Source organism: Variovorax paradoxus (assembly GCF_030811855.1).
Taxonomy (GTDB): domain Bacteria; phylum Pseudomonadota; class Gammaproteobacteria; order Burkholderiales; family Burkholderiaceae_C; genus Variovorax; species Variovorax paradoxus_L.
Genome location: NZ_JAUSRN010000010.1, coordinates 92,672 through 148,092 on the forward strand (window position 1 = coordinate 92,672; position 55,421 = coordinate 148,092).

A 55,421-nucleotide genomic window follows, 5' to 3' on the forward strand; every position below is an offset into this window, starting at 1 on the left:
TACGGAGAAAGACCTGTCGGGTATTTATATTGGCGACAAGTCGGTGGTCTTCGCCTCCCGCTCGCTCTTTGCCGTGCCTGCACAGATGGACATCAGCCAGCCCGCACCCAGCATTCAGCAGAGCGATCAGCACATCCTGCGAACCGACCAGCAGCGGGAGCAAATAATGAGCGAGATTCGGACACAGGCCGCAACGCAAGCCAACCAGCAACAGGGGTCGGTGCTGGGCGGCCCATGAGGGGTGGCGATGCTCTGAAACCGGTGACCAAAGCGCCAAGAACATGCTTCAATCTACGCCAAGAGGCACATCGGGAGCGAGCAATGAACTGTGCCGCCACCTTCCGCTCATGCAGCGCAGTCAAACAAACTCTCACACGGTGTCGGACAACTCCAGGTTAGCCAGGGAACGCCACCAATTTCTATGCCTGGTACGGGCTGAATGCACTGGCGGACCTGCACGCGGTCGCAATATCTGCGCTACTCGAGGAACATGATTTCGGCGCGCAGGCGCTAACGCCGGCCGGGTTGTCAGGCAGGTTTTCGCGGCCGGCCGCCGAAGATGGCGGTGCCGATGCGCACCATCGTGCTCCCTGCGCTCACGGCCGCTTCGAGATCGGCGCTCATGCCGAGCGAGAGCGTGTCGAGCTCGATGCCGGCGGCGCGAATCGCGTCATAAACAGCGCGGGCACGCAGGCAGAGTTCACGCTGCGCGGTGAAATCCGGCGCCGGCTCGGGAATGGCCATGAGCCCCCGCAGCTTCAAATGTGGCAAAGCCGCCACAGCGCGCGCAAGCGGCAGCGCCTCTTCGGGAGTCACGCCGGACTTGTTCGCGCCGCCATCCACGTTCACTTGCAGGCACACCTGAAGCGGCGGCAAATGCGCCGGCCGCTGCGCCGAAAGACGCTCGGCAATCTTGAGCCGATCGATGCCGTGTACCCAGTCGAAATGCTCGGCCACGGGCCGTGTCTTGTTGCTTTGCAGAGGGCCGATGCAGTGCCATTCGAGTTCCGCGCGCAGATCCGAAAGCGCCGCGATCTTGTCCAGCCCCTCTTGCACATAGTTTTCGCCGAAGGCCCGTTGCCCTGCCTCGAAGGCCTCGCGAACGGCCTCCGGACCGAAGGTCTTGGACACCGCCAGCAGCCGGACTTCAGCCGGGTTGCGCCCCTCTTGGGCGCAAGCCTTTGCGATACGGCTCTTTACTTGCTGGAGGTCGTCGCCAATCATCGTCATAATCGTCCCAAATTCGTATCAAAACGTCACCGAACTCGATCGAGGAGCCCCGTGGACATCACCCAACTGCTGGCATTCAGCGTCAAGAACAAAGCCTCCGACCTGCACTTGTCGGCCGGGCTGCCCCCGATGATCCGCGTCCACGGCGACGTGCGGCGCATCAACGTCGATGCGCTCGACCACAAGGCAGTGCACGCCATGGTGTACGACATCATGAGCGACACGCACCGCAAGCACTATGAAGAGTTTTTGGAGGTCGACTTCTCGTTCGAGATCGACGGCCTGGCGCGCTTTCGCGTGAACGCCTTCAACCAGGCGCGTGGCGCGGCCGCGGTGTTCCGGACCATTCCCTCGAAGATCCTGACGCTGGAGCAGCTGAACGCGCCCAAGATTTTCGCGGAACTGGCGATGAAGCCGCGCGGGCTGGTGCTGGTGACCGGGCCCACCGGCTCGGGCAAGTCGACCACGCTGGCCGCGATGGTCAACTACCTGAACGAAAACGAGTACGGCCACATCCTCACGGTGGAAGACCCGATCGAGTTTGTGCACGAATCGAAGAAGTGCCTGATCAACCAGCGCGAGGTCGGGCCGATGACGCTCTCGTTCTCCAACGCCCTGCGCTCGGCGCTGCGCGAAGACCCGGACGCCATTTTGGTGGGCGAGTTGCGCGACCTGGAAACCATTCGCCTTGCGATGACCGCGGCTGAAACGGGCCACCTGGTGTTCGGCACGCTGCACACCTCGTCGGCCGCCAAGACGATCGACCGGATCATCGACGTGTTCCCGGGCGAGGAAAAGGAAATGATCCGCGCCATGCTGTCGGAATCGCTGCAGGCCGTGATCTCGCAGACGCTGTGCAAGACCAAGGACGGCCAGGGCCGCGTGGCGGCGCACGAGATCATGCTGGGCACGCCGGCCATCCGCAACCTGATCCGCGAAGCCAAGGTGGCGCAGATGTATTCGGCCATCCAGACCGGCCAGGGTGCGGGCATGCAGACGCTGGACCAGAACCTGACCGACCTCGTGCGGCGCAATGCCATTTCGGCAGCAGAGGCGCGCGGCAAGGCGAAGATCCCAGAGAATTTCCCCGGCTGATCCACAGCCCTTCGGAGTACCGACATCATGGAACGCGATCAAGCCAGCCAGTTCATCAACGACCTGCTCAAGCTCATGGTGAGCCGCAACGGCAGCGACTTGTTCATTACCGCGGACTTTCCGCCCGCCATCAAGGTCGACGGCAAGGTCACCAAGGTTTCGCAGCAGGCGCTGGGCGCGCAGCACACGCTGGCGCTCACGCGCTCGGTCATGAACGACCGCCAGACGGCGGAGTTCGAGCGCACCAAGGAATGCAACTTCGCGATCTCGCCGACCGGCATTGGCCGCTTCCGCGTGAACGCCTTCGTGCAGCAGGGCAAGGTCGGCATGGTGCTGCGGACCATTCCGGCCAAGCTGCCGACCATTGACGGCCTGGGCATGCCGCAGGTGCTGAAGGACGTGTCGATGACCAAGCGCGGCCTCACCATCATGGTGGGCGCCACGGGCTCGGGCAAGTCGACCACGCTGGCAGCAATGATCGACTGGCGCAACGAAAACTCCTACGGCCACATCGTGACGGTGGAAGACCCGGTCGAATTTGTGCATCCGCACAAGAACTGCGTGGTGACGCAGCGCGAAGTGGGCATTGACACCGACAGCTGGGAAGCCGCGCTCAAGAACACGCTGCGCCAGGCGCCCGACGTGATCTTGATGGGCGAAATCCGCGACCGCGAAACCATGGAACACGCGGTGGCTTTTGCCGAAACCGGCCACCTCTGCATGGCCACGCTGCACGCCAACAGCGCCAACCAGGCGCTGGACCGGATCATCAACTTCTTTCCGGAAGAACGCCGCGCCCAGCTGCTGATGGACCTGTCGCTGAACCTGCGCTCGCTGGTTTCGCAGCGCCTGGTGCCCACCGAAGACGGCCTCGGCCGCGTGGCCGCGGTGGAAGTGCTGCTGAACACGCCGCTCATTTCCGACCTGATCTTCAAGGGCGAAGTGGGCGAGATCAAGGAGATCATGCGCAAGAGCCGCAACCTGGGCATGCAGACCTTCGACCAGGCGCTGTTCGACCTGTTCGAGAGCCATTCGATCACCTTCGACGACGCCATCCGCAACGCCGATTCGGCCAACGATTTGCGCCTGCAGATCAAGCTCAACAGCCAGCGCGCGCGCAGCACCGACCTCTCGGCAGGGACGGAACATTTCGCGATTGTCTAGGCGCGTGACGCGGGCGCCGCGTTGGGCTTAAGCTCTCGCCCATGAGCAGCATCAACTCCCGAAACTACGAATCCACACCTGCCCAGACGGTGGCCTTCCTGGGCCTTGGCGTCATGGGCGGACCAATGGCCGGGCACCTGGCCAAGGCCGGCCACACGGTCACGGTCTACAACCGCACGCCGGCCAAGGCCGAGGCCTGGGTCGCCGAATTCGGCGCGCCCGGCCGCCACGCCGCAACCCCGCGTGAAGCGGCAGCCGGCGCCGACATCGTGTTCAGCTGCGTCGGCAACGACGACGACCTGCGCGCCGTGGTGCTGGGCCCGAACGGGGCCTTCGCGGGCATGAAGCAAGGCAGCGTCTTTGTCGACCACACCACCGCCTCGGCCGACGTGGCGCGTGAGCTGTCGAATGCGGCGCAGTCGGCCGGCTTCCAGTTCATCGATGCGCCGGTGTCCGGCGGCCAGGCCGGCGCGCAGAACGGCGCGCTCACCGTCATGTGCGGCGGCGACAAGGTGAGCTTTGACCGGGTCAAGCCGGTGATGGCCGCCTTTGCGCGCGCCGTCACGCTGCTTGGCGCGAGCGGCGCCGGCCAGCTCGCAAAAATGGTGAACCAGATCGCGATTGCCGGGCTGGTGCAGGGCCTCTCTGAAGCCATTGCGTTCGGCCAACGAGCGGGCCTCGACATGAAGATGGTGCTCGAGGTCATCGGCAAGGGTGCCGCGCAGAGCTGGCAGATGGACAACCGCGGCAAGACCATGATCGAAGGCAAGTTCGACTACGGCTTTGCCGTCGACTGGATGCGCAAGGACCTGGGCCTGGTGCTCGACGAGGCCAAGCGCAACGGCGCGCGACTGCCCGTGACGGCGCTGGTCGACCAGTTCTATGCCGACGTGCAGCAGGCCGGCGGCAAGCGCTGGGACACGTCGAGCCTGATCACCCGGCTCAAGTAAATAAAAAAAAGCCCGCGCAAGCGGGCTTTTTCTTTGTTTGGCGGTCAGCGCACCGGCGTGGTCATTGCACCGCCCGGCTGGGCCGGCGGCAGCGGTTCCATCGGCGGCAGCGGCACGCGCGATGAAGACGAGGACGGTGCGGGCCCAGGCCCAGGCCCAGGCCCAGGCCCAGGCCCAGGCCCAGGCGCCGGTGGGGGCGCCCCGGTGCCGCCGCGCTGCGCCTGATTGGCCAGTTCGGATTCACTCACGACCTCGACCACGCGCACCACCTTCTGCACGCCCGATACGCCGCGTGCGATGTCGGTCGCGCGGTCGGTTTCGCGCCGCGTTGCAATGCCCATCAGGTAGACCACGCCGCGCTCGGTCACCACCTTGAACGAATTGGCGAAGATGTCCTTGGCATCGAGCAGCGAAGCCTTCACCTTGCCGCTGACGAACAGGTCGTTCGAGCGTTCCTGGAAAGTACTGGACGGGCCGACGGTGAGCTCGTTGACCACCGAGCGCACGTTGTCCACGCGCTGGATCAGGTCTTCGACGCGGCGGCGGTCGGCCTCGCTGCCCACGGCGCCCGTCAGCAACACCTGGCGGTTGTAGCTGGTGACGCTCACGTACATGTAGTCGTTGGCGATCTCGCGCACCCGCGCGGCCGCACGCAGTTCGATGCCCTGGTCGTCGAGTTGGGCGCCCGAGCTGCGGCGATCGGTCGCCACCATGCCCATGCCCACCGCGGCGGCCCCTCCGACCACCAGCGGCACGCAGGCCGAGAGCCCGGCAACCAGCACGGCCCCCGAGGCAATTGCAATGGCGAGGCGTTTGAACGGTGTCGTCGTCATGTGGAAGCTTCCTGTTCTCCGAGTAACTGGGCATCCACGCCGTCGCACAGGCAATGCAGTGCGAGCAGGTGGACTTCGTGGATACGCGCCGCACGTTCGTGCGACACGCCGATCTGTACATCCGTTTCGCGCAGCGCGCGGCCGATGGCGCCACCGGTTCCGGTGCTGCCCACGCCGGGCGATGCCGCCTGGCCGGCGCTGGCGTTGCCGAGCAGCGCGACCACGGTCATGTCGCGCTCGTGCGCGGCCAATACCGCGGCCAGCACCGCGGCCGACTGCCCGCTGGCGCTAAGCACCAGCAGCACGTCGCCGGCCTGGCCGAGCGCGCGCACCTGGCGGGCAAAACGATCGGCGTCGATGGCGTTGGCGCTGTCGGCCGTGGGATCGGTGCTGTCGCCGGGCAGCGCAATGGCGGCCAGCTCAGGGCGCTCACGCTCGAAGCGGCCGACGAAGTGCGCCGCGAACTGGGCCGCAAGCAGGCCCGACACGCCCGCACCGCAGGCCAGCACCTTGCCGCCGCTGGTCACGCAAGCCAAAAGGGCCTGCATGGCTTGCGAAATGGGTTTGCTGAGGACTGGGCCGGCCTGGTACTTGAGGTCGGCGCTATCGATGAAGTGTTGCTGAATCCGTTGCTCGAGCATGGGGCGGGATGATACCGGGGGGTGATGAAACAAGACGTGTGCGGGGTGGAGCCTCTGCCGGCCGTTCAGTTCCCGCCCGCGTCGAATGCTGCCTTCAGCCAGGTGATGCGCTCCTCGACCAGCACCACGTCGAAGCGGCACGGAGGCAGCGTGCGCAGGTTGTTCAGGTAGTGGCGCGCCGCAAAGACGATGCGCCGCTGCTTGACGCCCGTGATGCTGCCGCCGGCCCCGCCATGCGCGCCGCTGCTGCGCTGCCGCACCTCGACGAACACCAGCGTGGCGTCCTGCGGATCGCGCATGATCAGGTCGATCTCGCCGCCGCCGCGGCCGGGCGTTCGATAATTGCGCGCAACCAGCACCAGGCCGGCATCGTGCAGGTGGTCGAGCGCGGCGTCTTCCGCCGCATCGCCGCGACGCTTGGTCGTCGTTGTGATGGTCTTCATGCTTGCTCCCTGCCGGCTTTCTTTTTTTGTTTCTTCGGAGAAACCCATTGGCTTCACTAGCACCCGCTTCTTTCGGCGCCGTCCTTGCGGCCGCGCGCGACGCCTCGGGTGCACAGCATTATCCGCAGGGCACGCTGTACGTGGTGGCCACGCCCATCGGCAACCTGGCCGACATCACGCTGCGCGCGCTGCACGTGCTGCAGATCGTGGACGCCATTGCCTGCGAGGACACGCGCCACACGCAAAGCCTGCTGCGCGCCTACGGCATCGACCGGCCCGGCGGCCAGCTGCTGGCCGTGCACCAGCACAACGAGGCCGAGGCGGCGCAAACCGTGGTTGCGCGGCTCGCCCAAGGTGAGCGCATTGCCTACGTGAGCGACGCCGGCACGCCGGGCGTGAGCGACCCCGGCGCGCGACTGGTGGCGGCCGTGCGTGCGGCCGGCCAACGCGTACTGCCGCTGCCTGGCGCGAGCAGCGTCACCACGCTGATCGGCGCGGCGGGGCTCGTGGCGGCCGGCGACGAGAGCAGCGCCTTCGTCTTCGCGGGATTCCTGCCGACCAAGGCCGGCGAGCGCGACGCAGCTGTGCAGGCGCTCGCGCAGGAGCGGCGCGCGGTCGTGCTGCTGGAGGCGCCGCACCGCATCGAAGCCGTGGCGCGCGCGCTGGCCGTGCTGGGCGAGCGCCGCATCACCGTCGGCCGCGAGCTCACCAAGCAGTTCGAGGAGATTGCGACCGTTTCCACTGCAGAGTTGCCAGCTTGGTTTGCCGCCGGCCGAGACCGCACGCGCGGCGAATTCGCGCTGGTGCTGCACCCGGTGGCCGCCTCCACCGACGACGGCGCCGAAGGCGAACGCGTGCTGCGCCTGCTGTTGGCCGAGCTGCCCGTGAAGACGGCCGTGCGGCTCGCGGCCGAGATCAGCGGCGCGCCCCGCAATGCGCTGTACGAAACGGCGCTGCGCATTCGCAACGATGCCGGCTCGGCTGACGACGAGCAATAAGCTCAGCCGTCCAGCTCCGCATAGCGCCTGAAGATCCCGTCTTCATTGAACGCGATGCGACGCGGGCTTTTCAGGTAGTTGTGCACGCGCTCGCGGCGCCTGACGTTGTCGTGCAGTTTCTCGACCAAAGGCGTGTCGGCCAGCGCCCTGGCCGCGGCCTTCGGGAATGCATAACGCAGGCCATCCACCAACTGGAACAGCGACAGGTCGGCATAGGTGAGCACATCGCCCACGAGGTGCGACGACCCCGCTGGATTGCGCTGCAGCACCCGCTCGAACCAGTTCAGGAACTTGGGAATCCGCTCTTCGCGAAAGGCCCGCGCGCGCTGCACGGCCGCGTCGCGCTGGTCTTCGTAGTAGGCGCCGGTGGAGATGGGGTGGTGCGTGTCGTGCGCCTCCGCCACCACGTCGGCAATGGTGAGTTGCAGCTGGTGCGTCCAGAGGCCGTCTGATTCGCCGACGCCCGCAAGGCCGAGGCGAGGCCCGAGGTACAGCAGGATGGCCGCGGTCTGCCCGACGACGATGTCGCCATCGATCAGGAACGGCGGCGCGAAGGACGGCCGCACGATCTCGGGGTCGTCGAGCCGGTCGCCCAATGCGGACTCGCCGCCGCCCTTCGATTCGGGCAGCCGCGCCACGTCGACATAGTCCGCACCGGCCGCCTCGAGCGCGAGCCGCACGAATTCCCCGCGGCCCTGGATCGTGGGCCAGTAGTGGAGTTGATAAGTAGTGGTCATGCGGCCATGGTGTCAGGCTCCGCACGCCCCTGCAACCGACCGCTTTTAGCCCCTCATAGCCCCTCGGCTAGCTCCACTGCGCGACGTTTCGCGTCGGCCCGCGCGCCAGCATCGACCTCCGGTCCCATCAACGTTTTTTCGACCACGACCGAGCGCACCTCGCACACGCCGATGAACCGCAGCCACGTCTCGATGTAGGGCAGCTGAAAGTCGAACGCGTGCGCCGAGCCGTCCTTTCCCAGCGGATAGTCCAACCCTCTCGCGCACACCACCGTCGCCTTGCGGGTCTGGAGCATGCCCGACAGGCCCGAAGCGTCGAAGCGGAACAGCACGTCCTTGTGCGACACCACGTCGATGAGGTGCTTCAGCTTGTAGGGAATACCAAAGTTCCAAAGCGGCATCGCGAGCACGATGTGGTCTGCCGCATGAAAAGGCGCGGCGATGCGCCGGACCTCGTCCCAGGCCGTTTGCTGGGCGTCGGTGAGCGGCACGCCGTTGATGCCGGCGTACTTGGCGTCGAACATGTCCTGCGACAGCTCCGGAAGCGCCATCGTCCAGGGGTTGAGCGTGGTGACACGGCACGCCGGGTGCACGCGCTTCACCTCGTCGATGAATGCGCCGGCCACTTCGATGCTGGCGGAACGCGTTTGCCTGGGAGAGGTCTCGATGTACAGGAGTTCTTTCATGGCTTGCAGGGGATGAGTGGTTCAGGTCAGCCGAGGCTAGGCATCAACCAGCACGCGCACAAGCAACATAATTTGCGGCAATTCAGAACAAACCGCACTGAACGAAACCATGCTCGATTCCCAGCAACTGCGCGCCTTTGTCTCCGTCGCCGACCACGGCAGCGTGACCCGCGCGGCCGAAGCCATGCACCTGACGCAATCGGCCGTCAGCGCACAGATCAAACGGCTCGAAGAACAACTGGGCTGCCGGGTCTTCGAGCGCACCACCCGCTCGCTGCAGCTCACCGCCCAGGGCAGCGTGCTGCTGAGCTATGCGAGGAGCATCCTCAACCTGCAACAGCAGGCGGTCTCCCGGCTCGCGGCGCCCCGCCATGCACCGACGACCCTGCGCCTCGGATGCTCGGAGGGATTTCCCAGCGAATGGCTCTTTGCCGCGCTCGCAGGCTTTCGCCAGCGCCGACCCGACGTGCACGTGGAGATCACCGGCGGCATCAGCACCGTGCTGGCCAAACAGGTGCGGCAGCGCTCGCTCGACCTGATGGTCGGCACGGTCTGCGATGCCGGAAGCGACACCGAAACGCTCTGGATGGAACCGCTGGTATGGGCCTTTTCCGAGCGCGCGCTGCTCGACCCCGACGCGCCCGCGCCGCTGGCCTTTCTATCGGAGCCTTGCCCGTTCCGCGAAGCCGCGCTCGCGTCACTGGCCGGCCATGGCGCGGCGAACTGGCAGATCGTGCTGACCGCGCAGAGTTCTGGCGCATTGGTGTCGGCCGCCGCCGCCGGCTTGGCGATCACCGTGCTGACGCCTTCGGGCATGCCGCCTGGCCTGCGCTCCATTTCGCCGGGGAGTTTTTTGCCGGCGTTGCCGCCGGCGCGGTTTGTGATTCACCGCGGCGAAGGGAGCGCGGCGCCACAGCCATTGGCGGCATTGGTTGACGAGGTTCGGGAGGCCTGTTTTCGGTGGCGCGGCTCGCATGCGAGAGCGCTGGAGGCTTAGCAAATGCAGGAGGGGCACCCTGAATCGGCGGCGATTGCTAGACGCAGGACAGCGCCACATTTGGCTTCTGTTCGCTGACCAACGCGCTTTACTGGCGCAGTCGATTCTTTAAGGCTGGCTCGTCGGACGGACTGGCTTCCAGGCGAGCCGTACTTGATTGCGTGCGAGCGACGATCCCGGTGGCTCGCGACCGGTATCCCGCCAGCAGAGCAAACCCGCTCGTACGACGAAATTTAGAAATCGTTCCCGGATGGTTGCTCCGTTTGACTAAGCGCCAGCGCAGCTTGGCCAACCTGCTCCTCTTGCCATTCCGCATAAGTTTTGCCGGAGCCTTCGACCACCCAGTGGGTGCGACCGTTAGCGGTTCGCCCAGCCACCACGGCTGCTGCCGCGCTCGGACTGGAAAAAGCATAGTTCTTCGTGAACTCGTTGTGGATGCCGTCAGGTGTTGGAATCAGAACACCGGCCTTTACGAGTTCCTCGAACAGGAGCGTATAGCTACCCTCCACGCCTTCCCAAGCAAGACGCGCCTTGGAGCCCTTCATCACCACAAATTCACCCTCAAGCTCTTGCGCGCGAGCAGTAATTCCATGCCGCCTGACGTCGCCGATAAAAATGGGAGATGGCGACACTGATGGGGGCACAGCTGTGTCGCTGGAAACCTTCGAGGCAGGCGCTTGAGGTGCCGCGCGGAGGTAGTCAAAGCCCAGCACAGGCAGCAGTGTCTGGATTTGCTCCAGGAAGAACTCCATATCAGAACGGTCTGCCTCGGGAAGATTCTCGTACTGTGGATCTGTGCCATTCACAAGCACGCATCTACCTGCAGCTTGTGCGACTGTAATAAGTCGGCTCTCAAGATACTTAACGTGCCCCTTCGTGAGATTGGCATCTTTGCTGGTGATGATGCACACACGTTCCCAAAAGTCTTTGCCGCCCTTGTCCTCGGGTCTGTTATGCAACTTGAGCCTCGTAGCGACATCGTCAGTCTCACCTAGGTAGATCTGTGTGCCAACCCCAGTACCCGTGTCCGGGCCTGCCAACAAGTAGACGCCCGCTCGCCTGGCTTCTGAGCGTTGGACGAGCTCCGCGAGCTTTCCGCGCGAGCCGGTAATCACATGACCGGTCCAATTCATGATCTCTGCAGTGAGCAAGCCCTGCGGAATGCCATCTACGAGAAACAGCTTGAGTGTTCGGCCTTTGTTCATGTCTTTTTTGATCTCTTCTATAGAGCCATCGAACCTACCGACTGATTAAACGAGTCGCGGTCAACCTACCCATCTACCGATCAGCCCGCCTAGCGTATGAAGCAACAACGCGTCTTTACGTAGTTCACCAGAAAGAGGTGCTGCCCTCTTTGGCCTGGCCTGCCATCTTTACACCGCAGTTCACGCAGGTCGGTTTTCAGTACTGTCATCGTAGGCGACCGCGAGCAGTCTCTGTTGCTGCTCGACCGTGCGAGTGCCAATGAGGGGCAGCAGACCGGATCGATCTTGCGCATTGACGCCATTGGCCTTGGCGAACACCAACGCGTCGTCAGTAACGTCGAATTTGTGGCAAAGGTGCCGTACTGCAGATCGCGTTGGTCACACCGAAGAACTCGCGCAATTTCCGAACGCCGATCGACTTGCGGCGCCAGTGCCTGCAGTAAACCTACCCTGCTATTCGGACCCGCAGTTGCGGATCACTAAAGGAGACGAAGGGACGCTCTCACTACCGGGCGTTTTCACCGCAAACCGGTAATCAGGCTCTCAACTTTTACGCGGTCCGATTCATGTGAGCAAGCGCAAGGTACCCCGCTCACGTCTCACTTTGAGCCTCGCGCGTATCGTTTTTCATATCGACTCCGATCGGCCTTCTTAACAGCCGCGGCCGCCGTCAACTCGGCTACCTGGCGTTCGAGCTGCGCAATCTTGCTGCGCGTCTCTTCTTGCACCCTCATTTCAGCTCGCTTCACCAAGCTATGCCGAGGCAGAGACAGCGGGCGATTTGAAGTCGCGGCCGGTTGAGATGGGCGCCCGCCTTCAAGAAAAGTCACATATTCATAATGATCATCGAGCGAAACGAACACCCCATTGGCTGCCGCCCAATCACGGAGCGCACGTCGACAATGATTTTTCCAGCTCACGACCTCGATTCCCCAGCCCGCTGCATGCATGCGTTCCATGTCAGCATGAAAGCCTGCACCGGTGTCGTATCCTGCCCCATCACCGGTCATAAGCACGACGGTCTGCGGCTCGGCGAAGTCGCTTATCGCTCTTAGCATATGGACTTGAAGACATTGGTCCAGCCCCTGCTCGCCCCCGGACTGCTTTCCCCGTTCATACAGCTCGGGCTTGACGCCGGTTGCATCTTCCAAGCGGCGCCAGACGGCATCCTGCTCAGGAGGGACTGAGCCAACGACACACAGCCGTCCGATTGGACGCCCCGCAATTGCCAGGGCGAAGAGATGGTCAAACTGGAGCCTGACACTAGACCGGGCAGCCTTCCCTTCTCTTAATTCAGCAACATCTTTCGCTGAGACAAAAATGTTTGAATTGTCAACAAAAAGATGCACCGGCTGGGCCAACGGCACTCCAGCATCCGAGGGAATAATTTTTGGATTCTTCATGCCCGAATGCTAGGTTGGTGTCGACTGCGAAGAGCTAGCGTATGCCCTCATAGAAAACTCAAATTTGCCGGCAGCTATCGAGAGCCCACTCCAAAAACCGACGAACCCCAGTGGCCCTTTCTAGCCTGAGCGGGCGCCCCGCCCCGAACTGGGGAACGGCAATATGTCCGCCTCGTGTGGCTGCTTCTTCTTCTTTTTGTTGGTCCCATCGGCTAACGTTTTCATCGATGCCGAGTTCATCTGTGCCGATGCGCCATCCGGCGGCCGTCCGCGGTACACGTCTTTACGATGATCAACATCGAGGATGAGCAATTCAAGATCTTGGACCACATACAAGATGCGATAGTCTCCTGAGCGCTCTCGGTAGACCGGCCGCCCCAAACCATCCTCCACGCCCACTAACTTCTTCGAGCCGGGCGGATGTGGGTCCTGTTCCAATGATTGAATCTTGCTGACAACTTGAAGTCGAATCTTGCGAGGAAGGGCTTCGACAGCCGACAGAGCATCTTCGGTGAAAGCTAGGTTTAAAGGCATGTTCACTCGGCGCTCAACAGCAAGGCAAGTCTCTCTTTTAACTCGCGACCCCGAATGACTTTGCCTTGTCCTTCCTTGATGCGGTCCAGCTGCAAACGCGCTACCGTGGAATCGAAGGCATCTTCCGCGTTCTCCAAAATTTGCTTTTCCACCATATTCGCTCTCGCCACGTAGTCTGTTATCCGCGCGACGATTTCCGCATCTGCAGGGAGTGGGAAATTGCTGATCCGCTCAGGGGTGGCCTTTCGGCCATAGCTAAAGCGCCAAGCCTCATGCCGGACCACGGCTGCCGCTACGTACAGCAAAGCGTGTGGAGTGTTCTCTTTAGGCACCAGGAGTAGACAATCATCCGTGACGCCGCAAGGCCATTCTTGCACGTGCGCTACGCCGATCGAGCCAGTACTTGGCACGGTCACAAATGGTGCAGCAAGAACATTTTCAAAGTCGAAGAAGCCATAGCACCCGTTGTCCAAGCCACTCGATGAGATCACCAAAGAATTCCCCGGGCGTAGACCTTCTTTGCTATGCAACTGCTTCTGACCGTAGCTGATGTTGAAGTAGGCCCCAAGGGTTCCGGCAACACTTTCTTTGATCACCTTCGTGCCAAATTTACCCGGCGTACGCGGCTTGTGATGACCAATGCGAACGAGGTCATCGGCATGCAACGCCACAAACGCTGTGCGGCCCCGGATAACCTCAAGAACCTTCGCGTCTACGTTCGCGGGATCAATCTCTTTTGCCGGAATGTAAGCGCCAGGAGCGAAGCTCAAATCATCATCCAGGGGCACCCATCCGCAAAACCCAGGGACCGATCGTCTTCCATTAAAGGCTTCAAGGGCTGCCGGCAGTTCCGTACCAGGACATGGCACTCGTACACCCTTTTTGAGCCTATATCCGTCATTCTCGACACGCGCAAAGAACACAGATTTATTCTTCGGGTGCGGCACTCCTTTAGTGATGTAAAGAATGACAGTGTTCGCTGCCGCATACGGCTGAAAAAGTTCATCCGGAAGCTTGATTGCCGCCTCCAGCGTGTTTCTCTTCAGCAGCCCTTCTCTCCACTCGCGCTTGCTTCTCTTCACCAAGAGCGAGAGTGGAATGATCACTGCCATACGCCCGTTTTGGGACAGGCCTTGGAGGGCTCGCTCGATGAATCTTTCTGCAGGCGCGTCCGTTTTCTTGTGAGGAAATGGAGGGTTCATCAGCGCAACCGAGGCTGTGCCGATAGGAAACTCTTTCGCAGTAAAGCAATCGCCTCGATGAACGCTCGATGATCCGTCACCTCGCAGGATCATGTTGGCGACACATAGCGCAGCCGTGATGGGCTCATCATCAAACCCGACGAGTCGCTCCTGCACGAGCTTAACAATCTGAGCACGAGAAAGGTTGTGTTCTCGCGCCATGCGGTTCATCGCCGCGATTAGAAAGCCCCCTGTACCGCAGGCCGGATCTAGCACGACGTCGTTCTTCGTGACGGCTAGCAAGTCAGCGCAGAACGAGGCAACATGCCGCGGCGTGAAGTACTGGCCAATCGTGTTGCCACCGGCGTACTGGAAAAACGTCTCGTAGAGCTGCCCGAGGTAGTCGTGCTCAGCCGTCAGCACCGCCACATTTAGGCGTTCCAAGATGGCAAGGATCCGCCTCGCCTTGATGGCGAGCTTCTCGTTGGCCTCTTCGATGTGCAAGCTTTTAGCGAGCGTGGGTTTTCCCGCGTTCCAGAAGGACTCTTCACATGCCTGATTGATGTCGCGGAGAATGTTGCTTGGGTCTTTGCGGAGATTTCCCTTCGACTTCCACAGGGCAAGCATGCATGCGCCAACAACTGCCGGGCGAGATCGGTCATTCACGCTCGACTCACGCAACAAGCGGTTGATCTCGTCCGCGCGTTCCGCGAGAACATCCGGATGGGGCACTGACGGCCTAAGCTCGCCACTGCCAGCAGGACTACGAAGCTGCTCCGCATCAACCCGATTTGGAATCCAACCTATTGGATGGCCTTCGTAGGTTGCGAAAGTCCAGTGCGAGCCGTCCCATCGGGACACGCGCACCTGAAATTCGTCCTCAGACGTTCCCGCAACGGCGATTGCGAGAGGCGAGTATCCAGCTTCGACGCAGGCCGCTCCGTACTGTCCAGTCGATTCAGCGACGGCTTTTTTGATGTCTCTGATCGACGCCTTTGCTTCGATCACCGCCAGCGGTTGCAGGGTGTGCTTGTCAACGAGGACTGCCTCTGGCAGACCATCCCCGACGTTTTTTCCTTTGCTTCGACCCTTAAAGATCTCGCGAAGGTGCGGGTAATCTTTGTATTCGTGCTGTCGAAGCAGTTCGCCTGCCGGCGGACGCCGAGTGTCCCAGCCTTGAGCGGTGAGCAACTCGGTGAGTAAGTGTTCTGCTCGCACTTCTGCGACGCGTTGAGGATTAACCACCGGCCCTCCTGGCGCTCTTTGACTGCACTGGGCAAACAAGCGCATGCGCAGTAGGCGCGCTTGCACCATCGTCGTCCACTTCACCGTAACACGCGAGGCGAATACGGTCACTCAGATGCTTTGCCGACCTGTAAGAGCCGAGCCGAAGCTTTTCTTTCAATTGGGCCACTTTGATGGCACCCCTACTTTCAGAATAAAGATAGAACGCCGCAAGCCACTTTCGCAGTGGGATGTGGGAGTCCTCCATGACCGTTCCGACGGTCACAGTAAACGTTGATTTGCATGAGCCGCATTTGAAAAGCCCAGATCGGATTCGCGCCTGGGGGTTGGCCTTGACGGAGTAAACCGTGTCTCTGTTTTCGCAGTGAGGACACACAGGGCCGGTAGGCCACCGTTCCCTTTCTAGAAATGCGCGAGCTGCCTCCTCATTCGGAAAGCGCTCTTCGAGGAGGTCAAGTGAAATTGGCGCGGCATACACGAGGGCGAGGGTATGGACTTCGACTGGTTTCGTCAAGTGACAAATCATCGGAGGACTATGCCGGCTGCGACCGAAAACGACTGTTATGAACAGCCCCGACTGCAGTTCAAAATGGGGCTCCTCGATCAGTTCTGACAGCAGTACTGACGAGGTGCCCACATGGGATGCTGCGGCTCGGGAAGATGCCCCCAGGCAAAAGAAAACCCGCCACGCCAGCAAGCGTGCGGGTTTCTGAGTTTGACGAGACGCTGCGGTCTCGGTATTTGGTCCCGCCGCCAGGAATCGAACCTGGATCTCAGCCTTCGGAGGGCCGAATTCTATCCGTTGAAATACAGCGAGGAATCTGGGTTCCGGCAGAACCGGAGCCACGCATTATCGCCCATCAGACGGCGACTTCTTCATCAGCTTCGTTCCCGATGCCGGCTTTCGAGTTCCGCACAAAGCCCAGCCCGGCCAGGTAGACGCGGAAGGTGCGCCGGCCGGTGGGGACCAGGTCGAAGGCTTCCGGGTCGAGCAGCCAGTTCTGGATCAGCCCGCTGATCAGCGCGTGCAGGCCCTGCGCCGCCACGTGGCCGGGCACGGGCAGCTTGATGTGGTCGCGGCGCGCTGCCGTGCGCAGGGCTTTTTCGAAATCGGCCACGCAAGCGTTGCGCGCGTCCAGGTGGCGCTGCTGCACCGAGGCCATGTCGTGGGTGTATTCGACCTTGTGGGTGGCCACGTCGAACACGCGGCGCACTTGGGGGTCGGTGGCCATGAGGGTCAGGGCGTGCACCATGCCCTCTTCGATCTGGCCCAGCGGGTCGTCGTTGAGGCCGGCCGCGGCGGCGGCCCTGGGGCCGGCTTCCAGCGGCAGGATGACGCGCTCCATCATGGCGTTGAAGAGGTCGGCCTTGTCCTTGAAGTGCCAATAGATGGCCCCGCGCGTGGCCCCGGCCTGCTGCGCAATCTGCTGCAGCGAGGTCTGCGAGACGCCTTGCGCCTGAAACAGCAGCTCCGCGGCATCGAGCAAGCGATGCCGCGTGGCCAGTGCCTCTTCCTTCGTACGACGTGCCACCAAGTCTCCCGTTTTGTAAAGCCAAGCCCTTTCGGTATCGTGGGGCCATTGGGGTTGTCACTATACATCCATGAATGTATGTAAACTAGCGGGCTTCCCCGATGGCCCGGCTGCTTTTGCTGGTTTTCTGTTCGCTTCGCGAACACGCCATCTCCCGTCTTTGCTTCAAAGGATTCGCATGCCTCTCCTGCATGTTTCGCGTCAATCGTCGTTTTCGCCGCGCCTCGCGATCGTGGCCGCCTCCGTGGTGTTGGCGCTTGCGGCTTGTTCCAAGGGCGACGCGCCCGCCGGACCGGGCGGCGCAGGTGGCGGCGGCGGCGCCCGGCCCGCTCCTGAAGTGGGCGTGGTGGTTGCCACGCCAACCGACGTGGGCCTGGTAACCGAGCTGCCGGGCCGCCTCGAAGCCTCCCGCGTGGCCCAGGTTCGCGCCCGCGCCTCGGGCATCCTGCTCAAACGCGAGTTCCGCGAAGGCAGCGACGTGAAGGCCGGCCAGCTGCTGTTCCGCATCGATCCGGCGCCGCTGGTGGCGGCCGCGCAGAACGCGCAGGCCACGCTGGCCCGCGCCGAAGCCAACGCCGTTCAGGCCAAGGCACTGGCCGACCGCTACAAGCCGCTGGTCGAGGCCAACGCCGTGAGCAAGCAGGAATACGCAACGGCCGTAGCCTCGCAAAAGACGGCGGAGGCCGACGTGGCCGCGGGCCGCGCCGCGGTGCAAACCGCCAAGATCAATCTTGGCTACGCCAACGTGACTTCGCCCATTTCGGGCCGCATCGGCCGTGCGCTGGTGACCGAAGGCGCGCTGGTGGGCCAAGGCGACGCAACCGAGCTGGCCGTGGTGCAGCAGATCAGCCCCATGTACGTGAACTTCACGCAGTCGGCGTCCGACGTGCTGAAGCTGCGCCGCGCGCTGGCCGCGGGCCAGTACAAGCGGGCCAACGGCGAAGAGGCCGCCAGCGTCACGGTGGTGCTGGAAGACGGCACCGAATACGCGCTGCCCGGCAAGCTGTTGTTCTCCGACCTGACGGTGGATTCGACCACCGGACAGGTCACGCTGCGCGCCGAGGTGCCCAACCCCAAGGGCGAGCTGCTGCCTGGCCTGTACGTGCGCGTGCGGCTGGAGCAGGCGCAGGCCAGCAACGCGATCACCGTTCCCCAGCAGGCCGTAACGCGCACCCAGCAGGGCGACACGGTGTCGGTGGTGGGTGCCGACGGCAAGATCAGCCAGCGCACCGTAAAGATCAGCGCCGCCAAGGACAACCAGTGGGTGGTGCTCGATGGCCTGAAGGCGGGCGAGCAGGTGATGGTCGACGGCTTCCAGAAGCTGCAGATGATGCCGCCCGGCACGCCCGTGAAGGCGGTGCCGTGGAAGAAGCCGATGCCGAATGGCGCGGCACAACCGGCAGGACAGGCGGCAGCACAACCAGCAGCGCAGGCGGCCTCGGCCCCGGCGGCGGCAGCCAGCGGTCCGGCGTCTGCCACGGCCGAGAAGAAGTAATCAGGAGCGCGCCCGCATGGCCAAATTCTTTATCGACCGACCGATCTTCGCCTGGGTGATCGCGCTGTTCATCCTGGTGATGGGCGGCGTCGCCATCACCCAGCTGCCGATCTCGCAGTACCCGCCGGTGGCACCGCCGGCCATCGTGATCAACGTTGCCTACCCCGGCGCCTCGGCCCAGACGCTGGAGGACAGCGTGCTGTCCGTCGTCGAGCGCGAGATGAACGGCTCGCCGGGCCTCATCTATATGGAATCGGTGGCCCAGGCCGACGGCACGGGCACCATCACCATCAGCTTCCAGGCCGGCACCAACCCCGACCTGGCGCAGGTGGACGTGCAGAACCGGCTCTCCCGTGCCACGCCGCGCCTGCCGGCCGCCGTGACGCAGCAGGGCGTGCGCGTGGACAAGGCGCGCAACAACTTCCTGCTGTTCGCGATGCTGTCTTCGGACAACCCGGACTTCCCCCCAGTGGCGCTCGGCGACTACGCCGCGCGCAACATCGTGCCCGAGCTGCAGCGTGTGGTGGGCGTGGGCCAAGCCCAGCTGTTCGGCACCGAGAACGCCATGCGCATCTGGGTCGATCCGGCCAAGCTGCAGGGCTTCAATCTGTCGGCCACCGATGTGAACAACGCCATTCGCGCGCAGAACGCCCAGGTGTCCTCGGGCTCCATCGGCGACCTGCCCAACATCCCCGGCCAGGCCATTGCGGCCACGGTGGTGGTGAACGGCCAGCTCGCCAACGTGGAGCAGTTCAAGAACATCATTCTGCGGGCCAACACCGACGGCTCGGCCGTGCGGCTGAAAGACGTGGCGCGGGTCGAGCTTGGCGGGCAGTCGTATGCCACCTCGGCGCGCCTGAACGGCGTGCCCGCGGTCGGCATCGGCGTGCAGCCCACGCCCAACGGCAACGCGCTTCAATCGGCCAAGGCCATCCGCGCCAAGATGACCGAGCTCGAGCGCTTCTTCCCGCCGGGCGTGAAGTGGACCATTCCGTACGACAGCTCGCGCTTCGTGCAGATCTCCATCACCGAAGTGGTCAAGACGCTGCTCGAAGCGGTGGCGCTGGTGTTCGTGGTGATGTTCCTGTTCTTGCAGAACTGGCGCTACACGATCATTCCGACCATCGTGGTGCCCATTGCTCTCTTGGGCACGTTCGCCTCGCTGCTCGCGCTGGGCTTCTCGATCAACGTGCTGACCATGTTCGGCATGGTGCTGGTGATCGGTATCGTGGTGGACGACGCCATTGTGGTGGTCGAGAACGTCGAGCGCATCATGAGCGAAGAGGGGCTCTCGCCGCTCGAAGCCACGCGCAAGGCCATGAAACAGATCTCGGGCGCCATCATCGGCGTGACCGTGGTGCTGATCTCGGTGTTTGTGCCGCTGGCGTTCTTTGCGGGCTCCACCGGCAACATCTACCGCCAGTTCTCGGCGGTAATGGTGACCTCGATCGCCTTCTCGGCCTTCATGGCGCTGTCGCTCACGCCAGCCCTGTGTGCCACGCTGCTCAAGCCGGTGGAAGCCGGCCACCACCACGAGAAGACAGGCTTCTTCGGCTGGTTCAACCGGGGTTTCACGCGCACGGCCAAGGGCTACGAGAGCGTCGTCGCGCGCATTCTGCGGCGCGCCGCGCGCTACCTGATCATCTACGTGGCAATCATCGGCGCGGTGGTGTTCACCTACATGCGCCTGCCAAGCTCGTTCCTGCCCGCGGAAGACCAGGGCAACATCATCGTGAACGTGCAGCTGCCCCCGGGCGCCACGCAAGAGCGATCGCTGGCGGTCATGCAGCAGGTTGAAAACTTCATCCTGAAGCAGCCTGAAGTGCAGAGCATGGTCGGCGTGATGGGCTTCAGCTTCTCGGGCCAGGGCCAGAACGCGGGCCTCGCCTTCGTGACGCTGAAGGACTGGGAAGAACGCAAGGACCCGGCCCACTCGGCCCAGGCGCTGGCGGGCCGCGCCTTCGGTGCGCTCTCGGGCATCCGCGACGCCTTCATCTACCCGCTGAGCCCGCCGCCCATTCCTGAACTGGGCAATGCCAGCGGCTTCAGCTTCCGGCTGCAGGATCGCTCGGGCGCGGGCCACGAGGCGCTCATCAACGCACGCAACCAGCTGCTGGGCATGGCCGGACAAAGCAAGATCCTGTCGCAGGTACGCCCCGACGGCCTGGAAGACGCGCCGCAGCTGCAGATCGACATCGACCGCGACAAGGCGAACGCTCTGGGCGTGACCTTCGACGCGATCAACGCGACGCTGTCGACCGGGCTGGGTTCGAGCTACATCAACGACTTTCCGAACCGCGGCCGCCTGCAGCGCGTGGTGGTGCAGGCCGATGCGCCGGCCCGCATGCAGCCCGACGACCTGCTGCGCCTGAACGCCAGCAACACGCAGGGCCAGCCGGTGCCGCTCTCGGCCTTTGCCACCACCAAGTGGGTGAAGGGCGCGACGCAGACGGTGCGCTACAACGGCTATCCGGCCATTCGCATCAGCGGCGACGCCGCCGCGGGCTTCAGTACGGGCGCCGCCATGGCCGAGATGGAAAAGCTCGCCGCCCAGCTGCCGCAAGGCTTCGGCTTTGAGTGGACGGGCCAGTCGCGCGAAGAAAAGCTAGCGGGTTCGCAAGCCATCGTGCTGTACGGCTTCGCGATCCTGGCGGTGTTCTTGTGCCTGGCCGCGCTGTACGAGAGCTGGTCGATCCCGCTGTCGGTGATTCTGGTGGTGCCGCTCGGCGTGCTGGGCGTGCTGCTGGCGACGATGCTGCGCGCCTACTCCAACGACGTGTACTTCCAGGTGGGGCTGATCACGATCATCGGCCTCTCCGCGAAGAACGCGATCCTGATCATCGAGTTTGCGAAGGACCTGCAGGCGCAAGGCAAGGGCATCATCGAATCAGCCCTGGCCGCGGCCCACCTGCGGTTCCGGCCCATCGTCATGACCTCGCTGGCCTTCGGCCTGGGCGTGGTGCCGCTGGTGCTCGCCTCGGGCGCCGGCTCGGCCAGCCAGCGCGCCATTGGCACGGGTGTGCTGGGCGGCATGGTGACGGGCACAGCGCTGGCGGTGATCTTCGTGCCGGTGTTCTTCGTGGTGGTGCGCAGCCTGTTCAAGGGCAGTGCGCGCCAGCATGAAGCCGACAAGCGGCATGCAGAGGCAGCCGGCATCACGGAAGAAAAAGCAACATGACCAAGAAACTGATCCCCACAGCCCTGGCCGCGGCCATGCTGCTGGCCGGCTGCTCGCTGATTCCGACCTACGAGCGCCCCGCGGCGCCGGTGCCGACCACCTTTCCGGGCGATCCGGCCCAGCCGGCCGGCCCGGCCGCGGCGGCCGTGCCGTGGGAAGACTTCTTTACCGACGCGCGGCTCAACGGGCTGATCCGCACCGCGCTGGAGAACAACCGCGACCTGCGCGTGTCGGTGCTCAACATCGAACAGGCGCGCGCGCAGTTCCAGGTCCAGCGCTCGTCGCTGTTCCCGGCGGTCGGCCTCACGGGCAGCGGATCGCGCTCGAGCCCCAACCCCTACCAGGCCTTCGACAGCAGCGCGGGCAGCGTGTCGTCGCAGTACAGCGTCAACCTGGGCATCACGGCCTGGGAGATCGACTTCTTCGGCCGCGTCCGCGCGCTGAAGGACCAGGCGCTGGGGCAATACCTGGCCACCGAGGAATCGCGCAAGGCCGCGCAGGTGAGCCTGATTGCGGCGGTCGCCACCGGCTGGCTCACGCTGATTGCCGACGACGAGCTGCTCGAGCTCACGCGCCAGACGCTGGGCACGCGCGAAGAATCGGTGCGCCTGACCAAGATGCGCTTCGACAACGGCGTTTCGTCCGAGCTCGACTTCCAGGCCGCCAATTCGCTCGCCGAAACCGCGCGCGCCTCTTATGCGCAGCAGCAGCGCACGCGCATGCAGGACGAGAACGCGCTGGCCCTGCTGCTGGGCGCGCCGGTTCCGGCCAGCGCCACGGCGGGCGGGGTCAAGGGCCTGGACAGCGTGCAGCCGATGCCCGACGTGCCGGCCGGCCTGCCGTCCGACCTGCTGGCCGAGCGGCCCGACATCCGCGCCGCCGAGCAGCAGCTCATTGCGGCCAACGCCAACATCGGCGCGGCGCGCGCCAACTTCTTTCCGCGCGTGTCGCTGACCACCACCCTGGGCACCGCGAGCAGCGAGTTCTCGGGCCTGTTCGACAGCGGGTCCAAGGCCTGGTCGTTCGCGCCGTCGGTCACGCTGCCGATCTTCGACGCGGGCCGCAACCGGGCCACGCTCGACTCGGCCAAGGCCGGGCGCGAGATTGCCGTGGCGCAGTACGAGAAGTCGATCCAAACCGCGTTCCGCGAAGTGGCCGACGCCCTGGCCGGCCGCGCCACGCTGGGCGAGCAGGTGCGTGCGCAGCGCGCGCAGGCCGAGGCGGAGTCGGTGCGCTTCCGGCTTTCCGACATGCGCTACCGCAACGGCATTGCGAGCGCGCTCGACCTGCTCGATGCGCAGCGTTCGCTCTATACGGCGCAGCAATCGGCGGTGACCACGCGGCTCTTGCAGCTCCAAAACCAGGTCACGCTCTACAAGACGCTGGGCGGCGGCTGGGCTACTAAAGACGGCAAGGGCTGAGGCTTTCGCGCGACGGCCCCGGGTAGGCCTTCCGTCCTTTGGACGGAGGGCCTCTCTATAATCGCCGGTTGATTCGAAAAAGCCCCCCGACGAGCCCCCGTTATTGAGGACGCCAATGAGCGCAGACCCGCATTACCAGGCCAAAGAAGAAGCCCACTCCGGCCCGATCAAGAACCCGAGGCAACTGCTGCTCGCGGTATTTTTCTCTTTCGTTGTTCCCATTCTGATCATCGTGGGCCTTGTGGCCTATGTGGTTTCCGGCAATAAGCCCGCAGGCACCGCCGAGGGCGACAACATGGCGCTCTACGGCGTTTCCAAGGATGCGCGCGACCGCGAAGTGGCCGAGCGGCTCAAGAAGGTCGGTGCCATCGAGATCCGCGATGCCAACCGTCCGCTCGCAGCCGGCGAGGCCGTTTTCAAGGCGCAATGCGTGGCCTGCCACGGCTCGCCCGGCATTCCCGGCGCACCCCACCTGAACGACGCCGCAGCCTGGGGCCCGCGCATCGGCCAGGGCTACGAAACGCTGCTCGACCATGCGCTGCATGGCAAGGGCGCCATGCCGGCACAGGGCGGCGGCGACTTCGAAGACCTCGAAATCGGCCGTGCCGTGGTCTACATGGCCAACGCCGGCGGCGCCAAGTTCCCAGTGCCCGATCGTCCAGCAGCAGCAGCAGCGGGGGCAGCAGCAGCCCCGGCCGAAGGCGCTGCCTCGGCAGCCGCACCGGCTGCCAGCGCAAGCAAGTAAGCACTTCGCTACCAATAAAAAAAAGCCGGCTTCGAGCCGGCTTTTTTCATGGGCGACGCAAAGTCGCGGCGGCTACTTCGCCATTGCTGCGAGCCTGCGCGCCGCCGGGCTCAACACGTGGCCGAAGCGCTGCGGCAAGTCGCCCGCGCGCACCGCATCGGGCGTCCACAAGCCCTGCTCCACGGCCTCGGCGGCCAGTGCCACGTCCTGCGTATGGACCAGCCCAAGACCGAGCGGCGTGGCAAGGTAGAGCCGGCCCAGCTCATCAAGCAGGCAGGCCGAGATGGCATCGACAGGCTGCCCGGTGTGGGCCGTGACGGGAAAGTCCTTGTCGTCGGCAATGCGCCAGACGAAAGGCGCGGCCTCCAGTTCAACGTAGACGCGCTGCGGGCCGTTCTGGAAGAACCACTGGCCTTCTGCGTCGCGGTCGTAGTTGCGCTGGATGAAGTCGATCAGCTTTTCGTGCCGCAGCATCGAACCCTTGGCGGTGGTGAAGGGCCCTTGCGACTGCGTGCGGTCGTCGCGCATGTACCAGTTGCCGCGCGCATCGAGGCCCAGCCAGCCGTAGCAGTGCGGCACGTTGGGCCACTTGGCAAGTGCCTGTTTGACGATGTCGTCCATGCAGCTATTTTGCGCGTCCGCGCGGCGAAATGGGGGCTGCAAACTGGCTGAGCCAGCCGCCCACTCGCTCCGGCATGCCGCGCACGTGCCCGGGCGGCACCCCGAGCGGAAAACCCACGTGGCCGCCGTGCGCGGGTTGCCACAGCGTGACGTATGGGCCGACCTCGCCGGGGCCGGGCAGGCTGCTGGCCGGAATGAATGGATCGTTGAGCGCATTCACCACCAGCGTGGGCACGCGGATCGCGCGGAGGTGGGGCTTGGATGAGCCCCGCTCCCAGTAGTCGTCGGTGTTGCGAAAGCCGTGCAGGGGCGCGGTGAACACGTCGTCGAAGGCGTAGAGATCCCTTGCCGCAAGCAGCCGCTCGCGGTCGAACAGCCCGGGAAACTGCGCCAGCTTGGCAAGCGCCTTGGGCTTCATGGTCGAGAGGAACATTCGCGTGTAGACCAGCCGGTTGAAGCCGCGGCCGATGGCCTGGCCGCCGGCGGTCAGGTCGACCGGCGCAGATATCGAAGCCACCGCATCGACCAAGGCCCGGGCCGTCTCGCCGGCCTCGCAGGCCCAGCGCAGCAGCGCGTTGCCGCCGAGCGAGACGCCCGCCGCCAGCACCGGGCCGCCGCCGCGCAGCGCATGCTGGCCGTGCATGCGCCGCAGGATCCAGCCAATCTCTTCATAGTCGCCCGAGTGGTAGGCCCGCGGCGCCAGGTTCATCTCGCCGCTGCAGCCCCTGAAATGCGGCACCGCAAAGGCCATGCCGCGCTCGGCCGCAAAGGCCGCGAATGCCTCCGCATAGTGGCTGCGGGAGGAGCCCTCCAGCCCGTGGAACAGCACCAGCAGCGGCTGCGGGCCAGGCAAAGGCGCGTCGACGAAATCGACGTCGATGAAGTCGCCGTCGGGCGCGGTCCAGCGCTCGCGCCGGTACAGGGGCGCCGGCCCGTCGAAACGGCGGGCATACAGCGCCGGCCAGATGGTCTGCAGGTTGCCGCCCGGCAGCCATCGGGGCGCCATGTAGCCCATGGACGAGTTCATGGAGGGTGAAGGAGGCGGGTCGGCTGGCATCGCGATCAGTGCAGGGTCTGGGGTGGATCGTTCGATTCGCTGGGCTCGCGTGCGCTGCCCGGGCTCGCATGGTGGGCCACCAGGCGCCAGCCTTCCACGGTCTTGTGATAGACGTTGGTGGCCAGCACGAAGGCATGTTTGGGCCCTTCGGCGGTGAGCACCTCGATGCGTTCGAGCACGTTGTGCACGGCGCTCGCGAGCGACTCGATCTTGCGCACGCGCGCCGGCGTCGCATGGATGGCGCCGTTGCCGAACATCTGCTCGAAAGCCGCTCGGATGGCCGTGGTTCCCACCAGCCGCGGGCCGCCCGGATGGACGCAGAACACCTCGTCCTCGTCGGCCCAGCAGGCCATCAGTGCATCGATGTCGCCGCGCTGCAGCGCTTCGTAAAAGGCCGTTTCGATGTCGTCGGCAGTGCCGCCGATGGCCGCGGCGGCGCGGAGTGGGGTCTTGGGCATATCGTGATTTTGCCGCGCGTTCCACCGATGAGAAGCCGCACCGCTTTGGTCCGCTGCGCACCGCGCTGCCGCGCGCGGCGCAATTCACTTGCTCCACTTTGGACCAAATGGTCAAACAAAAACATCTCTAAACATTCAAGTCATTGATTCAAAACGACTTTTTTCTTTGGCACGGGCTATGCATAGGGCTCCGGGAACTCGCAACAGGAGCTTTTGCATGAACGTCGGCATCTTCATTCCCATCGGCAACAACGGCTGGCTGCTCTCCGAAAACGCGCCGCAGTACAAGCCGAGTTTCGAACTCAACAAGGAGATCACGCTGACGGCCGAGCGCTACGGTGTGGACTTCGTACTGTCGATGATCAAGCTGCGCGGCTTTGGCGGCAAGACCGAGTTCTGGGACCACAACCTCGAGTCGTTCACGCTCATGGCCGGGCTCGCGGCCGTGACCACGAAGATCAAGCTCTTTGCCACCGCCGCCTCGCTGGTGATGCCGCCGGCCATTGTCGCGCGCATGGCGTCGACCATCGATTCGATCTCCAACGGCCGCTTTGGCCTCAACCTAGTCACCGGCTGGCAGCGGCCCGAGTATTCGCAGATGGGCATGTGGCCCGGCGACCAGTTCTTCGGCACGCGCTACCAATACCTTTCGGAATACATCCAGGTGCTGCGCGACCTGTGGGGCACCGGCCGGTCGGACTTCAAGGGCGCGCACTTCCAGATGGACGACTGCCGCCTGAGCCCGCAACCGAAGGCCGACATGAAGGTGATCTGCGCGGGCCAGAGCGACGCCGGCATGGACTTTTCCGCGAAGTACGCCGACTACAACTTCTGCTTCGGCAAAGGCGTGAACACGCCCAAGGCCTTTGCGCCCGCGGCCGAGAAGCTCATCGAGGCCACCCGCAAGACCGGCCGCCACGTCACAACCTATGTGTTGGTGATGGTGATTGCCGACGAAACCGACGACGCCGCACGCGCCAAGTGGGAGCACTACAAGGCCGGCGCCGACCACGAGGCCATTGCGTGGCTGGGCCAGCAGGGCGCCGCTGACACCAAGTCGGGCGCCGACACCAACGTGCGCCAGATGGCCGACCCGACCTCGGCCGTCAACATCAACATGGGCACGCTGGTGGGCTCCTATGCCACCGTGGCGGGCCTGCTCGACGAGATGGCCGAGGTGCCGGGCACCGAAGGCGTGCTGCTCACTTTCGACGACTTCGTGCAGGGAGTGCAAGCCTTTGGCGAGCGCATACAGCCGCTGATGAAGAGCCGCGCGCATGTGCAGAGCCCAGTGCCATCGCAGGCCGAACCCGAGCGCCTTGCGGCCTGAAGGAGAAGCGCATGGCCACGCCCGCACGCAACACCACGCTCACCTCGACCACGCCCGTCGGTGCCCCGCGCCTGCCCGGCGCACCCGCGCCGATGGTGCTGCCCGCCCGGCCCGAACCGCTGGCGCTGCATGCCACCGACTCGGCCCTCATCGTGGTCGACATGCAGAACGCCTATGCATCGATCGGCGGCTATGTCGACTCGGCCGGCTTCGACATTTCAGGCGCGCAAGGCACCATCGCCAACATCGCGCGCACCATTGCGGCGGCGCGTACGGCCGGCATGCTGGTCGTGTTTCTGCAGAATGGCTGGGACGCGGCCTACGTCGAAGCCGGCGGCCCGGGGTCACCCAACTGGCACAAGTCGAACGCGCTCAAGACCATGCGGGCCAAGCCCGAACTTGCGGGCAAGTTCCTCGCCAAGGGCGGCTGGGACTACGAACTCATTGAGCAGATGAAGCCGCAACCCGGCGACATCGTGGTGCCCAAGACGCGCTACAGCGGCTTCTTCAACAGCACACTCGACAGCACCCTGCGCTCGCGCGGCATCCGGCACCTGGTGTTCACCGGCATTGCGACCAACGTGTGCGTCGAGTCGACGCTGCGCGATGCGTTCCATCTCGAATACTTCGCCGTGATGCTCGAAGACGCGACGCACGAGCTCGGCGGTGCGGCCATACAGAAGGCATCGGTCTACAACGTCGAGACCTTCTTCGGTTGGGTCTCCACGGTGGACCAGTTCTGCGCCACCTTCGCGCCCGAGCCCATCGCCCAGCCCGTTACCGCCGAAGCGGCCATTGCCTGATTTTTTTCAAAGGAGCCCATCCCATGCCCAAGCAAGCCATCATCCCGGCCGGAACCACCACGCCGATCGCCCCGTTCGTGCCCGGCACCATGGCCGACGGCATCGTCTACGTGTCCGGCACGCTGCCCTTCGACAAGGACAACAACGTGGTCCACGTGGGCGACGCCTCCGCGCAGACGCGCCACGTGCTCGAGACGATCCAGAACGTGATCAGGACGGCCGGCGGCACCATGGACGACGTCACGTTCAACATGATCATGATCAAGGACTGGGCCGACTACGCGAAGATCAACACGGTGTACGCGGAGTTCTTTCCGGGCACCAAGCCCGCGCGCTACTGCATCCAGTGCGGCCTGGTCAAGCCAGATGCGCTGGTCGAGATCGCCTCGATCGCCCACGTCGGCAACAAGGCCTGAGCATGCCGCTGCACTACGAAGTGCACGGTCCGGCCGATGGCGAGGCGGTGCTGCTGTCGTCGGGGCTCGGCGGATCGGCCGCCTTCTGGCAACCGCAGATTGGCGCGCTGGTCGAAGCGGGCCATCGCGTGATTGCGTACGACCAGCGCGGAACGGGCCGCAGCCCAGCCGCGCTGGACGCGGGCTACGCCATTGCCGACATGGCACGAGACGTAGTGCGGATCCTCGACGCCACGTCGACGCCGCGCTGCCACCTGGTGGGCCATGCGCTGGGCGGGCTCGTGGGCCTGCAGCTTGCGCTCGACGAGCCCTCGCGCGTGGCCAGCCTGGTCCTGGTCAATGCATGGTCCAAGCCCAACCCGCATTCGGCGCGCTGCTTCGATGCGCGGCTTGCGCTGCTCGATGCCTGCGGCCCGCGTGCCTATGTCGAAGCGCAACCGATCTTCTTGTACCCCGCGGCCTGGTGCGCGGAACATGCAGAGCGCGTGGCCGACGAGGTCGACCATGCCTTCGCGCATTTTCCGGGCGTTGCCAACATGCGTGCGCGCATTGCCGCGCTGCGCGCGTTCGACATCGATGCGCAGCTTGGCGACATCACCGCACCTACGCTGGTGGCCGCCGCCATGGACGACGCACTGGTGCCATGGACCTGCTCCCAGCACCTGGCCGATGGCCTGCACGACGTGACGCTCCACTTCATGCCGCACGGTGGCCATGCGCACAGCGTGACCGAGGCCGACGCCTTCAACCGCAGCCTGCTCGACTTTCTTTCCCGGGTCAGCGCACCCGGCGTACTCGCATGACCAACGCAATCGCTCTCGACGACGCCGCACTGGCGCTTCTCTTTACCGAGGCACGCAGCCACAACGGCTGGACCACCGAGCCCGTCACCGACGCGCACATCCGCCAGATCTATGCGCTCGCATGCATGGGGCCGACGTCGGCCAACTGCTCGCCCGCTCGCTTCGTGTTCGTTCGCACGCCCGAAGGCAAGCAGCTTCTCGCGCCCGCGCTTTCCAAGGGCAACCTCGACAAGACCATGACGGCGCCCGTCACCGTGATTGCCGCGTGGGACCGCAAGTTCTACGACAAGCTGCCCACGCTGTTCCCGCATGCCGATGCGCGCAGCTGGTTCACCGGCAGCCCCGAGGCCGCGCACGAAACCGCCTTTCGCAATGCCAGCCTGCAGGCAGGCTACCTGCTGCTCGCCGCGCGCGCCGTGGGGCTCGATGCGGGGCCGATGTCGGGCTTCGACAAGGCCAAGGTCGACGCCGCGTTCTTCGAGGGCACCGACTGGACCACCAACTTCCTGATCAACCTCGGGCACGGCGATGCGGCCAAGGTGTTCGGCCGCCTGCCGCGCCTGGCCTTCGACGAAGCCTGCCTGCTCGCCTGACGCCCACGGGAGTTTCTTCTCATGCTGCTGAACGCAATGGCTTCCAACAACGTCGCGCCGGCCGGCGCGCCGCATGCGCTGCCCAAGGCCGACTACCGCAATGCGATGGCGCGGCTGGGTGCCGCCGTCAACATCATCACCACCGACGGTCCGGCCGGCCGCGCCGGCTTCACGGCCTCGGCCGTGTGCAGCGTGACCGACGAGCCGCCAATGCTGCTGGTGTGCCTGAACCGTTCGGCCTCGGTGTACCCCGCGTTCACGGCCAACGGCGTGCTCTGCGTGAACGTACTGGCGGCGGGGCATCAGGCGCTCTCTGGCCTGTTCGGCGGCAAGACGCCGATGGACGAGCGCTTTGCCGCCGCACGGTGGAGTCGCAAGGCCACCGGCTCGCCAGTGTTAGATGACGCTGCCGCCTCGTTCGACTGCCGCGTGGTGCGCGCCACCAGCGCGGGCACGCACGATGTGCTGTTCTGCGAAGCGCTGGCAATTGCGATCGGCGGAGCGGCGCAGAGCCTCATCTACTTCGATCGCCGCTATCACGAGATCGCAGCGCCGCCGCACTGACCTCTCTTGTCCCCTCTCCCTCTGGGAGAGGGTCAGGGTGAGGGCAGCGGCCTCAGCAAGCGCGCCGCATCTTCCAACGCCGCTGGCCCTCACCCCAGCCCTCTCCCAGAGGGAGAGGGAGCAAGTCCGCAACCCCGGCGCCGCCGCACTGAGCCTTCTTGTCCCGGAGGGAGCAAGTCCGCCCTAACGCGGCGCAATCCCTTGCAGCACGATCCGCTGCACGTTCTCCACCGTCTGCTCGAAGAACGCCGCATCTTCCAGCGTGTGCCCCGTCAGCGCCTGCACCTGCACGCCGAAATCCGCATAGTGCTGCGTGATGGCCCACAGCGCAAAGATCAAATGGTGCGGATCGACCGGCGCGAGCTTGCCGGCATCGATCCATGAACGAATGACCTCCGACTTGCGCTCCACCAGCGTGCGCAATTCGCGGTCGAGCTCGTCGCGAAGGAGCGGCGCGCCCTGGATCATTTCGAGGCAGAACAATCGCGATGCATCCGGCCGGTCGCGCGAGATCACGAGCTTGCGGCGGATGTAGCTGCCGATGGCTTCGCGCGGGTCTTGCTCGGCGCTGAATCCGCGCAACGGCTCGAGCCACAGTTCGAGCAGGTCGCGCAGCACGCTGACGTACAGCTCCTCCTTGTTCGCGAAGTAGTAGAGCAGGTTGCTCTTGGACACGTCGGCGCGCGCCGCCACCTGGTCGATCGACGTGCCGTGCAACCCGAAGCGCGAGAACAGACCCAGCGCGGCGCCGAGGATGGCGCTGCGCTTGTCCTCGATCTGGCGCAGCCTGCGGCTCACCGCGGATGCGCTGCGCACCGCCGGTTTCGTGCGCTTGCGCGCCGGGCTGGGCTTTTTTGTGCTGCTGGCTGCGGCCAGCGCCTTGGTCTTCGGCATCTTCCCTCGCTTCTCGATTACGGACTCGTCTTTCAACGCGCACCACTGTAAGGCCGCGGTGCATCGCGTCGCGCGACACGGACCTTCCGGCACGCGCGGCGCGCACCATGCTGACGCGGCAAATGCGTTTTGTCCATTTGGTCCAACTGGCACAGACGTTGCATGGCGAAAGGCATGCCAAGCACGAGGACGACCGACACATGACACTCCTGTCCGTACCCATCATCGATCTCGCGCCCTACTTCGGCGGCACAGCCGAAGGCAAGGCCAAGATCGCAAAGCAGGTCGACGAGGCCTGCCGCAGCATCGGCTTTCTCGTCATCACGAACCACGGCATTCCGGCCGAACTGATCGCGCGTGTGTCGCAGCTCTCGCGCCAGTTCTTCGACATGCCGTTGGCCGAGAAGCGCAAGGTCGATCGTCCACGCCAGGATGCGGTGCGCGGCTACAGCGCGGTTGGCGAGGAAGGCCTTTCCTACAGCCTGGAAGAAGCCGCGCCCGGCGACTTGAAGGAGTCCTTCTCGATCGGCCCTTCGAATGTGCCCGACGACGACTACCACCGCGGCCCCGCCGCCGGCCCGCACTTCGAGCCCAACAGCTGGCCGCCCATCGAAGGATTCCGCGAAGCGTACGAGAGCTACTTCGAGGCCATGAGCGATCTCTCGCGCTCGCTGATGCGCATCTTCGCGCTCGGTCTTTCGCTCGACGAGCCGTTCTTCGACGACAAGATCGACAAGCACATCAGCATGTTCCGCGTGCTGAGCTATCCGCCGCAGCGCGAAGCGCCGCTGCCAGGCCAGCTGCGCGCCGGCGCGCACAGCGACTACGGCAGCCTCACCATCGTGCTGCCCGACGACAAGGGCCTGCAGGTGTTCAACAAGGCGGGACAGTGGGTCGACGTGCCGCAGGTGGAAGGCGGGCTGGTCGTCAACATTGCCGACCTGATGATGCAGTGGACCAACGACCAGTGGGTGTCCACGCTGCACCGCGTGGTCAACCCGCCTTTCGAGGTGGCAAGCACCAACCGCCGCCAGTCGCTGGTGTTCTTTCACCAGCCCAACTACGACGCGATGGTCGAGTGCCTGCCGAGCTGCCTCGCTCCAGGCGAAGAGCCGAAGTACGCGCCCATTTCGTCGGGCGACCACCTCACGTCGAAGTTCGTCAAGCAGACCACCTTCGGCGGCACCAAGGCCGTGGCCTGAGCATGGCGCATCTGTCTTACGTCAACGTCTTTGCGAAAGACGTGGTTGCGCTCAGCGGCTTCTATCAGCGCGTGTTCGGCTTTCCGGAAATCGAGGCGATCCGATCGCCGATCTTCCGCGGACTGGACACCGGCAAATCGAGCCTGGGCTTCAACGCGCTCGATGCCTACGAGCTGCTGCACCTGGCCGAGTTCTCCGACACGCGCGGCGTGAAGTTCCTGCTGAACATCGATGTCGACAGCAAGGACGACGTCGACCGCATGGTGCCGGTCGCGCTCGAGGCCGGCGCCACGCTGGTGAAGCCGCCCTACGTCACCTACTACAACTGGTACCAGTCGGTGCTGCTCGATCCCGAGGGCAACGTGTTCCGCATCAACTTCATGATGTGACGGCACGCGGCACGCCCTTCCCTCCCTCTTTCTTCCCTGACACGCTCCTCACGAAAGGTCGCTCCATGCTGCGCATTCCCACTCACGGCTTCACCTCCGGCCTTGCCATGGCGCTCGCAGCTGGCGGCGCGACGTTCGCGTTGCCCGCCATGGCGGCCGACGGCTTCACGCTGAAGGACAAGCCGAAGATCGCGATGCTCTATTTCGGACCGAAGAACGACGGCGGGTGGACGCAGGCCTTTGACGAGGCACGGGCCAAGGTCGAGAAGGAAATCGGCCAGAAGATCCAGTTCGTCGAGAACGTGCCCGAAGACGCCTCGGCCATCAAACCCGCAGCCGAGAAGTTCATCCAGCGCGGCGCCAACATCGTGATCGGCACGGCCTTCGGCTATTCCGACAGCTTCAAGGACCTGGCCGCCAAGTACCCCGGTGTGGCTTTTCTCAACGGCTCGGGCACCACCAACGGCAGCAACCTCGAATCGTTCTACGGCCGCACCTACGAGAGCCAGTATCTCTGCGGCATGGCCGCGGGCGCGGCGTCGAAGACCGGCAAGCTCGGCTTCGTCGCGGCCAACCCTTTCGGCGTCGTGAACTGGACCATCAACGCCTTTGCGCTGGGCGCGCAGAAGATGAACCCCAACGCCACGGTCAACGTGATCTACACCGGCGCATGGAACGACCCAGTCAAGGAACGCGCCGCTGCTGCCGCGCTGATCGACCAGGGCGCCGACGTGATCGGCCAGCACGTCGATTCGCCCACGCCGCAGATCGTGGCGCAGGAGCGCGGCGTGTACGGCACCGGCCACCACCGCGACCTGCGCCAGTTCGCGCCCAAGGCCACCCTGTGCTCGTCGGTATGGGTGTGGGACCGCTTCCTCACGCCCGAGCTCAAGAAGATCATGGCCGGCAACTGGAAGCCGGCGCCCTACGGCGCCTTCATCGAGATGAAGGACGGCGGCACCGACATCGCGGGCTTCGGCCCGGCGGTGCCCAAGGACAAGGCCGCGCAGATCACCGCCGAGCGCGACGCCATCATGAAGGGCAAGCAGGTCTACGCCGGCCCGCTCGCCGACCGCGACGGCAAGGAGCGCGTGGCCAAGGGCGCGGTGCTGTCGGATGCCGACCTCTGGAAGATGGACTGGTTCGTCAAGGGCGTGGTCACGCAGAAGTAAGAAGGCGACGCCAATGCCCAACGCGCTCGAGCTCACTGGCATCCGCAAGTCTTTCGACGGCTTTGCGGCGCTGACCGATGCGCACTTCGAAGCGCACTGGGGCGAAGTGCATGCGCTGCTCGGCGAGAACGGTGCGGGCAAGTCCTCGCTGATGAACATCGCGGCGGGGCTCTACGCACCCGAGGCCGGCCAGATGCTGGTCGACGACAACGTGGTGCGCTTTGCCGGACCGGCGGATGCAGCGAGGCACCGCATCGGCATGGTCCACCAGCATTTCAAGCTGGTGCGGCCTTTCACGGTGGCAGAGAACATCTTGCTCACTGCGCCGGCGCCTGCGGAGTTTCAAAGCCACGGCGAACGCTTGCGCGAGATCTCGCGCGACATTCGCAACAAGGCCTCGGAGCTGGGCTTCGAGATCGATCCTGCCAAACGCGTCGATGCGCTCTCGATTGCCGAGCAGCAGCGCGTCGAGATTCTCAAGGTGCTGCTTGCGGGTGCGCGCATCCTGATTCTCGACGAGCCCACCGCGGTGCTCACCGACCAGGAGGCCGCGCGCCTGCTGCAGACGGTGCGGGGCCTCGCGCGTGCCGGTTCCGCCGTGGTGCTGGTCACGCACAAGATGGCCGACGTGAAGACCTATGCCGATCGCGTGACGGTGATGCGCGGCGGCCGCACGGTGGCGACGCTGGAGCCGGGCGCCACGCCGGTGGCCGAGCTCGTGAAGCTCACGGTCGGCGAATCCATCGCGACGCAGGGCTTTCAAGCGGCGAGGTCGGCGCGCGGCCCGGTGCGGCTCACCGTGCGCGGCCTGCGCTCGGCGGCGTCGGCGCAGGGCCGCCGCGTGCTCGACGGTGTCGACCTCCAATTGCATTCGGGCGAAATCTACGGGCTGGCCGGTGTCGGCGGCAACGGTCAGGGCGAACTGGCCGACGCCATCATGGGCCTGCCCGATGCCGGCAGTTCGCTCGAAGGCGAGATTCATCTGGAGGGCCATGGCGATCTCAAGGCCATGGGCGCGCCGGAGCGCCGCAACGTGGGCATTGCCGCAATTCCGGCCGACCGCTACGGGCTGGCGCTCGCGGGCGGCCTGTCGGTGGCCGAGAACTACGCCATTGGCCGCGTGCACACGGGGCGCTACGGCCCAGCATGGCATCTGCGGCGCGGCCGCATTCAGGAAGACACGCAGGAAGCGGTGCGCGCCTTCGACGTGCTGGGGGTGCGCTCGGTGGCGCAGAAGGCCGCGCTGCTCTCCGGCGGCAACGCGCAAAAACTGGTGCTCGCGCGCGAGTTCGGCAAGTCGCCCTCCCTGGTGCTGGCGCACAGCCCGAGCCGCGGGCTCGACGTGCGTGCGAGCGCCGAGGTGCATGCGCGCCTGCGCGCCGCGCGCGACAGCGGTGCCGCGGTGCTGCTGATCAGCGAAGACCTCGACGAGGTGCTGCAACTCGCCGACCGCGTGGGCGTGATGACGCGCGGCCGCATTGCCGGCGAGTTTGCGCAGCCGGCCGACCGGCAGGCCATTGGACAGGCGATGGTGGACCATGGCTGACGCATCGCTCGCAGCCATTGCGCAGCCAGGGCAAACCGATTCGGACGCGGCGCAGCGCGCGCGGCGCCAACCGCTGGCGCGCCGGCGCTATGCGCTCGAGATTCGCCAGCACATGGGATGGCGGCGGCAGGCGCTCATCCTCGCGGCGGCACTCCTCGTCGGGCTGGCGATTTCCGCCGCCATTCTTGTGGCCGCCGGCGTTCCCGCGGACGAGCTCGCCAACGAGTTCGTGACGCAGACCTTTTTGGACGGCCAGAACTTTCGCGCCGTGCTGTTCCAGGCCGCCCCGATGATCCTCGTGGGACTGGCTGGCTCGCTGGCGTTTCGCGCGCGCTTCTGGAACCTGGGGCTCGAGGGCCAGATGATCTGGGGCGCCATCGGCGCCACGGCCGTTTCGATGTGGCAGATCGGGCCCGAACCGCTGCGCCTGCCGCTGATGTTCGCGGCCGCCATCGGCTGCGGGCTGCTCTGGGTGCTGGGTCCGGCGTGGCTGAAGATCAGGCTCGGCGTGAACGAGATCATCTCTACGCTGATGCTCAACTACATGGCGGGCAACTTCCTGCTGCACCTGGTCTACGGCAGCTGGAAGGACCCGAAGGACAACTTCCCTTATTCGCCGCAGTTCCGCGCCTTCGAGCGGCTGCCCGACCTGGGCGCCGGCGTGAGCAGCGCGATCGTGCTGGCAACCGTGGTGGCGCTCTTCGCGTGGTGGCTCGTGAGCGTGAGCCGCGCCGGGCTGTACCTGCGCTTCGTCGATGCCAATCCGCGCGTGGCGCATGCCAACGGCGTGCCGGTGCGCCGCACGATCTATGGCGCCGTGCTGCTGTCGGGTGCGATGGCCGGGCTCGCGGGCTTTGTGGTGGCGTCGGGCCAGGAAGGGCGGCTCACGCAGGCCTTCTACCAGGGCTATGGTTTCTCGGGCATCCTGATTGCTTTTCTCGCGCGCAACAACCCGCTCGCGGCCACCGTGGTGGCGCTGCTGGTGGCGGCCTTGTTTGTCACCGGCCGCAGCCTGCAGGTGTTCTACCAGGTGCCGTTCTCGATGGTGCAGCTGATCCAGGCCATCATCGTGGTGTGCGTGGCGTCGAGCGATTTCTTCATTCGCCACCGGATGCGCCGTGTGGGTGGGGAGGCGGCTGCGTGAGCGGAAGCATCGCTCTCAACTGGCTTGCGAGCACGCCGGACTTCGCGGTGCCCTACGCGCTCGCTGCGCTGGGCCTGATCATCAGCGAGCGCGCGGGCGTGCTCTCGCTCGGTGCCGAAGGGCTGATGCTCGTCGGTGCGCTGGCCGGCATCGGCGCGCAGCTGGCGTTCGGGCAGCCGGCCGTGTCGCTGGTGCTTGCGATGCTCGCGGCCAGCGCGGTTTCGCTGCTGTTTGCGGTGATGGTGATCTGGCTGCGCGTGAACCAGGTGATCGCGGGGCTCGCGCTGGTGTTCTTCTGCCAGGGCCTCACGGCGCTCGTCGGCTCGCTGGCCGAATGGACCAACCATGCCACCGAAGGCATCGGCGGCATGGCGCTGTGGCCGCTGTCGCTGCTGCCCGGCGTGGGCCGGCTGTTCGAGCAGAACGCCATGGTGTGGCTCACGCTGCCGATCTTCGTTGCGGTGGCTTGGTTCTTCTCGCGCACCTCGGCCGGGCTGCGGCTGCGCGCGGTGGGCGAGAACCCGCAAGCTGCCGATGCGGCAGGCATCCGAGTCGCCCTATGGCGGCTTGCCGCGGTGCTCGCGGGCTCGGCGCTGGTGGGCCTGGCCGGCGCGTACATCTCGGTGGTCAGCACCAAGCTCTGGATCGCAGGCATGACCGGTGGACGCGGCTGGATCGCCGTGGGGCTGGTGATCTTCGCGCGCTGGTCGCCATGGAAGGCGCTGGTGGGCGCGTTGCTGTTCGGCTGCATCGAGGCGCTGATCCCGCAGCTTGCGGCGGCCGGCGTGCAGCTGCCGCAGTACTTCGTGATGATGACGCCGTATGCCGTGACGCTCGGCGTGATGGTCTGGGTGGCACTGGCCCGGCGCGGCGGCGACGACGAACCCGGCGCGCTCGGCCAGCCCTATGTGCGGGAGGAACGGCGATGAAGGCCTGGGTCTACAACGAAGAGCGCGAGCTCGAGGCGGCGCATTTCGCCGACTACCTGAACCCGGCCACCACCGCGGTCGTCTCCATCGACATGCACCGCGGCCATCTGGACGACAGCCCCGACTGCCCGTGCCCCGCGCCGCGGGCGCGCGACGTGGTGGCGCCCATCGACAGCTTTCATGATTCGGCGCGCGCGCTGGGCGTTCGCATCGTGCACGTCAAGTCGGTGCTGCGGCCCGATGGGGTCGACGACATCCACGGCATTCCGTCGGCATGGCGCCGCACCTTTCCACTGCACGTGGGCGCGATTCCGAATGCCGATGCGCATGCCATCGAAGGCTCGCGCTGGACCGAGTGGATGACGCGCGTCGAGCCCGGCGACATGCGCGTGGAGAGCAAGCGGCGGCTGTCGGCCTTCTATCCGACCGATCTGGACTTTCTGCTGCGCAACCAGCGCATCGAGACGGTGGTGCTGAACGGCGGTTTTACCGACTGCTGCGTGCTCAACACGGCCTTCGACGCCAACAACCACAACTACCGCGTGATCGTCTTGCGCGATCTGGTGCGCGGCACCGATGCGCTCCTGGAGAGCGCGGCGCTCGCGATGATGTCGCTGCACCTCGGCCTCGTGATGGATTCGGCCGAACTGCTGCGTCGCTGGCGCGGCTGACTGCTCAGCCTGCCAGGCCCAGCCAGCGCCGGGCCACGGCGTGCATGTCGCCCTGCGCGGACTCCCAAACGACCTCGGGCGCCGCCACGTGCACGCCCGGCGGCGCGATGCGCAGCGCGACATCGACCAGCTCGGCCACCTTGGAGGCGCGCACCGGCTGCTCGCTGCTGGGCACCATGAAGCGCACGATGGACAGCATCCAGGCCGCGAGCCTTTCCGCAGGGTTGGCGAACTTCGCGTTCAGCGGCTTGCGCGCCGAACGCACGAGGATCACGCGGTCGAAGCCGTTGGCGACGACCGCCTGCTCGTCGAGGCTCGCCAGGCCGCGCTTGAGCGCCTCGGGCAGCTTGCCCTGGTCGTGCGGCTGCACGATGGCCAGTGTTCGCACGCCGCAGGCGCGCAGCCAGCGCGAGAGTTCAGGCAGGTCCGAAGGCTGTGGCACCCAGAGCGCACGCTCGCGGTCGTGGTACATCCGCGGCGGGTCGAAGGCGATCACCGCGGTGTCGGCCGAGGTGAGCGGCCATTGCGCGATCGGGAGGTCGGGGCTCAGGCAGCTTTCGACGCCCCGCATGCCGTCTCGAATGGGCTCGCGCGACAACACGCGCGCATGGGCGAAACGATGGCTGCCCGCGAGCCGGCGCAGCAGCTCCTGCCCCAAGGCGCCGGTCGCGCCGGCAATCAGCAGCGTGCCGGCATTGGCGGAGTTGGCGGCGGCCACGGAAACGCCCGGGCGGTTGGCCGCCTGCAGCGCTTGAAGTGGATCGATGGCCATGGAGACATCTATGCTACCTTCCGGCAATTCTGCGGAGGTAATGCAAATGTCGATCGTGAAACGCTGGTTCCTGATTCTTGCTGCGGCCCTGTCCCTGAGCGGATGCGGCTACAACGAATTCCAGTCGCTCGACGAGGCCAGCAAGTCGGCCTGGAGCGAGGTGCTCAACCAGTACCAGCGGCGCGCCGACCTGGTGCCGAACATCGTGGCCACCGTGAAGGGCGAAGCCAGCTTCGAGCAGGACACCCTCACCAAGGTGATCGAGGCGCGCGCCAAGGCCACCTCGATCCAGGTCACGCCCGAGACGCTCAACAACCCGGAAACCTTCAACAAGTTCCAGCAGGCGCAGGGCGAGCTCTCCTCGGCGCTGTCGCGTTTGATGGTGGTGGCGGAGCGCTACCCGGAGCTGAAGGCCAACCAGGCCTTCCGCGACCTGCGCGTGACGCTCGAAGGCACCGAGAACCGCATCACCGTGGCGCGCAACCGTTACATCGAGACCGTGCAGAAGTACAACGTGCTGGCACGCAGCTTCCCGACCAACATCACCGCCAAGATCTTCAGCTACGACCCCAAGCCCAACTTCTCGGTGCAGAACGAAGCGCAGATCTCGACGCCTCCCACAGTCGACTTCAGCGCCCCCAAGAAATAAGCCGCGGGTCCGATGGCACTTGCCCTGATCCGCCGTGCGCTGGCCGCCGTGCTGCTGGCGGCGATGGCTTGGGCGGGCCTTGCGCCCACCGCCTGGGCGCAGGACCTGCTGCCGGTGCCCACGCTCACGTCGCGGGTGATCGACCAGACGCAAACTCTGGGCGAATCCGAGCGCACCGATCTCGAAGCCAAGCTGGCCGCTTTCGAGCAGCGCAAGGGTTCGCAGATCGTGGTGCTGATGGTGGCCACCACGCAGCCCGAAGACATTGCGAGCTATGCCAACCGGGTGGGCAACGCCTGGAAGATCGGGCGCAAGGAGGTCGGCGACGGCATCCTGGTGATCGTGGCCAAGAACGACCGCAAGATGCGTATCGAGGTGGCCAAGACGCTCGAAGGCGCGGTGCCCGACCTCGCGGCCATCCGCATCATCGACGAGGAGATGAAGCCGCGCTTTCGCAATAACGACTTTGCGGGCGGGCTCAATGCAGCGGTGGCCCGGCTCATCGGGCTGGTCGATGGAGAGGCGCTACCGGCGCCTGCCAGCGGCAAGGACCAAGACGGCAGTGACGGAATCGACTGGGAGAACCTTGCGATCTTCCTGTTCGTTGGTGTCTTCATCGCGGCGCCCATCGTGCGCTCGATCGTCGGCAAGAAGCTGGGATCGGTGGTCATGGGCGGCGGCATCGGCGCGGTGGCCTTCTTTCTCACGACCAGCGTGGTCATCGCGGTGCTGGCGGGCTTTGTCGCCCTCATGGTGTCGCTGTTCTCGGCCGCGGCCACGGCAGGCGCGGGGCGCCGCGGCGGTGGGGGCGGCGGCTTTGGTGGCTGGGGCGGCGGTGGAGGTGGAGGTGGCTGGAGCAGCGGCGGGAGCAGCAGCGGCGGCGGCGGTGGCTTCAGCTCCGGCGGCGGCGGCGATTTCGGGGGCGGCGGCGCCTCGGGGGACTGGTAGGCATGGCTGCAGCAACGCTCTTTTCGAAGCTCGGCCGCATCTGGCGCCACCAGTGGATGGACGAGGCCGATGTGCGGCGCGTGCTGCCCGATGCCGCCATGGAACGCCTGGCGGCGCGCGTGGCCGCGAGCGAGCGGCGCCACAGCGGCGAGATCCGCATCTGCGTGGAGGCGGGCCTGCCCTTGTCCTACCTGCGGCGGAACGCGTCGGCGCGCGAGCGTGCCGTGACGCTTTTCGGCAAGCTGCGCGTGTGGGACACCGAGCACAACAACGGCGTGCTCATCTACCTGCTGCTGGCCGAGCATGCGATCGAGATCGTGGCCGACCGCGGAATCGACGCGCACGTGGACGACGCCGAATGGACCGCCATGGCGCAGCGCATGGGCACGGCATTCCGCGAAGGCCGCTTCGAAGATGGGCTCACGCAGGCGCTGGAAGAAATGTCGGCCTTGCTGGTGACGCACTTTCCGCTGGCGGAGAACCAGCCCGACACCAACGAACTGCCGGACGCGCCCGTCGTTCTTTGACTTTGACTTCCTCCCTCCCCTCCCGGGGAGGGTTGGGGTGGGGGCAAGCGGCGTTACCACAGGGCACGCTCTGCCCGCCCCCATCCCAGCCTTCCCCCAGAGGGGGAAGGAGCAAATCCCTCAGGCCGATGGCGGCATTCTTTTCTCCCTCCCCTTCCGGGGGAGGGTTGGGGTGAGGGCAAGCGGCGTTGCCACAGGGCACGCTCTGCCCGCCCCCATCCCAGCCTTCCCCCAGAGGGGGAAGGAGCAAATCCCTCAATCCGATGCAGGCAAGGCCCACACTGTCTTGCCGCCCACCGCGTAGAAGCGCGTCCCCGGCGCCCGCTCCATCAACCATCCTCCTGTGAACTCGCCAAAAGCCGGCAGCACGGCCTGCTGCGCATCGCTCGCGAAACAGGGCAGCCGCACGCTGTCGCGCCCCGGCCCGTGCAGCCGGCAAACCGGATGCAGGTGCCCGGCCAGCACGAAATGCGTGGCGTGCGTTTGCGGATGGTGGCAGCAGGCAAAGGGGCCGAGCAGATACGGCTCGTCAACCACCTCGATGCCGAGCGCGGCGGGCGGGTCGCCTGCGCGGCTGTCGTGGTTGCCGCGCACCAGAGTCATTCCGATGGCCGCATGCGCGGCGCGCCAGGCGGCCAGCGCCGCAAGCACCTGGGGCGTGCGCGCCTGCGCCGCATGCAGGAAGTCGCCGAGAAACACGAGGCGCTCTGGCGCGTGCTCCGCGATCAGCGCATCGAGCCGGGCCAAGTTCTGCTGCGTGGTGCCGCCCGGCACCGGCTGGCCGAACGTGCGGTAGGTCGCTGCCTTGCCGATGTGCAGGTCGGCAATGAACAGCACATGTCCGGCGGGCCACCAGATGGCGCGCTCCGGCAGCAGATGCAGCAGCTCGCCGGCCCAATGGACCTGGAGCGCCGATGTGGAAAGACGAAGGTCAGGGGCGGTCACGGGGCAACGAGTGTCGCAAAAGATGGAGGGAACGGCAGCCGACTTGCAATTCACCCCGCAAGCCCCAGTTTTTCGGTATGACCGAAACGCCTCCGCTGCACATCGTCTGCCCGCATTGCCACACCACCAACCGCGTGCGCGCGGCGCAGTTGGGCAGCGCGCCCGACTGCGGCAGCTGCCACCGGCCGCTGTTCACCGGCCACTCGACCGCGCTGCCGGACGAAAAGACCTTCGACCGCCACATCGCACGCAACGAGATTCCGGTGCTGGTCGATTTCTGGGCGCCTTGGTGCGGCCCGTGCCGCCAGATGGCACCGGCCTACGAACAGGCTGCGGCACAGCTGGAACCGCGGGTGCGGCTGGCCAAGGTCGACACCGAAGCCGTGCCCAACCTGGGCGCGCGCTTCAACATCCGCAGCATTCCGACGCTGGCGCTGTTTCGCGGCGGCCGCGAAGTGGCGCGGCAGGCCGGTGCCATGGGCGCGGCGGACATCGTGCGCTGGGTCAAGTCGCACGGCGCGGGCTGAGCCGGGCGGCTGGCTTCACAGCGGCGGCAAAGGCCGCGAGCGACGTGAGGGCGGCCTGCGCTGGCGCTGCGGCGCGGGCGGCTTGCCCGGCCCTTCCTGGCCGAACGCGAGCGTGCTCTTCACGCGTTCGATCCCGCCGGCCGTGACCACGCCGCCTGCGGCTTTTTCCAACTGCTCGACCATGCGCGCAATGCGGTCGGCCACGTTCTCGTTCGACAGCTTTTCGCGGAACAGCTCGACCATGAGCGGAAACGAGAACGGCGTGGGCCGCTCGAGCGTCTTCAATACCAGCTGCTGATTCGCCATGCGCTCGAGGCTCGCGCGCAGGCGGCTGATCTCGAGCTCTTGCGCGAGCAGCTCCTGCTCGGCCTGCAGCAGCAGCTTGTTCGATGGGTCGTACTTGCGGAACACCTCCCAGAACAGCGACGACGAGGCTTGCAGCTGCCTGCTGCTGCGCTTCTCGCCAGGGTAGCCCTGGAAGATCAGGCCGGAGACGCGCGCAATCTCGCGAAAGCGGCGCTGCGCCAGCTCGCCCGCGTTGAGCGACGCGAGCACCTCGTGCAGCAACTGCGCATGCGCATCGTCGCCTTGCGGCAGCCGCAGCACCTGCGGCAGCAGCACAGGCCAGTCGACCGGCGTGGCGCTCAGCAGTTCGAAACCGTAGTCGTTCACCGCGATGGAGAAGGTTCGCGCATCGTGTTGCGCCACGCGCCAGGCCAGGAGGCTCGCGAGCCCCATGTGAACGTGCCGCCCGGCAAAGGGATAGAGGAACAGGTGCGAGCCTTCGCGCGTGACGAGCGTTTCGGCCAGCAGGGTCTGCGGCGTGGGCAAGGCCGACCATTGCTGCTGAATTTCCAGCAACGGCCGCACGCACTGCAGCTCGGGCGATTCATAGCGCCCTTCGCCGGCGAGTGCGAGCTGCTGCACCACCGCATCGGCCAGCGTCGTCGACAGCGGCATGCGCCCGCCATTCCAGCGCGGTACCGCGGCGCGCTTGCCGGTGGCGCGCCGCACCCAGGCCGTCATGTCGTGGATGCGTACGAGTTCGAGCAGCCGGCCGCCGAACAGGAAGCAGTCGCCGGGCTTCATGCGCGCGACAAAGCCTTCTTCGACGCTGCCGATCTTTGCGCCGCCCATGTACTGCACCGCCATGCTGGCGTCGCTCACGATGGTGCCGATGTTCATGCGGTGGCGCCGCGCGAGCCGCGCATCCGGCACGCGCCAAACGCCTTCGGCATCGGGCACGGCACGGCGGTAGTCGGGATAGGCGGCCAGCGAAGGCCCGCCCTGCGACACGAAGGACAGGCACCATTCCCAACTCTCCTGCGACAGGTTGGCATAGGCAGCGGTGCCGCGCACTTCCGCATACAGGTCGTCGGGTATGAAGCCGCCACCCAGCGCCACCGTCACCAAATGCTGCACCAGCACATCGAGCGGCTGCGCCGGCGTGTGGCGCGCTTCGATGTGGCCGGCCGCGATGGCCGCGCGCGCCGCGGCGCCTTCGACCATCTCGATGCTGTGCGTAGGCACGAGCGTGACCCGCGACGGCCGGCCCGGCGCATGCCCCGAGCGTCCCGCGCGCTGCAGCAGCCGTGCCACGCCCTTCGGCGAGCCGATCTGCAGCACGCGTTCGACCGGCAGGAAGTCCACGCCCAGGTCCAGGCTCGACGTACAGACCACCGCCTTGAGCTCGCCGTTCTTGAGGCCGAGCTCGACCCACTCGCGCACCGCGCGGTCCAGCGAGCCGTGGTGCAGCGCAATGATTCCGGCCCATTCGGGACGCGCCTCGAGCATCGCCTGGTACCAGATCTCCGACTGCGAGCGCGTGTTGGTGAACACCAGCGTGGTGCTGCTGGCGGCAATCTCGTCGAGCACCTGCGGCAGCATGGTGAGGCCCAGATGGCCGCCCCACGGAAAGCGTTCGGCGCGGCCGGGCAGCAGCGAATCGACGACCAGTTTCTTGGGCACCTGGCCCTGTACCAGCACACCCTCTTCATCGCCGAGCAATGCGTGCATGGCCTCTTGCAGGTTACCCAGCGTGGCCGACATGCCCCAGACCGCGAGCCCCGGGTTCCAACGCCTGAGCCGCGCAAGCGCCAGCTGCACCTGCACGCCGCGCTTGTTGCCGAGCAGCTCATGCCATTCGTCGACCACCACCATCTTCACGCGGCCCAAGACCTCGCTTGCATCGGCGCGCGCGAGCAGCAGCGACAGGCTCTCGGGCGTGGTGACGAGCACGGTCGGCAGGCGCTCGTTCTGCGCGGCGCGCTCGGCCGACGAGGTGTCGCCGCTGCGCGCGCCGACGCTCCAGGGGTGCACCTCGGCGCCCAGAGCTTCGAGCGGCTGCTTGATCGCGCGCAGCGTGTCAGCCGCGAGCGCGCGCATGGGGGTGAGCCACAGCACGGTGAGCGGCGGGGACGCGGGCCGCGCGGTTTCCTTCCGGGCTTGCGAGAACACCTGCAGCGCGCCGAGCCAAACCGCATAGGTCTTGCCAGCGCCGGTGGTGGCGTGCAGCATGCCGGACCTGCCTTCGGCGATGGCTTTCCACACCTCGCGCTGGAACTTGAAGGGCCTCCAGCCGCGCGCGGCAAACCATGCATCGAGCGCCGCCTTGACGGTGGTCTTGCTCCTTCCCCTCCCGGGGGAAGGCTGGGATGGGGGCACGCGGCCTTCGACAAGCGGCTGATCGTTGATACGCCGCTTGCCCCCACCCCTGCCCTCCCCCGGGAGGGGAGGGAGAAATGCGGGGCCCGACGGCTCGGTTGGGTTGTCTTCTCTCTTGCTCCTTCCCCTTCCGGGGGAAGGCTGGGATGGGGGCACGCGGCCTTCGAGGGGCGGCTGATCGTTGATACGCCGCTTGCCCCCACCCCTGCCCTCCCCCGGGAGGGGAGGGAGAAATGCGGGGACCGACGGCTCGGTTGGGTGGTCTTCTGTCTTGCTCCTTCCCCTTCCGGGGGAAGGCTGGGATGGGGGCACGCGGCCTTCGACAAGCGGCTGATCGTTGATGCGCCGCTTGCCCCCTCCCCTGCCCTCCCCCAGAGGGGGAGGGAGAAATGCGGGGTCCGGATCAGCTGTCATGACGGCAACAACGCGGCGAGCGTCTGCAAAGTATCAGCCTCCGCCACCCGCTTGTCCTCGCGCCAACGCAGCATCCGCGGAAAGCGCACGGCGATGCCGCTCTTGTGGCGCGTGCTGCGTGCGATGCCCTCGAAGCCGAGCTCGAACACCAGCGTGGGCTCCACGCTGCGCACCGGACCGAAGCTCTCGACCGTGGTCTTGCGGATGATCGCGTCCACGCGCGCCATTTCGGCATCCGTCAGGCCCGAATAGGCCTTGGCAAAGGGCACGAGCTTGCGGTCATCCTGTTCGGGCGGGCCGTCCCACACGGCGAAGGTGTAGTCGCTGTAGAGGCTCGCGCGCCGCCCATGGCCGCGCTGCGCATAGATCAGCACCGCGTCGATGCTGAGCGGATCGATCTTCCACTTCCACCACACGCCCACGTCCTTGGTGCGGCCCACGCCGTACTGTGCGTCGCGGCGCTTGAGCATCATGCCCTCCACGCCCATGCTGCGAGCCGCTTCGCGCTGGCGTGCCAGATCGCTCCACTCGATGCCCGTGAGCATCGGACTGGGCAGCAGCGACGGATGCTGCACGCGCGTGACGAGTTCGTCGAGCAGCAGCCGGCGCTCCGACTGCGGCAGCACACGCAGGTCGCGCCCTTCCCATTCGAGGATGTCGTAGGCCAGCAGCACCACCGGAATTTCGCGCAGCAGCTTCGCGCCCAGGGTCTTGCGTCCGATGCGCTTCTGCAGCTCCGCAAAGGGCTGCACCCTGTCCTCGCGCCAGACGGCAATTTCGCCGTCTAGAACTGTGCCGTCCGGCAGCGCGTCGCCCAGCACGGCAAGTTCGGGAAAGCGCTCGGTCACCAGTTCTTCGCCGCGCGACCACAGCCACACTGCGCCTGCGCGCTTTACCAGTTGCGCGCGGATGCCGTCCCATTTCCATTCGACGATCCAGTCGGCCGGCGGCCCCAGCACGGCATCGAACTGTTCGAGCGGCAGGTTGAACGCGTGCGCGAGGAAGAACGGATATGGCTGCCCGCTGGTCTTCTGCACCTGCTCCGCACCCGACTCAGGCGCGATCAGCGCGCGATAGTCTTCCGCCCGCGGCCGGCCGCCGATGTGGGTGTAGCCCATGAGCCGCTGCGCCACGCGTTTGGGATCGATGCCGCCCACCGCCGCGAGCGCCTGCGTGACCTGCAGCTTCGACACGCCCACACGGAATGCGCCGGTGATGAGCTTGAAGTACACCAGCCGCTCTTCGGCCGCGAGCTGCCGCCACTGCGCGCGCAGCCGCGTGGGCAGTTCGTCGGGCGCCGACTTGCCTGCATCCCGCAGCGGTAGCAGGTGCTCCTCGACCCAGCTCGCAAGGCCGAGATCGTGCGCCTCGGTGGGCGACGGCAAGAGCAGCGAGATGGTTTCCGCCAGGTCGCCGACCGCTTCGTAGCTCTCGTCGAAGAGCCATTCGGGAAGGCCCGCCGCTTCCTGCGCGAGCAGACGCAGCAGCTTGTTGGGCACGAGCTGGCGCGGCTTGCCGCCGGCCAGGAAGTACACGGCCCATGCCGCATCGGCAGGGTCGGCTTCGCGCAGGTAGCGCTGCAGCGCGGCTTGCTTGGCAAGACTCGAAGTGCTGGCATCGAGCTCGCGGTAGAGCGCCGCAAAGTCCTTCATGCCTTTGCTCCTTCCCCTCCCGGGGGAAGGCTGGGATGGGGGCCGCCAGCGTCCGCGTCGAGCGCCACTTGCCCCCTCCCCAACCCTCCCCCGGAAGGGGAGGGAGTTTCCTCGTCGTCCTCATCGCCGTATTCGGTCTTGAAGCCCTGCGCTTCCAATCCGTTCTCGGTGAGCCAGCGCACCATCACCGCCACGCTGCCGTGGGTCACGAACACCCGGCTGGCACCCGTGCCGGCAATGGCCTGCTGCAGGCCGGGCCAATCGGCGTGGTCGGACATCACGAAGCCGCGGTCCACGCCGCGCCGGCGGCGCGTGCCGCGCAGCTGCATCCAGCCGCTCGCGAAAGCGTCGGCGTAGTTGCCGAAGCGGCGCATCCACGGTGTGCCCTGCGCCGAGGGCGGCGCCAGCACCAGTGCGCGCTTGAGCAGCGCGGCATCGACACCCGGGTCGGTCACGCGCAATGTCTGGGGCAAGGCCACGCCCGCGGCGCGGTACACCGCGTTGAGCGGCTCGACGGCACCATGCACCACGATCGGCCCGATGGTGGTGTCCACGCCATGCAGGATGCGCTGCGCCTTGCCGAAGGCATAGCAGAACAGCACCGACGCGCGGCCGGCCTCCGCGTTGCCGCGCCACCAGGCGTCGATCTCAGCGAACAGCGCGGCCTGCGTAGGCCAGCGGTAGATCGGCAGGCCGAAGGTCGATTCGGTGATGAAGGTGTCGCAAGCAACGGGCTCGAAGGGCGCGCAGGTGCCGTCGGGCTCTGTCTTGTAGTCGCCCGAGGCGACCCACACGCGCCCGCCGTGTTCCAGCCGGACCTGCGCCGAGCCCAGCACGTGGCCGGCCGGATGCAGCGAGACGCGCACGCCGTGGTGCTCGATGGCTTCGCCATAGCCGAGCGTCTGCAATGCGATGTCGCTGCCCAGGCGCACGCGCAAGGTGCCCGCGCTGTCGGTGTGCGCCAGGTAGTGCGCATGGCCGATGCGCGCGTGGTCCGAGTGCGCGTGCGTGATGACGGCGCGCGCCACCGGCCGCCAGGGGTCGATGTAGAAATCGCCCGGCGGGCAATAGAGGCCTTCGGGGCGGGCGATGACCAGGTCGTCGGGCATGGCGCACATCGTAGGCCCGCACCCCGCTCTTCGCGCAGACGGGCCGACGCGAAGCTGTGTCGGCGCGAGCCTACTCGCCGCTCTGCGCTCAGCGCTCCGGCACGCGCTTCAGGTCCTCGAGCCAGACCTCCGCTTCCGAGTCGCTCGGCGCGCGCCAGTCGCCGCGCGGAGACAGCGAACCGCCCGAGCCGACCTTGGGCGCGTTCGGCACGCAGGAGCGCTTGAACTGGCTGATCTTGAAGAAGCGGTAGAGAAAAGTGCCGAGATGGCGCTTGATGTCGGCCACCGCGTACTCGTTGCGCGCCGGCTGCAGGTCGTTCTCGGGCCAGCGTCCGCGCGTGCGGTCGCCCCAGGCCGCGTGAGCGAGGAATGCGACCTTGGTCGGCCTGAAGCCATAGCGCAGGATGTAGTAGAGATGGAAGTCCTGCAGCTCGTAGGGGCCGATCACGTCCTCGGTCCGCTGGCCGGGCTGCTTGGACGATTCGCCGGCCGCATCCTTCTTCGCGTCATCGGGAATGAGCTCGGGACTGACCTCGGTCAGCAGGATGTCGCGCAGCACGGCGCTGCCGTCGGCGCCCAGCACCTCGGTGGCCGCGACCCAATGCACCAGGTGCTTGATCAGCGTCTTGGGCACGCTCGCGTTCACGTTGTAGTGCGACATGTGGTCGCCCACGCCGTAGGTACACCAGCCCAGCGCCAGTTCGCTCAGGTCGCCGGTGCCGACCACGATGCCGTTGTGATGGTTGGCGAGCCGGAACAGGTGGCTGGTGCGCTCGCCGGCCTGCACGTTCTCGAAGGTGATGTCGTACTGCGGCACGCCCTGTCCGAAAGGATGGCCGAGGTCTTCCAGCATCTGGCGGCAGCTCGGGCGGATGTCGATCTCGCGCGCCGTGCAGCCGATGCTGGTCATGAGCCGGTGCGCCTGCGCCAGGGTGCGGCCGCTGGTGGCGAACCCCGGCATGGTGAAGCCGAGGATGTTGGCGCGCGGCAGGCCGAGCCGGTCCATGGCCTGCGCGCAGACCAGGAGCGCGTGCGTCGAATCGAGCCCGCCCGAGACGCCGATCACGAGCTTGTCGATGTGGCTGGCTTCGAGCCGCTGCACCAGCGACTGCACCTGGATGTTGAACACCTCGCCGCAGCGTTCGTCGCGCCGCGCCGGATCCGATGGCACGTAGGGAAAGCGCTCCACCGTACGCAGCAGGCCGCGCGGCACCTGGCGCGGCGGCGCCAGATCGAACTCGACGGTGCGCCAGCCCGCCAGCATGCTCTTGTGCTTCTGCACCGAGGTGCCGAAGCTGTTCTGCCGCATGCGTTCGCGCGACAGGCGCTCCAGGTCGACATCGGCCGCGATCATGTGCGAGCGGTTGCTGAAGCGTTCGCTCTCGGCCAGCATGTCGCCGCCCTCGCAGATCAGCGCCTGCCCGTCCCAAGCCAGGTCGGTGGTCGATTCGCCGATGCCGGCCGACGAGTAAAGATAGGCCGCGAGGCAGCGCGCCGATTGCAGGCTGACCAGCCGATGCCGGTAGTCTGCCTTGCCGATCGTGATGTTGGAGGCCGAGAGATTGACCAGCACCGTCGCGCCGGCCAGCGCGGCGTAGCTCGAGGGCGGAATCGGCACCCACACGTCTTCGCAGATCTCGACGTGCAGCTTGAAGAGAGGCATCTGCCGCGACTGGAACAGGAGCTCGGCGCCAAAGGGCACGCGCTCGCCGCCGAGTTCGACCTCGGTCGACAGCGCGGTGTCGGCGCCATTGAACTGCCGGCCTTCATAGAACTCGCCGTAGTTGGGCAGGTAGGTCTTGGGCAACACGCCCAGCACGCGGCCGCCCGCGACCACCGCGGCGCAGTTGAAGAGTCGGTGGTCCACTCGCAGCGGCAGGCCCACGACGGCCACTGCGCCGGTGTCCCGCGAGGCCGCGGCGACCTCCAGCAGCGCGCGCTCGCAGGCATCGAGCAGCGCCGCCTGGTGGAACAAATCGTCGCAGGTATAGGCCGAGAGGCCCAGCTCGGGAAAGGCGACCAGCACCGCGCCGTCGGCGGCGGCCTCGCGATACATGCGGATGGTCTCGGCGACGTTGAATACCGGATCGGCCACGCGGTTGCGTGGCACCGCCACGGCGAGGCGCGCAAAGCCGTGGGTGTAGGGATTGGAGAACTCGTGCTCGGTCATGAACCGGATTGTGGAGCAGCCGGCGCAAGCGGTCACGACCGCGCGCTGCTGCAGCGCTCAGGCCGACGGCCATGGCCGCGGCCCGGCACGCATGCCACTACAGCGACAGCAGGCGCTGGAAGAAGGAGCGATAGCGCCTCAGGGCCAGGCGCAGGTTCTCTGTCGAGGCCTGATTTGCCGTGTCCGTTCCACCATCGACCGCGTTGCGTTCGCTGGAGAAGGTCTGACCCAGGTCATCCAGGACCTGGCGGACCAGCTGATCGGCCTGGCGCACCGCCTGCTTCGGATCGTCGACGAAGCCGATCTGCACGGCATCCCAGCTGGCGCGAAAGTCTCGCGCCGCATCGGGAGAGAAAAGCGGCTCCAGCGAGTCGTCTTCACTCCTGGCGGGTGCTCTCGTCTCGGCCGCCCTCGTCTCGGCCGCCCTCGTCTCGGGCATGGGGCGTTGGTCCAAGTCGTCCGGCGCGATGGCGCGGTCTGCCTGGGTCGATTCACGGTTCATGATCGGACCTCCACCGGCCGTGCCGGCATTCTTTCCCGTTCGACTTCTCTCACCTCGAGCAGGTCATCGAACAACGCCCGGTAGTGCACCAGCGCCTTGCGCAATTCCTCTGTGTCGGCTTCGCCGCGCAGGTTGCGCGCCCGAATGTCCTGTGCAGCGCGGTAGTTGCTCACCACGGCAGGATGGTCGACGGAGATGTCGGCCGCTCGGCGCTCGAAGTCGCCCATGGGATAGCCGCGCTTGAGCATCAGCTCGCGCACCAGTTCGTCCGCCTGAGCCACTGCCCCCTGGGGGTTGTCGACGAACTCGGCCTGCAGGCTGTTCCAGGCCTTGCTGAACCTGGCGCCTTCGCCCGGCGCAAGCGGAACGATGCGCAGCCCCTCGACGCGCTGCTGGCGTCTCTTGAGCTCGGCCTCGGCCTTCGAGCGGTTGCCCAGTTCCCTGACGAGGCGCCCGTACTCCGAGCCGAAGCGCTCCTCGAGTTGCTGGGACTGTCGCTTTCGCTGATAGAGGATCACGGCCAGCGCGACCAGTACGAGGATCACGACGATCGCCAGAACCAACCATGTCTGCGTGTTGACGGCATCCATACGCGTTTCCCTTCGATCGAACGCACCCGTGGTCCGCCGCGGTCGGCGGGGCATCGCGAGTGGGTGTAAAGGGATGCTGGTCCGGCGGCCGCGCCAAGCCAGTCGCCGAAGGGAGATTCAGCTGTGGGAGTCCACCTACAGCATGCCCGATGCACGCCGCGGACCAGCGCGCAAGCTCACCAGCTCACCAAGCCGTCCACTTGGCCTCGCTGGCCGCGGAGGCCACCGTGCGTTCGATGAACCGCACGCCGCGTGCGCCGTCTTCCACGCGCGGGTAATCGGCCGCGAGCGGATCGGCTGCAATGCCCGCGAGCCGCGCGCGGATGTCGGCCACCACGCCGCCGTAGATGTTGGCAAAGGCCTCGATGAAGCCCTCGGGGTGCCCCGCGGGGAGACGGCTGGCGCGCCGGGCCGATTCGCACAGCCACGGCGAGCCGCGCGTGAGGATGCGCTTGGGTCCGTCGTGCGGCAGGTGCAGCAATTCGCTCGGCCGCTCCTGGCGCCATTCGAGCGTGCCCAGCGCGCCGGAGACGCGCAGGCGCAGATCGTTCTCCAGGCCGGTGTTGATCTGCGAGGCGATCAGCACGCCGCGCGCGCCGCCCTTGAAGCGCAGGAGCAGGCTGCCGTCGTCGTCGAGCATGCGGCCCGGCACCAGCGCGCTCAGGTCGGCGCAGAGGCTTTCGATCTCCAGGCCCGTCACGCTGGCGATGAGGTTCTCGGCATGCGAGCCGATGTCGCCGATGGCGCCGGCCGCGCCGCTGCGCGCGGGGTCGGTGCGCCAGTCGGCCTGCTTGTTGCTGCCGCTGCCTTCGACGTGGCTCGCAAGCCAGCCCTGGTTGTATTCGACCACCACCTTGCGCAGCTCGCCGAGCTGGCTCGAACGGACCATCTCGCGCGCCTGCCGCACCATGGGGTAGCCGGTGTAGTTGTAGGTGACACCGAAGACCGTGCCCTGCTTTTTCACAGTGGCCACCAGTGCATCGGCCTGCGCGCGCGTGTGCACCAGCGGCTTGTCGCACACGACGTGGAAGCCCGCCTCGGCAAAGGCCTGCGCCACCGGAAAGTGCACGTGGTTGGGCGTGACGATCGAGACGAAATCAATGCGTTCTTCCGGCGGGCGGTTCAGCTCGTCGGCCAGGAGCGACTGCCAGTCGCCGTGGTTGCGGTCGTCCGCCAGCCCGAGGTCGCGGCCCGAGGCGCGCGCCTTCTCGGGGCTCGACGACAGCGCGCCGGCCACGAGTTCGATCTGCCCGTCGAGCGCCATGGCCTTGCGGTGCACGGCGCCAATGAAAGCGTCGCGGCCGCCACCGACCATGGCGCAGCGCAGCTTGCGAAGAGGTGTATCGGTCATCAATCTTCTCGAGATTCCTGGGTAACTGTCCCCTCTCCCTCTGGGAGAGGGCCAGGGTGAGGGCATCGGCGTTTGCGAGCACGCTGCCTATGCCATGGCCGCCGCCCTCACCCCAACCCTCTCCCCAAGGGGAGAGGGAGGCAGCTCAGAACGGCGAGTTCGGGTGGTAGAAATCTTTTGCGTTTTCCTTCGTGATCAGCACCGAAGGAATGATCGTGGTCGCGGGCAGCTTCTCCCCCTTCAGCCGCGCTTCGGCCGTGAGCTTGATCGCGTCATAAATGAACTTGGGCGAGTAGCTCACGTCGGCGCCAATGCGCTTGTCCTTGCCGTCCATGATGGTCTTGACCATGCCCTTGGCGCCCGCGCCGCCAAAGATGATCTTGATGTCGTCGCGCTTGGCCTGCTCGATGGCCTTGAGCACGCCCACGGCCATGTCGTCGTCGGCGGCCCAGATGGCGTCGATGTTCTTGAAGCGCGTGAGGTAGTCCTGGGTGACCTTGAAGGCGTCGTCGCGGTTCCAGTTGGCGTACTTGGCGTCAAGCAGCTTGATGTCGGGATGGTTCTTCAGCACCGCGTTGAAGGCGTCCATGCGCTCGTTGTCCAGCGTGGTGGCAATGCCGCGCAGCGCAACCACGTTGCCCTTCCCGCCGAGCTGCTTGGCGATGTACTCGGCCGGGATGCGGCCGAAGGCAGTGTTGTCTCCGGCCACGTAGGCGTCTTGCGCACTGGTGTCGGTGAGGCCCCGGTCCACCACGGTCACGTAGGCACCCTTGGCTTTCACCTGCGCCACCGGCTTGGTCAGCGCGGCCGATTCGAACGGGAACACGACCAGCGCGTTGATCTTGGTGACGGTCGAGAGGTCTTGCAGCTGGTTTGCCTGCTCGGGCGCGTTGGCCGCGGTCTTGATCGTGATCTTCAGGTCCTTGTGTTCCTTCTCCAGGTCCTTCTTCGCCTGGTTGGCCCAGTAGTTGATGCCGCCCATGAAGCTGTGCGTGGCCGCGGGAATCGAAACGCCGAGGTTCACTTTCTCGGCGGCGAATGCCGGCAGGCTCGCGGCCGCCGCGGCCGCCACGGCCGTGAGTGCGATGCGACGTGTGAAGCTTGTCATGCTGGATGTCTCCTTGTGGTTGATGGATTGGAACGGGAACGGCCTAGCGGCGTCCTCTCTGGAGGAACGCGACGATGATGATCACGAAGCCCTGCACCGCGGCGTTGAGGTACACGCTGATGATGCTGGTGAGGTTCAGGATGTTGCTGATGACCGAGAGCAGGATGGCGCCCACCACGGTGCCGGTGATGCTGCCCGCGCCGCCCTTCAGCGCGGTGCCGCCAACGATCACCGCGGCAATCGCCTCGAGCTCCCACAAGAGGCCGGTGGTCGGCGATGCGGAGCCCAGGCGCGGCACGTACAGCAGCGTGGCAATGCCCACGCACACGCCGAGCAGCACGTAGGTGAGGATTTTCACGCGATCCACGTCCACCGCCGCGTAGCGCGCCACCTGCTCGTTCGATCCGATGGCCTGCACGTAGCGCCCGTAGGCCGTGCGGTTCAAGATGACGCCGCCGATGATGGCGACCACCACGAACACCCACACCGGCACCGGAATGCCCGCCAAGCTCGCGTAGTACACCGGCGCATAGAGGTCCGACAAATCGTTGTCGAGCGTGAGCGCGCCGCCGTCGGCAAAGTACGTGAGGTACGCGCGAAAGATGCCGAGCGTGCCCAGCGTCACGATGAAGGGCTCGATGCGTCCCTTGGTGATCAGGAGCCCGTGCGCAAGGCCGAACAGCGCGCCCAGCACCACCGCGAGCACCGCCCCCATCACCACCGCCATGAGCGGCGAGCCCGAGGCGGGACCGGCCCAGTTGATGAACATGATCACGCTGCCCGCGATGAGAGCCGCCATCGAGCCCACCGACAGGTCGATGCCGCCCGAGATGATCACGAAGCACATGCCCACGGCGATGATGCCGATGAAGGCGGTGCGCGTGAGCACGTTCATGGCGTTGTCGAGCGTGGCGAAGTCGCTGTTCAGCAGCGTGCCGCCAATGCACAGCAGCACGAGGCCGATGACCGGACCGAGGCCGTGCAGGCGCTCGGTCCAGCGCGGCTTGCTTTCGCCGCGATGTTGCGCGGCTTCAGGCCGCGGCGTGGATGTCTGCTGTTCCGGTGGCATGAGCGATGAGCTCCTCTTCTGTCAAATGGTCGGCGTCGAGCGTGGCGACGAGGCGGCCCGCTCGCATCACCGCGACGCGGTGGCACAGACCGATGAGTTCCATCAGCTCCGACGAAACG

Annotated in this window: 55 protein-coding genes and 1 tRNA gene (2 of these 56 running past the window's edge); 27 read left to right on the plus strand and 29 right to left on the minus strand. The window is 66.0% G+C overall.

Going from position 1 to position 55,421, the window contains the following annotated elements:
* Positions 1–238: the 3' portion of a hypothetical protein gene (locus tag J2X92_RS18930; protein ID WP_307577665.1), read on the plus strand. Its footprint begins 2,555 nt before the window's first position; the window shows 238 of its 2,793 coding nt (coding positions 2,556–2,793); its start codon lies off the left edge, out of view; it ends in the stop codon at positions 236–238.
* Positions 239–528: 290 nt separating this feature from the next.
* On the opposite strand, the gene J2X92_RS18935 is transcribed toward J2X92_RS18930, so the two are convergent.
* Entirely contained in the window at positions 529–1,230 is a 702-nt protein-coding gene (locus J2X92_RS18935; RefSeq protein WP_307577667.1) for a YggS family pyridoxal phosphate-dependent enzyme, read from the minus strand.
* Positions 1,231–1,281: 51 nt separating this feature from the next.
* Here J2X92_RS18935 and J2X92_RS18940 point away from each other — a divergent pair, with 51 nt between their 5' ends.
* Genes J2X92_RS18940 through J2X92_RS18950 form a run of 3 tightly spaced genes read left to right on the plus strand, consistent with a single transcriptional unit; the run spans position 1,282 to position 4,439 of the window.
* Positions 1,282–2,325 (plus strand): type IV pilus twitching motility protein PilT, encoded by a 1,044-nt coding sequence (locus J2X92_RS18940; RefSeq protein WP_307577669.1) that lies wholly within the window; start codon positions 1,282–1,284, stop codon positions 2,323–2,325.
* Positions 2,326–2,352: 27 nt separating this feature from the next.
* Positions 2,353–3,489 (plus strand): PilT/PilU family type 4a pilus ATPase, encoded by a 1,137-nt coding sequence (locus J2X92_RS18945; protein ID WP_307577672.1) that lies wholly within the window; start codon positions 2,353–2,355, stop codon positions 3,487–3,489.
* Positions 3,490–3,530: 41 nt separating this feature from the next.
* The gene (locus J2X92_RS18950; protein WP_307577673.1) at positions 3,531–4,439 is read left to right on the plus strand and encodes an NAD(P)-dependent oxidoreductase; all 909 of its coding nucleotides are present in this window, start codon (positions 3,531–3,533) and stop codon (positions 4,437–4,439) included.
* Between the two features lie 44 nt (positions 4,440–4,483).
* Here J2X92_RS18950 and J2X92_RS18955 read toward each other — a convergent pair whose 3' ends face one another.
* The 3 genes from J2X92_RS18955 to J2X92_RS18965 all read right to left on the minus strand — a co-directional run bounded on the left by J2X92_RS18955 (position 4,484) and on the right by J2X92_RS18965 (position 6,356).
* On the minus strand, positions 4,484–5,272 hold the full coding sequence (locus J2X92_RS18955; RefSeq protein WP_307577675.1) for a BON domain-containing protein: 789 nt from the start codon (positions 5,270–5,272) through the stop codon (positions 4,484–4,486).
* A complete protein-coding gene (locus J2X92_RS18960) occupies positions 5,269–5,913 on the minus strand; it encodes an SIS domain-containing protein (protein ID WP_055808093.1) in 645 nt (214 codons plus the stop codon). The genes J2X92_RS18955 and J2X92_RS18960 overlap by 4 nt, the downstream gene beginning before the upstream one ends.
* A gap of 65 nt (positions 5,914–5,978) precedes the next feature.
* A complete protein-coding gene (locus tag J2X92_RS18965) occupies positions 5,979–6,356 on the minus strand; it encodes a YraN family protein (protein WP_307577677.1) in 378 nt (125 codons plus the stop codon).
* 47 nt (positions 6,357–6,403) lie between these two features.
* On the opposite strand from J2X92_RS18965, the gene rsmI reads away from it, so the two are divergent.
* Positions 6,404–7,354 (plus strand): 16S rRNA (cytidine(1402)-2'-O)-methyltransferase, encoded by a 951-nt coding sequence (gene rsmI / locus J2X92_RS18970; RefSeq protein WP_307577679.1) that lies wholly within the window; start codon positions 6,404–6,406, stop codon positions 7,352–7,354.
* A gap of 2 nt (positions 7,355–7,356) precedes the next feature.
* Here the strand turns inward: rsmI and J2X92_RS18975 are convergent, their stop codons facing one another.
* Complete coding sequence (locus J2X92_RS18975) at positions 7,357–8,091, minus strand: glutathione S-transferase (RefSeq protein ID WP_307577681.1); 735 nt, start codon at positions 8,089–8,091, stop codon at positions 7,357–7,359.
* 53 nt (positions 8,092–8,144) lie between these two features.
* Complete coding sequence (locus J2X92_RS18980) at positions 8,145–8,777, minus strand: FMN-dependent NADH-azoreductase (protein ID WP_307577683.1); 633 nt, start codon at positions 8,775–8,777, stop codon at positions 8,145–8,147.
* A 109-nt stretch (positions 8,778–8,886) separates the two neighbouring features.
* Here J2X92_RS18980 and J2X92_RS18985 point away from each other — a divergent pair, with 109 nt between their 5' ends.
* On the plus strand, positions 8,887–9,774 hold the full coding sequence (locus tag J2X92_RS18985; protein WP_307577685.1) for a LysR family transcriptional regulator: 888 nt from the start codon (positions 8,887–8,889) through the stop codon (positions 9,772–9,774).
* 233 nt (positions 9,775–10,007) lie between these two features.
* Here J2X92_RS18985 and J2X92_RS18990 read toward each other — a convergent pair whose 3' ends face one another.
* From J2X92_RS18990 to J2X92_RS19015, 7 genes are all read right to left on the minus strand, one after another.
* Positions 10,008–10,979: a GIY-YIG nuclease family protein gene (locus J2X92_RS18990; RefSeq protein ID WP_307577686.1), complete on the minus strand. Its 972-nt coding sequence runs from the start codon at positions 10,977–10,979 to the stop codon at positions 10,008–10,010.
* A 599-nt stretch (positions 10,980–11,578) separates the two neighbouring features.
* On the minus strand, positions 11,579–12,382 hold the full coding sequence (locus J2X92_RS18995; RefSeq protein ID WP_307577688.1) for an NYN domain-containing protein: 804 nt from the start codon (positions 12,380–12,382) through the stop codon (positions 11,579–11,581).
* 120 nt (positions 12,383–12,502) lie between these two features.
* Positions 12,503–12,916, minus strand: coding sequence for a type II toxin-antitoxin system RelE family toxin (locus J2X92_RS19000; protein WP_307577920.1), 414 nt, complete (start codon positions 12,914–12,916; stop codon positions 12,503–12,505).
* A 2-nt stretch (positions 12,917–12,918) separates the two neighbouring features.
* A complete protein-coding gene (locus J2X92_RS19005) occupies positions 12,919–15,453 on the minus strand; it encodes an N-6 DNA methylase (protein ID WP_307577690.1) in 2,535 nt (844 codons plus the stop codon).
* A complete protein-coding gene (locus J2X92_RS29570; RefSeq protein ID WP_373424861.1) occupies positions 15,335–15,868 on the minus strand; it encodes a transposase in 534 nt (177 codons plus the stop codon). Before J2X92_RS29570 ends, J2X92_RS19005 begins: the two co-directional genes overlap by 119 nt.
* 216 nt (positions 15,869–16,084) lie before the next feature.
* A tRNA-Arg gene (locus J2X92_RS19010) sits at positions 16,085–16,159 on the minus strand.
* Positions 16,160–16,202: 43 nt separating this feature from the next.
* On the minus strand, positions 16,203–16,877 hold the full coding sequence (locus J2X92_RS19015) for a TetR family transcriptional regulator (protein ID WP_307577692.1): 675 nt from the start codon (positions 16,875–16,877) through the stop codon (positions 16,203–16,205).
* A gap of 175 nt (positions 16,878–17,052) precedes the next feature.
* On the opposite strand from J2X92_RS19015, the gene J2X92_RS19020 reads away from it, so the two are divergent.
* The 4 genes from J2X92_RS19020 (at position 17,053) to J2X92_RS19035 (ending at position 23,713) form a co-directional block, all read left to right on the plus strand.
* Positions 17,053–18,369 (plus strand): efflux RND transporter periplasmic adaptor subunit, encoded by a 1,317-nt coding sequence (locus J2X92_RS19020; RefSeq protein WP_307577694.1) that lies wholly within the window; start codon positions 17,053–17,055, stop codon positions 18,367–18,369.
* A 16-nt stretch (positions 18,370–18,385) separates the two neighbouring features.
* Positions 18,386–21,547 (plus strand): efflux RND transporter permease subunit, encoded by a 3,162-nt coding sequence (locus tag J2X92_RS19025; RefSeq protein WP_307577696.1) that lies wholly within the window; start codon positions 18,386–18,388, stop codon positions 21,545–21,547.
* Positions 21,544–22,968: an efflux transporter outer membrane subunit gene (locus J2X92_RS19030; protein ID WP_307577697.1), complete on the plus strand. Its 1,425-nt coding sequence runs from the start codon at positions 21,544–21,546 to the stop codon at positions 22,966–22,968. The genes J2X92_RS19025 and J2X92_RS19030 overlap by 4 nt, the downstream gene beginning before the upstream one ends.
* Positions 22,969–23,083: 115 nt before the next feature.
* Complete coding sequence (locus J2X92_RS19035) at positions 23,084–23,713, plus strand: c-type cytochrome (RefSeq protein WP_307577699.1); 630 nt, start codon at positions 23,084–23,086, stop codon at positions 23,711–23,713.
* A 72-nt stretch (positions 23,714–23,785) separates the two neighbouring features.
* Here the strand turns inward: J2X92_RS19035 and J2X92_RS19040 are convergent, their stop codons facing one another.
* The 3 genes from J2X92_RS19040 to J2X92_RS19050 are packed head-to-tail and all read right to left on the minus strand — an operon-like array spanning position 23,786 to position 25,849.
* Positions 23,786–24,334 carry a DUF2946 family protein gene (locus tag J2X92_RS19040; protein ID WP_307577701.1) on the minus strand — a complete coding sequence of 183 codons (549 nt, stop codon included), beginning with the start codon at positions 24,332–24,334 and terminating at the stop codon, positions 23,786–23,788.
* A 4-nt stretch (positions 24,335–24,338) separates the two neighbouring features.
* The gene (locus J2X92_RS19045; protein ID WP_307577922.1) at positions 24,339–25,349 is read right to left on the minus strand and encodes a YheT family hydrolase; all 1,011 of its coding nucleotides are present in this window, start codon (positions 25,347–25,349) and stop codon (positions 24,339–24,341) included.
* Between the two features lie 47 nt (positions 25,350–25,396).
* Positions 25,397–25,849 (minus strand): YybH family protein, encoded by a 453-nt coding sequence (locus J2X92_RS19050; protein ID WP_307577703.1) that lies wholly within the window; start codon positions 25,847–25,849, stop codon positions 25,397–25,399.
* A 217-nt stretch (positions 25,850–26,066) separates the two neighbouring features.
* Between J2X92_RS19050 and rutA the strand changes: the two genes are divergently transcribed.
* The 6 genes from rutA to rutF are packed head-to-tail and all read left to right on the plus strand — an operon-like array spanning position 26,067 to position 30,358.
* Positions 26,067–27,179, plus strand: a complete 1,113-nt coding sequence (gene rutA / locus J2X92_RS19055; RefSeq protein WP_307577705.1) for a pyrimidine utilization protein A — start codon at positions 26,067–26,069, stop codon at positions 27,177–27,179.
* A gap of 11 nt (positions 27,180–27,190) precedes the next feature.
* Entirely contained in the window at positions 27,191–27,982 is a 792-nt protein-coding gene (rutB, locus tag J2X92_RS19060) for a pyrimidine utilization protein B (RefSeq protein WP_307577707.1), read from the plus strand.
* Between the two features lie 23 nt (positions 27,983–28,005).
* Positions 28,006–28,398 (plus strand): pyrimidine utilization protein C, encoded by a 393-nt coding sequence (gene rutC / locus J2X92_RS19065; protein ID WP_055808050.1) that lies wholly within the window; start codon positions 28,006–28,008, stop codon positions 28,396–28,398.
* A 2-nt stretch (positions 28,399–28,400) separates the two neighbouring features.
* Positions 28,401–29,201 (plus strand): pyrimidine utilization protein D, encoded by an 801-nt coding sequence (gene rutD, locus J2X92_RS19070; protein WP_307577709.1) that lies wholly within the window; start codon positions 28,401–28,403, stop codon positions 29,199–29,201.
* The gene (locus J2X92_RS19075) at positions 29,198–29,794 is read left to right on the plus strand and encodes a malonic semialdehyde reductase (protein ID WP_307577712.1); all 597 of its coding nucleotides are present in this window, start codon (positions 29,198–29,200) and stop codon (positions 29,792–29,794) included. The genes rutD and J2X92_RS19075 overlap by 4 nt, the downstream gene beginning before the upstream one ends.
* Before the next feature lie 21 nt (positions 29,795–29,815).
* Positions 29,816–30,358 (plus strand): NADH-dependent FMN reductase RutF, encoded by a 543-nt coding sequence (rutF, locus tag J2X92_RS19080; RefSeq protein WP_307577714.1) that lies wholly within the window; start codon positions 29,816–29,818, stop codon positions 30,356–30,358.
* Positions 30,359–30,541: 183 nt separating this feature from the next.
* Here the strand turns inward: rutF and rutR are convergent, their stop codons facing one another.
* On the minus strand, positions 30,542–31,252 hold the full coding sequence (gene rutR / locus J2X92_RS19085) for an HTH-type transcriptional regulator RutR (protein WP_307577716.1): 711 nt from the start codon (positions 31,250–31,252) through the stop codon (positions 30,542–30,544).
* A 200-nt stretch (positions 31,253–31,452) separates the two neighbouring features.
* On the opposite strand from rutR, the gene J2X92_RS19090 reads away from it, so the two are divergent.
* The 7 genes from J2X92_RS19090 (at position 31,453) to J2X92_RS19120 (ending at position 38,305) form a co-directional block, all read left to right on the plus strand.
* Complete coding sequence (locus J2X92_RS19090; RefSeq protein ID WP_307577718.1) at positions 31,453–32,454, plus strand: isopenicillin N synthase family dioxygenase; 1,002 nt, start codon at positions 31,453–31,455, stop codon at positions 32,452–32,454.
* A 2-nt stretch (positions 32,455–32,456) separates the two neighbouring features.
* The gene (locus J2X92_RS19095; RefSeq protein ID WP_093017193.1) at positions 32,457–32,843 is read left to right on the plus strand and encodes a VOC family protein; all 387 of its coding nucleotides are present in this window, start codon (positions 32,457–32,459) and stop codon (positions 32,841–32,843) included.
* A gap of 65 nt (positions 32,844–32,908) precedes the next feature.
* On the plus strand, positions 32,909–34,015 hold the full coding sequence (locus tag J2X92_RS19100) for a BMP family ABC transporter substrate-binding protein (protein ID WP_307577722.1): 1,107 nt from the start codon (positions 32,909–32,911) through the stop codon (positions 34,013–34,015).
* 13 nt (positions 34,016–34,028) lie between these two features.
* Positions 34,029–35,561: an ABC transporter ATP-binding protein gene (locus J2X92_RS19105; protein ID WP_307577724.1), complete on the plus strand. Its 1,533-nt coding sequence runs from the start codon at positions 34,029–34,031 to the stop codon at positions 35,559–35,561.
* Positions 35,554–36,705, plus strand: a complete 1,152-nt coding sequence (locus J2X92_RS19110) for an ABC transporter permease (protein ID WP_307577726.1) — start codon at positions 35,554–35,556, stop codon at positions 36,703–36,705. The genes J2X92_RS19105 and J2X92_RS19110 overlap by 8 nt, the downstream gene beginning before the upstream one ends.
* Complete coding sequence (locus J2X92_RS19115; RefSeq protein ID WP_307577728.1) at positions 36,702–37,634, plus strand: ABC transporter permease; 933 nt, start codon at positions 36,702–36,704, stop codon at positions 37,632–37,634. The genes J2X92_RS19110 and J2X92_RS19115 overlap by 4 nt, the downstream gene beginning before the upstream one ends.
* On the plus strand, positions 37,631–38,305 hold the full coding sequence (locus J2X92_RS19120; protein WP_307577730.1) for a cysteine hydrolase family protein: 675 nt from the start codon (positions 37,631–37,633) through the stop codon (positions 38,303–38,305). Before J2X92_RS19115 ends, J2X92_RS19120 begins: the two co-directional genes overlap by 4 nt.
* Positions 38,306–38,309: 4 nt before the next feature.
* Here J2X92_RS19120 and J2X92_RS19125 read toward each other — a convergent pair whose 3' ends face one another.
* Positions 38,310–39,077, minus strand: a complete 768-nt coding sequence (locus J2X92_RS19125; protein ID WP_307577732.1) for a hypothetical protein — start codon at positions 39,075–39,077, stop codon at positions 38,310–38,312.
* A gap of 46 nt (positions 39,078–39,123) precedes the next feature.
* Here J2X92_RS19125 and J2X92_RS19130 point away from each other — a divergent pair, with 46 nt between their 5' ends.
* Genes J2X92_RS19130 through J2X92_RS19140 form a run of 3 tightly spaced genes read left to right on the plus strand, consistent with a single transcriptional unit; the run spans position 39,124 to position 41,201 of the window.
* On the plus strand, positions 39,124–39,726 hold the full coding sequence (locus J2X92_RS19130; RefSeq protein ID WP_307577734.1) for a LemA family protein: 603 nt from the start codon (positions 39,124–39,126) through the stop codon (positions 39,724–39,726).
* A 12-nt stretch (positions 39,727–39,738) separates the two neighbouring features.
* Positions 39,739–40,674: a TPM domain-containing protein gene (locus J2X92_RS19135; protein ID WP_307577736.1), complete on the plus strand. Its 936-nt coding sequence runs from the start codon at positions 39,739–39,741 to the stop codon at positions 40,672–40,674.
* A 2-nt stretch (positions 40,675–40,676) separates the two neighbouring features.
* A complete protein-coding gene (locus J2X92_RS19140) occupies positions 40,677–41,201 on the plus strand; it encodes a TPM domain-containing protein (protein ID WP_307577737.1) in 525 nt (174 codons plus the stop codon).
* Between the two features lie 255 nt (positions 41,202–41,456).
* On the opposite strand, the gene pdeM is transcribed toward J2X92_RS19140, so the two are convergent.
* Entirely contained in the window at positions 41,457–42,146 is a 690-nt protein-coding gene (pdeM, locus tag J2X92_RS19145; protein WP_307577739.1) for a ligase-associated DNA damage response endonuclease PdeM, read from the minus strand.
* Between the two features lie 77 nt (positions 42,147–42,223).
* Between pdeM and trxC the strand changes: the two genes are divergently transcribed.
* Positions 42,224–42,673: a thioredoxin TrxC gene (trxC, locus tag J2X92_RS19150; RefSeq protein WP_055808025.1), complete on the plus strand. Its 450-nt coding sequence runs from the start codon at positions 42,224–42,226 to the stop codon at positions 42,671–42,673.
* Positions 42,674–42,688: 15 nt separating this feature from the next.
* On the opposite strand, the gene J2X92_RS19155 is transcribed toward trxC, so the two are convergent.
* The 10 genes from J2X92_RS19155 to J2X92_RS19200 form a co-directional block, all read right to left on the minus strand.
* On the minus strand, positions 42,689–45,337 hold the full coding sequence (locus tag J2X92_RS19155; RefSeq protein WP_307577741.1) for a ligase-associated DNA damage response DEXH box helicase: 2,649 nt from the start codon (positions 45,335–45,337) through the stop codon (positions 42,689–42,691).
* 410 nt (positions 45,338–45,747) lie between these two features.
* Positions 45,748–47,403, minus strand: a complete 1,656-nt coding sequence (locus J2X92_RS19160) for an ATP-dependent DNA ligase (protein ID WP_307577742.1) — start codon at positions 47,401–47,403, stop codon at positions 45,748–45,750.
* Positions 47,400–48,512, minus strand: coding sequence for a ligase-associated DNA damage response exonuclease (locus J2X92_RS19165; RefSeq protein ID WP_307577744.1), 1,113 nt, complete (start codon positions 48,510–48,512; stop codon positions 47,400–47,402). The genes J2X92_RS19160 and J2X92_RS19165 overlap by 4 nt, the downstream gene beginning before the upstream one ends.
* 88 nt (positions 48,513–48,600) lie before the next feature.
* On the minus strand, positions 48,601–50,682 hold the full coding sequence (locus J2X92_RS19170; RefSeq protein WP_307577746.1) for an NAD(+) synthase: 2,082 nt from the start codon (positions 50,680–50,682) through the stop codon (positions 48,601–48,603).
* Between the two features lie 97 nt (positions 50,683–50,779).
* Positions 50,780–51,184 (minus strand): hypothetical protein, encoded by a 405-nt coding sequence (locus J2X92_RS19175; RefSeq protein ID WP_307577749.1) that lies wholly within the window; start codon positions 51,182–51,184, stop codon positions 50,780–50,782.
* Entirely contained in the window at positions 51,181–51,774 is a 594-nt protein-coding gene (locus J2X92_RS19180; protein WP_307577751.1) for a hypothetical protein, read from the minus strand. Before J2X92_RS19180 ends, J2X92_RS19175 begins: the two co-directional genes overlap by 4 nt.
* A gap of 184 nt (positions 51,775–51,958) precedes the next feature.
* On the minus strand, positions 51,959–53,125 hold the full coding sequence (locus J2X92_RS19185; protein ID WP_307577753.1) for a Gfo/Idh/MocA family protein: 1,167 nt from the start codon (positions 53,123–53,125) through the stop codon (positions 51,959–51,961).
* A 145-nt stretch (positions 53,126–53,270) separates the two neighbouring features.
* The gene (locus J2X92_RS19190) at positions 53,271–54,233 is read right to left on the minus strand and encodes a substrate-binding domain-containing protein (protein ID WP_307577755.1); all 963 of its coding nucleotides are present in this window, start codon (positions 54,231–54,233) and stop codon (positions 53,271–53,273) included.
* 43 nt (positions 54,234–54,276) lie between these two features.
* Entirely contained in the window at positions 54,277–55,302 is a 1,026-nt protein-coding gene (locus J2X92_RS19195) for an ABC transporter permease (protein WP_093017225.1), read from the minus strand.
* A protein-coding gene (locus J2X92_RS19200; RefSeq protein ID WP_307577757.1) for a sugar ABC transporter ATP-binding protein crosses the window boundary here: on the minus strand, positions 55,265–55,421 show its final stretch. 1,382 nt of this gene lie beyond the right edge of the window; 157 of the gene's 1,539 nt are visible here — the last part of the coding sequence; its start codon lies off the right edge, out of view; the stop codon is at positions 55,265–55,267. Before J2X92_RS19200 ends, J2X92_RS19195 begins: the two co-directional genes overlap by 38 nt.

What these genes read in the sequence shown, in the direction of transcription:
- J2X92_RS19190 (WP_307577755.1), bottom strand. Translation starts at nt 54,233, where the DNA reads ATGACAAGCTTCACACGTCGCATCGCACTCACGGCCGTGGCGGCCGCG.
- J2X92_RS19140 (WP_307577737.1), top strand. Translation starts at nt 40,677, where the DNA reads ATGGCTGCAGCAACGCTCTTTTCGAAGCTCGGCCGCATCTGGCGCCAC.
- trxC (WP_055808025.1), top strand. Translation starts at nt 42,224, where the DNA reads ATGACCGAAACGCCTCCGCTGCACATCGTCTGCCCGCATTGCCACACC.
- J2X92_RS18985 (WP_307577685.1), top strand. Translation starts at nt 8,887, where the DNA reads ATGCTCGATTCCCAGCAACTGCGCGCCTTTGTCTCCGTCGCCGACCAC.
- J2X92_RS19110 (WP_307577726.1), top strand. Translation starts at nt 35,554, where the DNA reads ATGGCTGACGCATCGCTCGCAGCCATTGCGCAGCCAGGGCAAACCGAT.
- rutR (WP_307577716.1), bottom strand. Translation starts at nt 31,252, where the DNA reads ATGCCGAAGACCAAGGCGCTGGCCGCAGCCAGCAGCACAAAAAAGCCC.
- rutD (WP_307577709.1), top strand. Translation starts at nt 28,401, where the DNA reads ATGCCGCTGCACTACGAAGTGCACGGTCCGGCCGATGGCGAGGCGGTG.
- J2X92_RS19195 (WP_093017225.1), bottom strand. Translation starts at nt 55,302, where the DNA reads ATGCCACCGGAACAGCAGACATCCACGCCGCGGCCTGAAGCCGCGCAA.
- J2X92_RS18935 (WP_307577667.1), bottom strand. Translation starts at nt 1,230, where the DNA reads ATGACGATGATTGGCGACGACCTCCAGCAAGTAAAGAGCCGTATCGCA.
- rutA (WP_307577705.1), top strand. Translation starts at nt 26,067, where the DNA reads ATGAACGTCGGCATCTTCATTCCCATCGGCAACAACGGCTGGCTGCTC.
- J2X92_RS19135 (WP_307577736.1), top strand. Translation starts at nt 39,739, where the DNA reads ATGGCACTTGCCCTGATCCGCCGTGCGCTGGCCGCCGTGCTGCTGGCG.
- J2X92_RS19165 (WP_307577744.1), bottom strand. Translation starts at nt 48,512, where the DNA reads ATGCCCGACGACCTGGTCATCGCCCGCCCCGAAGGCCTCTATTGCCCG.
- J2X92_RS18990 (WP_307577686.1), bottom strand. Translation starts at nt 10,979, where the DNA reads ATGAACAAAGGCCGAACACTCAAGCTGTTTCTCGTAGATGGCATTCCG.
- J2X92_RS19030 (WP_307577697.1), top strand. Translation starts at nt 21,544, where the DNA reads ATGACCAAGAAACTGATCCCCACAGCCCTGGCCGCGGCCATGCTGCTG.
- J2X92_RS18945 (WP_307577672.1), top strand. Translation starts at nt 2,353, where the DNA reads ATGGAACGCGATCAAGCCAGCCAGTTCATCAACGACCTGCTCAAGCTC.
- J2X92_RS19125 (WP_307577732.1), bottom strand. Translation starts at nt 39,077, where the DNA reads ATGGCCATCGATCCACTTCAAGCGCTGCAGGCGGCCAACCGCCCGGGC.
- J2X92_RS18965 (WP_307577677.1), bottom strand. Translation starts at nt 6,356, where the DNA reads ATGAAGACCATCACAACGACGACCAAGCGTCGCGGCGATGCGGCGGAA.
- J2X92_RS18980 (WP_307577683.1), bottom strand. Translation starts at nt 8,777, where the DNA reads ATGAAAGAACTCCTGTACATCGAGACCTCTCCCAGGCAAACGCGTTCC.
- J2X92_RS19020 (WP_307577694.1), top strand. Translation starts at nt 17,053, where the DNA reads ATGCCTCTCCTGCATGTTTCGCGTCAATCGTCGTTTTCGCCGCGCCTC.
- J2X92_RS19120 (WP_307577730.1), top strand. Translation starts at nt 37,631, where the DNA reads ATGAAGGCCTGGGTCTACAACGAAGAGCGCGAGCTCGAGGCGGCGCAT.
- rutF (WP_307577714.1), top strand. Translation starts at nt 29,816, where the DNA reads ATGCTGCTGAACGCAATGGCTTCCAACAACGTCGCGCCGGCCGGCGCG.
- J2X92_RS18995 (WP_307577688.1), bottom strand. Translation starts at nt 12,382, where the DNA reads ATGAAGAATCCAAAAATTATTCCCTCGGATGCTGGAGTGCCGTTGGCC.
- J2X92_RS19095 (WP_093017193.1), top strand. Translation starts at nt 32,457, where the DNA reads ATGGCGCATCTGTCTTACGTCAACGTCTTTGCGAAAGACGTGGTTGCG.
- J2X92_RS19105 (WP_307577724.1), top strand. Translation starts at nt 34,029, where the DNA reads ATGCCCAACGCGCTCGAGCTCACTGGCATCCGCAAGTCTTTCGACGGC.
- J2X92_RS19180 (WP_307577751.1), bottom strand. Translation starts at nt 51,774, where the DNA reads ATGGATGCCGTCAACACGCAGACATGGTTGGTTCTGGCGATCGTCGTG.
- J2X92_RS19035 (WP_307577699.1), top strand. Translation starts at nt 23,084, where the DNA reads ATGAGCGCAGACCCGCATTACCAGGCCAAAGAAGAAGCCCACTCCGGC.
- J2X92_RS19090 (WP_307577718.1), top strand. Translation starts at nt 31,453, where the DNA reads ATGACACTCCTGTCCGTACCCATCATCGATCTCGCGCCCTACTTCGGC.
- J2X92_RS19175 (WP_307577749.1), bottom strand. Translation starts at nt 51,184, where the DNA reads ATGAACCGTGAATCGACCCAGGCAGACCGCGCCATCGCGCCGGACGAC.
- J2X92_RS19040 (WP_307577701.1), bottom strand. Translation starts at nt 24,334, where the DNA reads ATGGACGACATCGTCAAACAGGCACTTGCCAAGTGGCCCAACGTGCCG.
- J2X92_RS19000 (WP_307577920.1), bottom strand. Translation starts at nt 12,916, where the DNA reads ATGCCTTTAAACCTAGCTTTCACCGAAGATGCTCTGTCGGCTGTCGAA.
- J2X92_RS19025 (WP_307577696.1), top strand. Translation starts at nt 18,386, where the DNA reads ATGGCCAAATTCTTTATCGACCGACCGATCTTCGCCTGGGTGATCGCG.
- J2X92_RS19130 (WP_307577734.1), top strand. Translation starts at nt 39,124, where the DNA reads ATGTCGATCGTGAAACGCTGGTTCCTGATTCTTGCTGCGGCCCTGTCC.
- rutC (WP_055808050.1), top strand. Translation starts at nt 28,006, where the DNA reads ATGCCCAAGCAAGCCATCATCCCGGCCGGAACCACCACGCCGATCGCC.
- J2X92_RS19170 (WP_307577746.1), bottom strand. Translation starts at nt 50,682, where the DNA reads ATGACCGAGCACGAGTTCTCCAATCCCTACACCCACGGCTTTGCGCGC.
- J2X92_RS19075 (WP_307577712.1), top strand. Translation starts at nt 29,198, where the DNA reads ATGACCAACGCAATCGCTCTCGACGACGCCGCACTGGCGCTTCTCTTT.
- J2X92_RS18950 (WP_307577673.1), top strand. Translation starts at nt 3,531, where the DNA reads ATGAGCAGCATCAACTCCCGAAACTACGAATCCACACCTGCCCAGACG.
- J2X92_RS18955 (WP_307577675.1), bottom strand. Translation starts at nt 5,272, where the DNA reads ATGACGACGACACCGTTCAAACGCCTCGCCATTGCAATTGCCTCGGGG.
- J2X92_RS19185 (WP_307577753.1), bottom strand. Translation starts at nt 53,125, where the DNA reads ATGACCGATACACCTCTTCGCAAGCTGCGCTGCGCCATGGTCGGTGGC.
- J2X92_RS18960 (WP_055808093.1), bottom strand. Translation starts at nt 5,913, where the DNA reads ATGCTCGAGCAACGGATTCAGCAACACTTCATCGATAGCGCCGACCTC.
- J2X92_RS29570 (WP_373424861.1), bottom strand. Translation starts at nt 15,868, where the DNA reads ATGATTTGTCACTTGACGAAACCAGTCGAAGTCCATACCCTCGCCCTC.
- J2X92_RS19045 (WP_307577922.1), bottom strand. Translation starts at nt 25,349, where the DNA reads ATGGGCTACATGGCGCCCCGATGGCTGCCGGGCGGCAACCTGCAGACC.
- J2X92_RS19100 (WP_307577722.1), top strand. Translation starts at nt 32,909, where the DNA reads ATGCTGCGCATTCCCACTCACGGCTTCACCTCCGGCCTTGCCATGGCG.
- J2X92_RS18975 (WP_307577681.1), bottom strand. Translation starts at nt 8,091, where the DNA reads ATGACCACTACTTATCAACTCCACTACTGGCCCACGATCCAGGGCCGC.
- rutB (WP_307577707.1), top strand. Translation starts at nt 27,191, where the DNA reads ATGGCCACGCCCGCACGCAACACCACGCTCACCTCGACCACGCCCGTC.
- J2X92_RS19160 (WP_307577742.1), bottom strand. Translation starts at nt 47,403, where the DNA reads ATGAAGGACTTTGCGGCGCTCTACCGCGAGCTCGATGCCAGCACTTCG.
- J2X92_RS19050 (WP_307577703.1), bottom strand. Translation starts at nt 25,849, where the DNA reads ATGCCCAAGACCCCACTCCGCGCCGCCGCGGCCATCGGCGGCACTGCC.